We start from the raw sequence: 57,671 nt of genomic DNA on the forward strand, positions 1-57,671 counted from the left end.
TTGGCCGGATATAACGTGGTTGATGACATCGAAAAATTAGATGGCGTGGATGTTGCGTTACTTTGTTCCCCTACACGTGCTATCGGAACTTTAGCAGAGAAAATCTTAAGCCTAGGGATTAATACCGTAGATAGCTTCGATGTGCACTCTGATATCGTGGCATTAAAACACCAGCTTGATAGCGTCGCGAAGAAGCATAACAGTGTGTCAATTGTATCGGCAGGCTGGGATCCGGGTTCAGACTCCATCATGCGTACGCTGATGTTAGCAATGGCACCAAAAGGGGTGACTTACACTAACTTTGGCCCAGGTATGAGTATGGGGCATAGCGTTGCGGCGAAAGCAGTTGATGGCGTGAAAGATGCACTTTCAGTCACTATCCCTCTAGGTACTGGCGTCCATCGTCGTATGGTGTATGTTGAGCTGGAAGCGGGTGCAAAGTTTGATGATGTGGTGCGCGCAATCAAGCAAGATAGTTATTTCTCTTCCGATGAAACGCATATTCGCCAAGTGGATAGCATTGATGCATTAAAAGATGTGGGACACGGTGTTCAAATGACCCATAAAGGGGTTTCTGGTGCGACACACAATCAGTTATTCGAATACTCAATGCGTATCAATAACCCTGCATTAACGTCGCAGTTTATGGTATCTGCCGCACGTGCAACCATGAAACAGCCTGCGGGGGCGTATACCGTCATTGAAATTCCACCGGTGAATTTCCTGCAAGGTGATTTAGATAGCTTAATCGCTAAGCTGGTTTAATTTTCAAATAGCGTTAATCACTGATTAATGGTGTGCAGCATAATGAATAGCATTGTGACTGCGTGCCATTTTCTCTCCTCGCTTTTTATTTTATTCCCCTTCAGAATAACGCCATTATTTAGGATTGGTTCGACACCAGCATAGAAGAGTGTCAACGGAGAAATAGAATGGAAACACCCAAGGAAAAGAAACCGGTTACGAATAAAAATAGAGGGCGCCAATCCTCATCAGCAAGTTTTTTCCCTAAGAAGAAAGCGGCCAAAAGCGTTAAAGAGACCCACAATTCATTTAGCGTCGTTCGTGCTTTTTCGAAAATGATCAATTATGGATTTTCAATATTCTATGTGGGTTTTATTATTTCGGTTTGGTTTTTCCCTGAAAATTACAGTGTCGAGATTATTTATAACCTCACGTTGATCCTCATATTCGAGTTTATCCTAGTGCATTCCGGCGTATTTATGTCGGTATTTAAGAATTTTTTTGTGATATTAGGATTTGCCTTGGTTTATGGTCTTTTTGCGCTGGCCATTAATATGTCAGTGCTGGGAGATTCTCCCGTCATTTTATATCTCTACAGTGCGACAGTGGTCAACAGGATGCTGTTTGGATTAACCAGCCGAACCGACCAAGAACGCCAAGAGAATATGGGGTATTCCGCTTTAATGGCAATGAACTTTATGTTCAGTATCTTTACTGCGCTGTTGTTATCGTGGATGGTGCCGTATGGTGGGTTAACGCCAGCGTATCTGGAATCGATTCATTATTTAGACTCTATCGGTACGGGTGGGGAGTTTCCTGAAAAGCCGCATGTGGCGTTTGCGTTTGGCGTGCTCTATTTTTCGTTGCCTGTTGTCTTGCCTGCGTTATTTGGGCTACTGAGTTTACGCAAAAAGAAAAAAGCCCAAATGGCCGATGTGGACGGTCAATAGGTTGGATAGCCAATAAGTTGAATAATAAATAGAAAGAAAAACGCCTACCGAAGTAGGCGTCCTGGTGTTGGCAAAAATAAAGTAAAACAAAAAATACAGAATGAAAACTAGCGAGTTATTGATTTAAATTGCTGTGTGGTCTCTTTCAATGCCACTTCTGTCGGTAAACGTTCCATGGAACTTGCACCGTAGAAGCCGTGGCAATCTGGGCTGTGCGCTAAAATATATTCTGCATCTTCCGGTGTGGCGATAGGGCCACCGTGGCACAGAATAATCACATCATCACGTACAGATTTTGCGGCTTTCGCCCAATCATTGATAAGTTCAACGCAATCCGCCAGTGTGACAGCGGTTTCCGCGCCGATGTTGCCGCCAGTGGTCAGGCCCATGTGTGGCACAATAATATCCGCACCCGCCTGTGCCATTGCAATGGCATCTTCACGGCTAAAGACGTATGGCGTGGTTAATAACCCTTTTTCATGCGCCATGCGGATCATATCGACTTCTAAACCGTAACCCATGCCTGTTTCTTCTAAATTGGCGCGGAAGTTACCGTCAATCAGTCCGACGGTTGGGAAGTTTTGCACCCCAGCAAAGCCAGTTGCCTTGATATCATCAAGGAATTTATCGAACTGACAGAATGGATCGGTACCGTTAACCCCAGCAAGCACAGGGGTGTGCTTCACGACAGGGAGAACTTCTTTCGCCATATCCATCACGATTTCGTTGGCATTACCATAAGCCAGCAGACCGGCGAGAGAGCCACGACCTGCCATACGGTAACGACCTGAATTATAAATAACGATTAAGTCGATGCCACCGGCTTCTTCACATTTAGCGGACAGACCAGTACCTGCGCCACCGCCAATGATGGGTTCTCCACGAGCAATCATCTCTCTGAAATTTTTCAGTAAGTCTTCGCGGTTATGTTTCATTGATGAACCTCTACTTGTTTACTATTTCCTGGTGTAATTCAATAACCTGCTCACAGAATTCAGGGGAATTAATGTGATGCGGGCTTAATATTAATTGTCGTTTTTCTGTTGTGACTAAGTGCTGTGTTAATGCGTCGATAAAGGCTTGGTCTGCCTGCGGATCCCAAAATGGTGCGCCGTCGATGTCTAATGCGGAAAAACCGGCTGTTGGGATAATAAAGCGAATTTCGCCCTCACAAGCATTCAGCTTTTCTGCTATCCAATGTCCCATTTGACGGTTTTCTTCTACGGTTGTTCTCATCAGTGTGACTTGGGCATTATGGTGATAAAACTGTCTGTCTTTATACTGTTCTGGCACGGTGGAAGGGCGACCAAAGTTCACCATATCCAACGCACCGCAAGATAATATGCAAGGTGTTTGAGTTCGCGCGATGGCACCAAAGCGGTCTTCATCGCAAGCCAATACGCCACCAAATAGGTAGTCGCACACTTCCGTGGTGGTGATATCCAAAACGGAATCTAATAAGTGGCTATCAATCAATTTTTCCATGGCTTTGCCGCCACTTCCCGTTGCATGGAATACTAGGCAATCATGGTCATGTTCTAATTTTGCTGTCAATTGCTGGACGCAAGGGGTGGTGACACCAAACATGGTCAAGGCAATGGCGGGTTTATTTTCAGCGGTATCGGCTTCACCGTTATCAAACCAGACAGCGCCAGCAATTTGGTTGGCTGCATTTTTCAGGACTTTACGTGAAATGACATTGAGTCCAGAAACATCCGTGACGGAGTACATCATGGCGATATCACTCGCGCCGATATACCCGGAAATATCGCCCGAGGCCATGGTGGAGACCATAAGTTTTGGCACACCGACAGGTAAAATTTGCATTGCTGGTGTAATCAGTGCCGTACCCCCTGAGCCGCCTAGCCCAAGTATTGCGGCGACGTCAGTTTGTGCAGCAAGATAGAGGCTGAAGGCTTGCGCCATCGCTTCTATCGCTTTCCCGCGATCTCCGCAGAAAATGGCGCCAGCACCTTGAGGGTGGAAACTGGCAACCATTTCGGCGGTGACATCAGCATTTTTTTCTAATAATGATGGCTGAGTACTCAAATCAACGGTACGTACAGCAAGCCCTGCATTTTTAATTAAGTCACTGACATAAAAAAGTTCAGCGCTTTTGGTGTCTAGGGTGCTTGCGACATAAATAAAACCCTGATGCTTTGGCATAGAAAAATCCTTTGTTTTTTATGTAACTTTGTTTGGTTACTTAATATGTGTAGGGTATGTTGAATTTTCCATCTCAATGAGACTATAGTATCATTTATGATAAGTCAATAATGAGACTGTAGTCTCATTTTTTGGCGTTATCTGCTTGGATGTATAGAAGATGATTTGTATCTTATTGATTAAACATTATAAATAGAGTGGTTATCATAAAATAGTTAAACCAGATTAATGGTTTTTGTCCATGAATATTTAAATATAATGATTTACCGTGCTGTATTTATAGCGTAATTTCGAGAGCGAGCACACAACATACTCGTCAGACGATTAAGAATGCTTATCGGAAAATATGTACTGTGAAAGATATTGTCTACACTCATAGAAAGGCGATTTTAAGGATAAAGACATGCCACTGAGCCATCTCATGCCAGACTACAAAGGAACGCGCAAACGTACCTATAATTTACTCGTGTCAACGGCAGTTGATCTATTTGAAAAAGGGGCAATGCCGTCAGTGTCTGAGTTAGCGATGGAAGCGGGCGTTTCGCGTGCGACTGCGTATCGTTATTTTCCAACGCAAAGTGATCTGATTGCCGCGACAGTGAATGTTAGCCTCGGCCCTATTTTGACGTGGAAACCGCAAAGCGAAAAAACAGAAGAGCGGATCGATGAGCTGTTACGTTATGCATTTCCACGTATGTTTGCTCACGAAGGGGTTTTGCGTGCAGCGTTACAAACATCACTTCAACAGTGGGCGCTTGGGCGTTCATCACCTTCACCGGAACCCGAAGAGAAACGATTAGAGCGTGGTAATCGTAAAGATATTTTGGCGATGGTAACATCACCGATGAAATCTGAGTTTCCGGATGAAGTCATTGATAAAGTGATTAAAGCATTTTCCGTGATCTACGGATCGGAAATTTTCTTGGTATTAAAAGATATCTGGAAATTGGATAACGATCAGGTCACTGAAATCGCACAATGGATGGCAAAAGCGATTATTAATCAAGCGACTGCGGATAAGCAGCAGATTGAAAAACCATAGACATTAACCCCTCTCAAATTCACCTAATATCCTCCTGTCTATAGGGGGATTTTATGCACCTCGTAGGATTATCGGTCAAACCTTCACGAAAAACAGGCACGACACTCATTTCAGCATTCTTAGCCTCATGAGCTTGAATGATTGTGATATAACTTAATCTCATAATTAATTATATCAATGGTTACTGTCCGATGATAAAGCTGATAAAAATGAGTGTTGGGATCATTCTTTGTGCCATTGTTGGCGGTGCTCTCACTTATATCGGCATTCCCTTAGCGTTGATGTTTGGCCCTATTATCGCCATTATAATTTTCCATCGTTTTGGCTTCTCATTTCCTATCCCTAAACATACCATTACTTTTGTTCAAGTGACGCTCGGAACCTCTGTGGGGTTGATGTTTAATCAAGTGTCGCTGAAGGATGCAGATAACTTATTGTTACTGTTATTGATGCTGGTGGTCTGTTTGGCCGTGCAGTTTTCATTTAGCTTTTTCTGGTTTCACCGCAAGGTCGGGTGGACAAAACAGGAAGCGATGTTGGGCTCGGTACCGGGAGCAATGGCCGCTATCCTTGCCTTAACGGATCACACCCATACTCCGCCGCAAAAAATTGTCATCTCACATACTATCCGTTTGATTATCCTTATTTTATTGGCAGGTTTAGTAGTAGGAAGTGAGGGCGATCCTCAGCCACTAATTGAATGGCCAGCGTTAACCCTAGAATCCACGTTCTGGTTATTGGTGATTGTGACCGTAGGCGTGGTGGTCGGGATGTTTTTGCAACGTCTCCGAGTACCGGCGCCTTTTATGTTGACGTCCCTCGGGGCGGCAACGTTAATTCAAGGTTGGATTGATGTTCAGCTCGATTTCCCATTGATGCTGACTGAGCTGAGCATGGTGTTAATTGGGATGAATATCGGAAATCATTTCATTGTATTCCCGCTATCCGCGCTGATAAAAAATATCTACTCTTCAGCCCAAGTGGTGATCATCAATATTATTTTGACCTTTTTGATCACGGTGTTTGCTGCGTGGATCACGGGGGATGATATTGCGGTGTTATTGTTGGCTTGGGCACCGGGAAGTATGGAAGCGATGACTTTCGCAGCAATAACGATGAATTTAGATGCGGGCTTTGTCATGTCGAACCATATTATTCGGATGGTGATTATCCAAACGATTCCATCAGTAGTTCTGTTTTGGCAGGAGCGAAAAGGGAAGAAAGAGGGATAAGATGGAAACATGTATCGATGTGGATTATAAGGGGCATCGACATGTTTCCGCTGGGATTTTAGGCTTATTTTACGTAAGCAAATAGCCCTAAAGAGTCTCTCGCCAAAGATTGGCATTTAAACTCTTGAGTCAGTGGAATACCTTTTAAATCATCGTAGCTTTCTTTATTCAGCTTACTCATTTTATCGGAGTTGTAGTTTCCCAAATCCCACTTATTACTTTTCGCAAAATAAACAATGGCGCGTTCAATTTCTCTGTCAGGAATTTGGGAATAGCCGCAATCATATTTTAAATAAATAAATACAGCGGTCAGATCAGCGAGGTCTTCAGCTTCATTGGTAGAGAGTGCTTTGGCGGTATTGGTTAGCCCCAAAAGCATCATTAAGCATGACATCAATATAAATTTTTGCATTCGATATTCATCTGGTTTTTATGTCAAGTAACATTAGCATAAGAACATACTCGCATTACATCAATTTGCCTGATTTCTTTATGGCTACGATGTACTCTATAGATACTAAGTACTTTAGATTATTTTGTGTATAGATTCGTTAGTCAATTCTAACTTTCTTAAATCTATGTAATAAACCCATATTAGATGCATGGGTTTATTGACCTTCCTGTAAGGGGAAGCTTTATCATCCCAATCATTAAACCACGTTTTGCTTGGCAAGGGCAATTTCAGACTTGTCATACCGTGCTCACTGATTGTTGATTTTGATAAATAAAAGGAAGGTTATCTATGTTACGTCGTGATTTTCTGAAGCTGAGTGCCATCGCTTATGCTGCGAGCGCACTGCCAGTTTGGAGCCGCATGGCTGTTGCTGCCGGGAATTATCCCACATTGGCTATTCCACCACTTGTAGAACCGGATGCACAAGGGAATATTCAAATCGCTATCAAGCAAGGTATTTCACAGTTTGTACCAGGCAAGAAAACCACGACGTGGGGATATAATGGTGATTTATTGGGACCCGCACTTAGCCTGAAAAATGGGCAGTCAGTTAACATTAATATCACCAACCAATTACCTGAAGAGACAACCGTACACTGGCATGGGCTGGAAATTTCCGGCGAGCAAGATGGCGGGCCTCAAGCGATTATCGCTCCCGGAGCTAGCCGTAAAGTCAATTTCACCCTCAACCAACCTGAAGCCACTTGCTGGTTCCATCCTCATACTCACGGAAAAACGGGTTACCAAGTGGCGATGGGGTTAGCGGGATTAGTGCTTGTTAAAGATGAGGATAGCCAAAAACATGGCTTACCGAGCGAGTGGGGCGTCGATGATATTCCCGTTATTCTGCAAGATAAGCGCTTAAAAGATGACGGACAAATTGATTATCAATTAGACGTCATGAGTGCTGCCGTGGGCTGGTTTGGGGATATGATGCTGACCAATGGAGCAGTTTATCCTAAACATGTCGCACCGAAAGGCTGGATCCGCCTGCGGTTATTAAACGGTTGTAACGCACGTAGTTTGAACGTATCGACCAGTGATGGACGAAAAATGTATGTGGTGGGCAGTGATGGTGGATTGCTGGCTGAACCTATCGCATTAACTGAATTGCCGATTTTAATGGGCGAGCGCTTTGAAGTATTGATTGATGCCTCTGATGGTCGTTCCTTCGACCTTGTCACTTTACCTGTTGGGCAAATGGGAATGACCATCGCGCCATTTGATCAGCCACTGCCTGTTTTACGCATTGAAACGACTTTAAGTGCGGGAGCTGGAAAATTACCTGAGCAATTAGCAACGATTGCTGCCATTCCTTCACTGACGGGGCTAAATCGCCGTAAATTCCATTTGATGATGGATATGCGCTTGGATATGCAAGGCATGATGATGCTGCGCGAAAAATATGGTCCGCAGGCGATGGGGAACATGGGGGGTCATGGTGGTATGATGGGGAATATGGATCATTCCAATATGAATGGTGGCAATATGGGGAGTGGAAACATGAACCATGGCAATATGAATAACAGCAATATGGGTCATGGCAATATGGCAGCTGGTACGCAAAGTAATGGCGGTCATTGCGGTATGGGCACGGGTGATCTGGATATTCATAATGCGAACACCATCAATGGACAGGTTTTCTCAATGACCCATCCTGCGTTTAATGCGCCGCTAAATCAGCAAGAGATTTGGGTGATTTCAGGGCGTGGCGATATGATGTTGCACCCATTCCATGTTCACGGAACGCGTTTTAGGATCCTCAAAGAAAATGGTCGTCCAGTTGAACCGCATCGCCAAGGTTGGAAAGATATTGTGAAAGTGGAAGGCCAAGTGAGCGAAGTCTTAGTGGAATTTAAACATACTGCGACGCCACAGCACCCTTATATGGCACATTGCCACCTACTGGAGCATGAAGATACTGGCATGATGATGGGCTTTACCGTAGGCTAAGGTCATCGAAACTGGCAGTGGCGATGTGGTCACTGCCATTTGTTTTGTCGTCGCGTCTTTGTGTGGCTTATGTTAAAATTACGCGCTTTCCTTTCCCATACATGCGTAATAGATGATGAAACATACTCTGGATGTAATGATCTCTGAAGAAGAGATTGCTCAAAGAATCAGTGAATTAGCAGACAGCATTAGTGCTCATTACCAAGACAAACAAGGTGATTTAGTGCTGGTTGGTCTGTTAAAAGGCTCCTTCATTTTTATGGCGGATCTGTGCCGTAAAATCACCGTACCTCATGAAGTTGATTTCATGACCGTATCAAGCTACGGCAATGCAATGACATCAAGCCGTGATGTGAAAATCGTGAAAGACTTAGATGAAGATATTCGCGGTAAGCATGTGCTGATCGTGGAAGATATCATTGACTCAGGCAACACGTTAAATAAAGTCCGTGAGATTTTTGGCCTGCGTGAGCCTGCATCTGTAGCAATTTGTACTCTGTTGGATAAGCCTTCTCGCCGTGAAGTGGATGTACAGGTTGAGTGGATTGGTTATTCAATCGAAGATAAATTCGTTGTCGGTTATGGTATCGACTACGCGCAGCAGTATCGCCACCTGCCGTACATTGGGCATGTTACCCTGCTGGAAGAGTAAGTTTTTTAAACTGTATTCTTAGCAATAAAAAGAGCAGCCTAGGCTGCTCTTTTGCTATCTTATTTTCGAATACTATCTCGTTTTCGAAAAATTATTTTTTCTGTGTGAGCTTTGAAATAGCCTCACGATAACCTAACTCTAACTTCTCGCGGCTATCTGAGGTAATGTGTAAGTCGTGTAAGCGACCATTATTGATACCGTAAACCCAGCCGTGGATCATGATTTTCTGACCACGTTTCCATGCGGATTGCATGATAGTGGAGTGACCTAAGTTATACACTTGCTCAACCACGTTTAATTCGCAAAGACGATCTAAGCGCTCGCACGGTTTTAGTTCACCTAACATAGAGCTATGGCGATACCAGATATCTCGAATGTGTAATAACCAGTTATTGATCAGGCCCAATTCGGTGTTATCCACCGCTGCTTCAATACCACCACATCCATAGTGACCACAGATAATAATGTGTTCGACTTCCAGAACATCAACCGCATACTGAATAACTGATAAACAGTTTAAGTCCGTATGAATAACTAAGTTCGCCACATTACGGTGAACGAAGAGATCCCCAGGGGCTGCGTTGATCAGCTTTTCGGCAGGCACTCGACTGTCTGAACAGCCGATCCATAGAAATCTTGGTTTTTGAGCTTTTGATAATTCTTTAAAGAATTCAGGATCTTTTTCTTTTACAGACGCTGACCATGCTTCATTATTAGCAAACAGCTCTTCAATTTTTCTCATCATGACTTATAGCCTAGTTGTGTGACTTTGCGATAAAATCTTATACAGCATTTATTGATTAAATAATAATTAGTTATACTAATTTCACATCTATGATGAACCACTCATTTATACATGACAACCCTCATTAAGGGGGATGTTGAATAATATATTGTTAAATTATTATCACTTTTCTGCATAACATCCGACAGGAAAAAGTGGCATCATTAATCTATATTGCCTCCAAACAGCCCCAAGAATAAAGGTATTTTTAATATATGACTTACGCACTCGAACTATCGCAGCTGACCAAAACCTATGCAGGTGGCGTGAAAGCCTTGCGTGGCATTGATTTAAGCGTGGAAGATGGTGATTTCTATGCCTTACTTGGACCGAATGGTGCAGGAAAATCAACAACGATTGGCATTATTAGCTCATTGGTCAACAAAACCAGTGGCTCGGTAAAAGTGTTTGGCTATGACTTAGATAAGCAAGTTGTCCTGGCTAAACAGCAACTTGGGTTAGTGCCTCAAGAGTTCAACTTTAACCCGTTTGAAACGGTCTTACAGATTGTTTTAAACCAAGCGGGTTATTATGGTGTTCCTCGTCATGTGGCAAACCAACGTGCAGAGCAATATCTTACTCAATTAGATTTGTGGGAGAAACGTAATGAGCGTGCGCGTAATTTATCCGGTGGGATGAAACGCCGCCTGATGATAGCTCGTGCCTTGATGCATCAGCCAAAACTGTTGATCCTCGATGAGCCGACTGCCGGTGTTGATATTGAACTGCGTCGTTCTATGTGGACGTTCCTGAAAAAGCTGAATGCACAGGGCACCACCATTATTTTGACCACTCACTATCTGGAAGAAGCGGAAATGCTGTGCCGTAATATCGGGATCATTCAGCATGGTGAGCTGGTGGAAAATACCAGCATGAAGCAGCTTTTAAGCCAGCTAGAGTCAGAAACCTTTATTTTCGATTTAATGCCAAAAAGCCCAATTCCAAGTCTAACGGGGTATGAATCTCGCTTAGTGGATACGTCAACTCTCGAAGTGGATGTGAAGCGTGAGCAAGGGCTCAATGGCGTATTCAGTCAGTTAAGTGACCAAGGAATTCAAATTTTGAGTATGCGCAATAAGGCTAACCGCCTTGAAGAGCTGTTTGTCAGCTTAGTGAAAAAAGATAACCAAGTTTCAGAGCAGGAAGGTGCGCAATGATCTCGCTATATTGGGTTGCCCTAAAAACGATTTGGATCAAAGAGGTCACTCGCTTTGGTCGTATCTGGGTGCAAACATTGCTGCCACCTGTAATCACTATGTCGCTCTATTTTGTGATTTTCGGAAACTTAATTGGTTCACGGATTGGCGATATGGGCGGTGTAGACTACATGCAATTTATCGTCCCTGGCCTTATCATGATGGCGGTGATCACTAACTCATACTCTAACGTCTGCTCGTCATTCTTTGGGTCTAAATTCCAGAAAAATATTGAAGAACTATTAGTTGCTCCCGTACCGACTCACGTGATTATTGCCGGTTTTGTTGGCGGTGGGGTTGCACGTGGGATTTTAGTCGGATTCTTGGTGACTATTGTATCTCTGTTCTTTATCCCATTGCAGGTTCATTCATGGTCTATGGTGGTGATCACGCTGTTATTAACGGCGATTGTGTTCTCCCTTGCGGGTCTGTTAAATGCGATTTTTGCCAAAACCTTCGATGACATCAGCATTGTTCCAACCTTCGTTTTAACGCCACTGACCTATCTGGGTGGGGTGTTCTATTCGCTATCTTTACTGCCGCCATTCTGGCAAGCAGTTTCTAAGCTCAACCCGATTGTGTATATGATCAGTGGCTTTAGATATGGCTTTTTAGGCATTGCAGATGTGTCTATCGTCGTGACTTTGAGCGTATTAATGGTGTTTTTAATTATCTTCTATGCTTTGACATGGTATTTAATTGAACAAGGTCGCGGATTAAGAAGTTAACCTAGCAAATAGGTTGAGTTGAGGGTGAAATGGGACTTTTCGCCTAATATATAAAGAGGGAAAATCACGCATTTACCCCTCTTTATATGTCACTTTAAATGCCCCTAAGAGGGGCATTTCTATATTAAATTAAGCCACTTGAACAGGCACGGCTTTAGCAATGCGGCTCATTGTGTTGTTCGCATCAAAGTAAGCCACTTTTGGTTGATGCTGGCGGGCCTCTTCATCAGGTAACATACCGTAAGTGCAAATAATCAGCTTATCGCCAACCGCAGCGCGACGTGCCGCAGCACCATTCACAGAGATAATTTTAGAACCGCGTTCTCCTGCAATCGCATAGGTTGAAAAACGTTCGCCATTATCCACATTATAAATATCGATAGCTTCGTATTCTAAAATGCCGACAGCATCCAAGAAATCCTGATCGATGGCGCAAGAGCCTTCATAGTGAAGATCAGCTTGAGTGACCGTAGCGCGGTGGAGTTTGCCTAGTAGCATTTTTCTTTGCATTTATTCTTCCTCATTCAAGCCACAGCGTTGTTGGCTGCGTGCTCTTGCCCTAGTCACATACTTATGTATGCTCCTAGGGTCGCGTTTACTTGCCGCCTAGCTGTGACATGAATGGGTTTGAATAAATCTCAGGTTATTCTTCCGTATTCAAGCCACAGCGTTGTTGGCTGCGTGCTCTTACCTAGTCACATTTATTCTTCCTCATTGTATGCCACCGCGTTGTTGGCTGCGCGCTCTTGCCCTAGTCACATACTTATGTATGCTCCTAGGGTCGCGTTTACTTGCCGCCTAACTGTGACAGCAATGAGTTTGAATAAATATTAGGTGACTTGAATCTAAAGTATTTTGTTTTTAAGCGATATCGAGCGGTAACTCGACTTGCAGATTGTCGATTAAACGGGTTTGACCTAACCATGCGGCCATTAAAATCACAGCGCGGCGGCTGGAAACCGTCAGTTCGCCGAGGTTATCGGCATCGCGAATAAAGAGCTCGTCAGGGGTAAACCCTGCTTGGCGCAAAGACTCTTCCATTTCACCAATTAAACTGGTTGCTGCCGCGGGAGAGTTCGTGAGCTTCTCACCTGCTTTTTGCATAATCGCAAACAGCTGAGGGGCGATTTTTAGCTCATCGGCAGACAAATTATTATTGCGTGAACTCAGAGCCAGGCCATTCTTAGCGCGAACGATAGGGACACCGACAACCTGAATATCGAAAGAAAGGTCAGTTACCAATTTACGTACTAACTGAAGCTGCTGATAATCTTTTTCACCAAATAATGCAATATCAGGCTGCACGAGATTAAATAGCTTGGTCAGCACTGTTGCAACGCCACGGAAATGCCCTGGACGGCTAGCGCCTTCTAGCATGGTGGAAATTTCAGGTACTTCAACGTAACTTTGGTTGTCCATACCTTCAGGATAAAACTCGGCGGCAGACGGTGCGAAAACTAAATCAACACTTTTACGTTTCAGTTTTTCGCAATCTTCCTGCAAGGTACGAGGGTAATTGGCTAAATCGGATTGACGGTCAAACTGCATTGGATTGACAAAAATGCTGGCAATGACAATGTCGGCTTGCTGTTTAGCTTGGTCAATCAGTGTCAGGTGCCCATCATGTAAATTGCCCATCGTTGGGACAAACGCAATACGTTTGCCTTCTTGTTTCCAGCGACGAATTTCACGGCGCAAGATTGGCGATGTTTCAACGATCCGCATACTTCCCATCCTTATCGTTATATTTTATATAGAATTACGAAAATGAGTGAGCGTCACTCGGATAAATTTCTTGCTCAACTTCTTGAATATAGAGGCGAATTGCATCGTGAATATTGCCCGCTTCAGCCAGAAAGTTTTTGGCAAACTTCGGTGGTTTAGCGGTGATCCCTAACGCATCGTGCATCACCAGAATTTGCCCGTCAGTGCCATTACCCGCACCAATACCAATGACTGGCAACAGTAATTCTTCAGTCACTTGGTTCGCAAGGGATGTCGGTACACACTCAAGAACCAGCAGCTGAATACCTGCATTCTCGAGGGCAATCGCATCTTTGATAAGCTGATTGGCGGTAACTTCATCACGACCTTGGACTTTATAGCCCCCAAGGACATTCACCGCTTGTGGGGTTAAGCCTAAATGGCCGCAGACCGGTACGGAGCGTTCACACAGCATTTTGACGGTTTCACATAGCCAGCTGCCACCTTCGATTTTCACCATATTCGCGCCAGCTTGCATCAAAATAGCGGCATTGGCACAGGCTTGCTCCGGTGTTGCATAACTCATAAAAGGCATGTCGGCGATGATGAATGTGTTAGGGGCGCCTTTACGTACGCAGCGAGTGTGATAGGCGATTTGCTCGATGGTCACTGGTAGGGTGCTAGTTTCGCCTTGGATAGTCATACCTAAAGAGTCACCAACCAGCATCACTTGGATACCTTGCTCAGCAAACAGTTGAGCAAAACTGGCATCGTAGGCTGTAATGGTAGCGAATTTGTGTTTCTCTTTTTTATATTGACACAAATCAGCGAGAGAAATGGGTTTCATTAAAATAACCTCCGGAAATGATTTCTCTTATGACCATACCTGAACGAGGTTAAACACATTAGGAATTTATTCCCAAAGCATTAGGCCATTTTGAGGGACGTGTGTAAGTCTTTCTGACAGTTTTTCACCATCAGGAAAAATCAGGGAAGGGGTAATGTCACTGAGCGGATAAAGCATAAACTCACGCTCTTTTAGCCCATAATGTGGAACAGTTAAGCGCTCGGTGTGGATCACTCGATTGCCAAACAACATGATATCGAGATCTAATGTTCTCGGCCCCCAGCGCTCATCTTTACGAACACGGCCTAAATCTAATTCAATTTTCTGGGTGTAATTGAGTAATTCTTCAGGTTCGAGTTCAGTTTCCAGCAAAACTGCCAGATTGAGATAATCAGGTTGATCCTGTGGGCCGAGGGGTTTAGTTCGATAAATAGAGGAAGTGCTCACAACGCGAGTGCTTGGAATCGCATCTAATGCGGCAATCGCTTGTTGTGCTTGCTTCAGTGGCTCGCCTAAGTTGCTGCCAATGGCAATGTACACTTGCTCCATCTCTTTATCTCTCTATCTTAATCTCTCTATGGTGATCGCAACGACCGTTTAAGTCGCTGCGATTGAACCATTATGATTTATTCGGTTTTCTATTACCGGATTGTGATGAACGATGCGGACGCTGGCGGCGGCGAGTTGGGGCACTACCGAGTTCCGAGATCATTTCACGCTGTTTCTGTGCATTAGCTTGTTGGAAGTCATTCCACCATAAAGCGAGTTCTTGTAGCTCATTACGGTGTTCTACATTGGCTCGAAGCTCTAATAAATCAAAGGCAGCACGGAATTTAGGGTGCTCCATCAATTTATTCGCACGACGCCCTTGGCGACGTGGTAAACGTAATTGCAACATCCAGATATCACGCATGGTGGTCGTAATACGTTTTGGTATTGCAATAGAGCGGCACTGTTCATCCAGTACATCATTCATTGCCAGCGCAAAGGCATCATAGTAAGCAAGACCGCCTTCCTGTGATAGTTTCTCTGCGTGCTCAGTGACGGGATACCATAACATGGCTGCAAATAAAAATGCAGGGTTGACGCGCTTATCATTTTTTAGTCTGAAGTCGGTGTTTTTTAACACCTGTTCAATGACTTTTTCCATTGGTGAGTCACCATTCTCAGTGAAGCGGCTCGCAATCACTGGGAACAGTTGTTCAAACAGATGATACTGATTCAGCATTTTATAGGTGGCGTAACCATAACCTGCTTGAAGTAATTTTAATGACTCTTCAAACAGTCGTGCAGAAGGGATTTCACGCAGCAATGGAGCTAAGCGATGAATTGGCTCTGCGGTATTTGGCTCGATACGCATATTCAGCTTACAGGCGAAACGCACGGCGCGGATCATACGAACTGGATCTTCACGGTAGCGAGTTTCTGGGTCGCCAATCAGACGAATAACGCCATCTTTTAAGTCTTGTAATCCATTGACGTAATCGCGTACGGAGAAATCATCAATGTTGTAATACAGGCTATTGACAGTAAAGTCACGGCGGATAGCATCTTCTTCAATGGAACCGAAAATATTGTCGCGAAGCAGCATGCCATTTTGCGCTTGAGATGACAGGTTTTTATCATCGACTTCTTGGTCGTGGTGACCGCGGAAGGTGGCGACTTCAATAATTTCTGGGCCAAACATAATATGCGCAAGGCGGAATCGGCGACCAACCAGTCGGCAATTACGAAATAGCTTGCGAATTTGTTCTGGGGTTGCATTGGTGGTGATATCGAAATCTTTTGGCTTTTGGCCTAATAATAAATCACGTACACCACCGCCAACTAAATAGGCTTCATAGCCATTTTTATTAAGGCGGTACAATACTTTCAGTGCATTTTCACTAATGTCATCACGCGAGATTATGTGTTGAGCGCGTGGAATAACGGTAATCGATTCTTGTTTCGTCACGGATGTTCGCTTCTGTGTTTGAGCATCGGAACGTTTAGAGGGACGAACCGCTTTCTTTGTTTGTCTCGTATTCTGGTCATGTCTAGTATTCTGCTCATGCCGAGTTTTCCTCTCAGATTTTTTCTCTGATGCAGAAGGAGTGACTGGCCTTTCACCGGCTGCCTGTGTGTCTCGCGCACCACGCTTTGGCATCGAGTCCTGTTCTGCGGACGATGCTGGTTCATTGCGAGATAAAATATTGCGGCAGAAATTTGCTACTCGGTTAAAAATAGTACACCTCGATGTCATTACATAGATTCATTAAACAAAATAAGCGGCTAATCATAGCTCACTGAAGTTTCTTTGAGAATGGTTAAACGAATAAAAGTCATGGCTAATTATTTTTTATATCAATTAAACCAGTGAATATTATACAAATTGTAGCTTTTTGCGCGAGACGCAAACGATAACAAATGTAGAGAAAATGAGAGAAATAAAGATGAGGAAAAGGGGAGTTTAAACATTTTTGAGGGTGCGAATCCTTATAACGGCGCAGGGTTAATGCGCCGTTGAGGACTCCCAAAACAACAATTAGCCAGCCATCTGCTTTTCGCGGATCTCTGCTAATGTTTTACAGTCGATGCACAAATCTGCTGTTGGACGCGCTTCCAAACGACGGATGCCAATTTCCACACCACAAGATTCGCAGTAGCCAAAATCTTCATCTTCAACTTTCTTCAGCGTCTTTTCGATCTTCTTGATCAATTTACGTTCGCGATCGCGGTTACGTAATTCGAGGCTGAATTCCTCTTCCTGAGCGGCTCTATCAACGGGGTCTGGAAAGTTAGCTGCCTCATCTTGCATATGAGTAACAGTCCGGTCCACTTCATCTCTGAGTTGATTGCGCCATGCTTCGAGAATGAGCTTAAAATGCGCCAATTGGGCTTCGTTCATGTACTCTTCGCCAGCCTTCTCATGATAGGGCTCAACCCCGGCAATGGCGAGAATGCTTAAGGACGATGTCTTACGTTTTTGCCCTTCTTGCATAATGCTTCTCCTACACACGCAAATTTTACAAAAACCCCAAGGGGGAAAATTTAAGGTCGCTATAAATATCAGAAGACAGCCGTCTTGGCAATCGTTCATGTGATGAGTTTTGTAATGCTGTGAGGACAAGCGTGTTTCTTCCCTTCACTAGCACTCCTAACTCGATGACCTTGTTTAAATATCGACTAATCTAAAATGACTTAGTCGGGGTGAAGCGAATTGATGTCCCTATTTGCATTTTTTGTTTAGATATATCCACTTGATAACACAGAACTTCGACGCCATTGGCTATAGCCTGTTCTAACAATGCTGCATATTGAGAGTCAATATGTGCAGCCGCGGATACTACGTGGATACCGCTATGTAAAATTACAAACATAAGTATGGCGCGTTTTCCTTCTTTCGCAATCATAGTCAGCTCTCTAAGGTGTTTTTGTCCTCGGATTGTCTGAGTATCAGGGAAATAACCATGGTTGTTTTCCAGCAAAGTCACTGATTTTACTTCAATAAAACAATCAGCTAAGCCCTCTTGAGTGAGTAAAAAATCAATTCGACTGTTTTCACTGCCATACTTCACTTCAGGGGTCACTATACTGTAGTCAGATAATTCTGGAATATGCTTTTTTGCCAACGCTTCTGCCACTAATTGATTTGCTCGCAGCGTATTAATACAAATTAGATGGTTGCTTTTGGTTTGCGTTAATTCCCAGCTGTACGGATATTTTCGTTTTGGATTATCCGAGGTGGAGTACCACACGGTATCCCCAGGCGTTGCACAGCCTGTCATCGCCCCAGTGTTTGCGCAGTGTATCGTCATTTCCTCACCCTCGGGGGTGACGACATCCGCTAAAAAACGTTTATAGCGTTTAATTAAGATGGCTGATTTTAAAGGGGGGATAAATTCCATGTATTCTCCGTTTACCGCGTTGTTTGTGACATAACATAGCACCATGCTATAGATGGGCTTGGATAATAGACAGTATTAATGCGTCATATTCGTTAATGCGACAATTTGTTAATGCTACAATGCTTCTCATAGAAAGTTAAACCTCATGGAGTTACCCCTTAGTGTTCCCTATCTTAGAAGTAAGTGATGACTTACTCGCTGCTCTAGCGAAATCCTCTCAAGTTCTGTTGCATGCGCCGACGGGAGCAGGGAAATCAACGGTATTGCCGCTAGAAATCCTCAAAAGTGGGCAGATAGAAGGGCGAATTATTATGTTAGAGCCGCGGCGTATTGCAGCGCGTTCAGTCGCCGCTCGCTTGGCGCAGCAGTTAGGGGAGTCGGTAGGGGAAAGCATTGGTTTACGTATGCGCTCAGAAAGCAAAGTGAGTGCAAAAACGCGTTTGGAAGTCGTGACGGAAGGGGTTCTCACTCGCCAATTACAAAATGACCCGATGCTTGAAGGTGTCGGATTGGTCATTTTGGATGAATTTCATGAGCGTAATTTGCAGGCTGATTTAGGTTTAGCGCTGTTGTTGGATTCTCAGCAAGCACTGCGGGACGACTTAAAAATTCTACTAATGTCCGCTACGCTGGATGATCAAGGGCTTAGTCAGTTATTTCCCGATGCGCCGGTGATAAGTTCGCAAGGGCGGGCATTCCCTGTTCAACGAGAATATAAGCCCATCAATCCGAACAAACCGTTTCATCAAGAAGTCGCGAGCGCGGTTTGGCAGCTGATGCAGCAACAAACTGGCTCTTTGTTACTCTTTTTACCGGGTGTAGGCGAAATTGAGCGGACGAAAAGCGAGTTAGAAGGGTTAGTGACTGACGATGTGATGTTGTGCCCAATGTATGGCGCACTATCAATTCAAGCCCAGCAACACGCGATTCTGCCTGCCCCCGAAGGAAAACGTAAGGTTGTGCTGGCGACCAACATTGCGGAAACCAGTCTCACCATCGAGGGGATCCGTTTAGTGGTGGATAGCGGTTTTGAGCGCGTAGGGCAATTTAACCCGCGAAGTGGGCTTACAAAGCTCATTAAAAAACGCATTAGCCAAGCTTCAATGACTCAACGTGCGGGGCGAGCAGGGCGTTTAGAAGCGGGTGTATGCTGGCACCTAATGAGTGCCGAACAAGCCGAACGTGCAGCACAATTTAGTGAAGCGGAAATCAATAATAGCGATTTAAGCGGGTTATGGTTAGCGCTCCTTCAATGGGGTTGTCACGATATTTCTCAACTCCAATGGTTAGATGTTCCCCCTGAGGCGGCATTATCGGCAGCGAAAACTCTGTTATTCAAATTGGGTATCACCGATGCCCAAGGGAAACTCACGTCGATGGGCAATAAAATGGCGGGAACGGGAACGTCAGTGCGTACTGCGGCGATGCTGTATCACGCGCAACAAACTCAAAATAAATCCGTTATTCAACTTGCTGCATTATTAACAGCAATTATTGAAGAGCCTCCCCGCGGCGAAGTGATTGACTTACATACCCACTTAGAACGCCCGACGGAAAATTGGTGCAAACGCGCCTCTATCTTAAGTGGTGAGAAAGTTACCCATTCTTTAGGGAAAACTTCTGGGTTGATTAGTGAGTGGTTACCAACCTTACTTGCCACAGGGTTTCCTGACTATATTGCGAAATCCAGAGACAACCAAACCCGTTATCAATTAGCCAGCGGGTTAGGGGCAACACTGAGTGACAATAACCCACTAATGGGCAATACATGGCTGATGGTAGCGGCATTATGGCAGTCAGAAACCTCGGCAGATGCACGTATCTCCTTGGCATATCCTATTGAAATTGAAAAGCTTCAACAGGATTGCCCGCATCTTTTTAGCACTCAAGAGACAGTTGAATGGGATGAGCAGCGGGGGAGCTTGCTGGCATGGCGCCGCTTGCAATGTGGGCAGTTAGTCGTGAAATCTCAACGGCTAACTAATCCAGAACCGGATGAGATTAAAAAAGCGCTGGTTTACTGGCTTCAGCAAAATGGTTTGCAACAGTTAAACTGGCAAGAAAATACCTTACAGTTGCGCATTCGTTGTGAATTAGCGGCGCGTTATTTTCCTGACTCGCCATTGCCTGCAATGGATGATGAGACTTTACTCGAGACGCTTGATGAATGGCTAGCCCCCTATCTTAATGGCGTGACAAGCAAGAAAAAGCTGCAAGAAATTGATTTAATGAATTTATTATTGAATCGATTGGATTGGCAGCAACGCCAATGGCTCGACAGCACTTTCCCTATGACCTATGTTGCCCCTTCTGGGAGCGAGGTAAGTATTCACTACGCGTTAGACAAGCCTCCGGTGGTTGAAGTTCGCCTGCAAGAAGTGTTTGGTGAAAAAGCCAATCCAACGGTGGCAAATGGCAAAGTGACATTAACATTATCATTGCTTTCACCGGCAAGGCGCCCTATTCAGATAACTCAAGATCTCGGTGCATTTTGGCAAGGGAGCTATAAAGAGGTACAAAAAGAGATGAAAGGGCGTTATCCAAAACATCCTTGGCCAGATGACCCTGCAAATGCCGAACCAACACGACAAACAAAAAAAGCGATGATGAGTGCGAAATAACCTAATTTTGTGCTCTAATAACGGGCTGTAAATTAGGCAATGGCGCCCAATAGGCAGCGTAAGGAAGTGTAATTAGGAGCTTTCTTCCGTGAAATTCCTTGAATTATGAGCCAAAATTAGCCTTATGTTACATTTACGCATCTGTAATTGTGCTTACGCACATGTCGTTATGTTTGCGCATACATAGTTAGATTTTAATGCCTATTTAGGTATAGGAGATATGGAGCGACCATGTCCGGTAAAGATTTTGAACCCATTGGCAGACGCAAAAGACGCGCTGCTGAGAAACAATCCTCCTCTTCACGCCGCCGTAGACGCCGCGATGATTATGATGAAGATCTGTATGATGACGAAGATATTGATGATGAATATCTTGATGATGAAGACGATGAAGAAGAGCAAATGACCAAAAAAGGCTCAAAAAAGAACAAACCTCGCAAGAGTAAATGGCGCTGGTTCTGGCTGCTAGTTAAATTAATGCTGGTTCTCGCAGTGATACTGGCGGCTTACGGTTTTTATCTAAACCAACAAATTAAAGAGCGCCTTGATGGTAAGGTGTGGGACTTGCCTGCGGCAGTATACGGACGCATGGTAAACCTTGAGCCGGGTATGGATTACAGCCAAGCTGAAATGACCAACCTGCTTGAAGGGATGCAGTACCGTAAAGTCAGCAAAATCACCACATCCGGTGAGTTTGTGGTGAAAGGCAATACCATTGAAATTTTGCGTCGCCCATTTAATTTCCCAGACCAAAAAGAGGGGCAGGTCCTCGCGCGTCTGGTGTTTGAAAATGGCATGCTGAGCAAGATTGAAAATATTGAAAATGGGCGCTCGTTCGGTTTCTTCCGTTTAGATCCGAAACTGATCACCATGATGCAATCTGCGAATAATGAACAGCGTTTAGTGCTGCCAATGGCGGATTTTCCTGAATCCTTGGTGAAAATCCTCCTCGAAACGGAAGATAGAAACTTTTATGAGCATGATGGTGTTAGCTTATATTCTATCGGTCGTGCGGTGGTGGCGAACGTCACCGCGGGTCGCTCCGTGCAGGGGGGAAGTACCTTAACGCAGCAGTTGGTGAAAAACCTATTTTTAACCAACGAAAGAACCCTGAAACGTAAAGCTAACGAAGCCTTTATGGCATTGATTTTAGACTACAACTACAGCAAAGAACGCATTCTTGAGCTGTATTTGAATGAGGTCTATTTAGGGCAAAATGGTAATGACGAAATTCGCGGCTTCCCGCTGGCGAGTTTGTATTACTTTGGCCGACCAATTAATGAGTTAAGCTTTGACCAACAAGCATTGCTGGTGGGAATGGTGCAAGGTGCATCGACCTTTAACCCGTGGACTAAGCCACAAAATGCGATTAAACGCCGTAACATTGTGCTTAAAATCCTCGAAACCCGCGGTGTTATCGACAATGAGATGTACCAAGTTCTGAGCGCTCGACCACTCGGTGTGAAAAACAAAGAAGGGTTAGTCGCATCTCAACCCGCGTTTATGCAGATGGTGCGACAAGAGCTAAGTGAGAAGCTTGGGGATAAAGTTAAAGATCTCTCTGGTGCGAAAATCTTTACGACCTTAGATCCTGTGGCGCAAACGGCGGCGGAAAATGCAGTCGAGTTCGGCGTGGCTGATTTACGTAAAGCACGTAAATTGGATGATATCGAAGGTGCCATGGTGGTGGTTGACCGTATTAACGGCGAAGTGCGTGCAATGGTCGGCGGCTCTGATCCACAATTCTCAGGCTTTAACCGAGCGTTGAATGCCCGTCGTAGCATTGGTTCTTTAGCAAAACCACCAGTTTATTTAACGGCATTAAGTGAGCCAGACCGCTTCCGTTTAAATACGTGGCTATCCGATGAACCACTGACCATCAAAGTCGGTAATCAAAGCTGGAGTCCACGAAACTATAGCCGTAACTTCAATGGCCGTATGATGCTGGTGGATGCATTAGCGAAATCACAAAATATTCCAACCGTAAACTTAGGGATGGAAATTGGTCTCGACCAAGTGATGAATACGTTTATCCGCCTGGGTGCACCAGAAAGTGCGATGGAAAAAGTGCCTGCGATGTTGTTAGGTGCGGTGAACTTAACGCCAGCTGAAGTGGCGCAAGTGTACCAAACCATTGGTGGCGAAGGTAATCGTGCAAAATTATCTGCATTACGTTCAGTGATTGATGGTGATGGCAAAGAGCTGTATCAAAGTTACCCATCCGCAGAGCGTGCCGTACCATCTCAAGCCGCTTATTTAACGCTGTTTGGTATGCAGCAAGTGGTACAGCAAGGGACTGGGCGCGTATTACTGAATAAATATGGTAAATACAATCTGGCGGGTAAAACGGGTACCACCAACGATCTGCGTGATAGCTGGTATGCGGGTATCGACGGTAAGGAAGTGGCTATTGTCTGGGTCGGTCGCGATAACAACGGACCAACACAGTTAACAGGCTCAACAGGGGCATTACGTGTTTATCAGCGCTATTTAGATAACCAAACGCCACTGACACTTATCAACCGAGCGCCAGAAGGGATAACCGACATGCGCGTCATGATGGATGGCCAATTTAGCTGCTCTGATTTAGGTGGCGGCAGAATGTTGCCAGTCTGGACAGAAGATCCGCAAAGCCTATGCCAAGGATCAGCATCGCAAGATCCGGCGTGGAATTTGAATGGGAATGGTGAGGCTCCGCAAGAGGATACTGCCCCGGACTGGGTGAAGGATATGTTTGGCGATTCTCCATCATCCCCTTAATTCTCGTCATATTTCACGCTGTGGCTGTGTTGGTTTCACGCAGCCACTTGAGTCACATACTTATGTATGCTCCCCAAGATGTCTTTGTTCACCGCCTTGCCACAACATGAACTATTTAGAGAATTGCATTGTTCATGTTGTGCTTGAAATAGATAAAACAAACAGAAAATAGATAAAAAATAGGCGCCGTCTTATGTAGATGGCGCCTATTTTTTTGAGCGGTTTATTGCGGGGATTATTCGGCTTTGATTTTTGCCAGTGCAATTTCCGCGGCATCGATGGTGCGCTGGATATCTTCATCGCTGTGGGCGACAGACATAAAGCCCGCTTCGAATGCAGATGGTGCTAAGTAAACGCCTTCTTCTAACATGTAGTGGAAGAATTTCTTAAAGCGAGTCACGTCGCATTTCATCACGTCTTGGTAGCAAGTTACAGACTCAGCGTCAGTGAAGAACAGACCAAACATCCCGCCCACATGGTTGATTACCATTGGCACGCCTTGTTCTTTAGAAACACGGGCTAAGCCACGAGCCAGCTTATCGGTCAGTTCTGTTAAGCGTGCATGAACTCCCGGTTGAGAGACTTCATTTAAGCAGGCTAAGCCAGCTGCCATCGCGACAGGGTTACCAGAAAGTGTGCCTGCTTGGTAAACCGGGCCGATAGGCGCTAATTTTTCCATCACTTCATAGCGACCGCCAAAAGCACCCACTGGCATACCGCCACCGATGATTTTACCTAAACAGGTTAAATCCGGTTGTACGTTGTAGTGATCTTGAGCGCCACCGAGTGCAACACGGAAGCCAGTCATCACTTCATCGATGATCAGCAGTGCATTGAATTCATCACATAATGCACGCAGACCCGGCAGGAATTCTGCGGTTGGTGGAACGCAGTTCATGTTGCCCGCAACAGGTTCAACAATCACACATGCCACTTCTTCAGGGTAGTTTTCGAAAGCTTGGCGTACAGAGGCTAAATCGTTGTATGTGCAAGTTAATGTATGCTTAACGAAATCTTCAGGTACGCCCGGAGAGTTAGGCTCACCCATGGTCAGTGCACCGGAACCTGCTTTCACTAATAGGCAGTCAGCGTGGCCGTGGTAGCAACCTTCGAACTTAATAATTTTATCTCGACCTGTATAACCACGAGCAAGGCGGATCGCGCTCATGGTGGCTTCAGTGCCGGAGTTAACCATACGGATCATATCGATAGATGGCACTAACTCACACACCAGTTTTGCCATTTCCACTTCAGCAGCCGTTGGCGCACCAAAGCTTAAGCCTTTATTGACTGCTTTAATCACCGCATCGCGGATAGCCGGATGGTTGTGACCCAATACCATTGGACCCCAAGAACCCACATAGTCAATGTAAGCTTTGCCATCGACATCATAAATGTAAGCGCCATCAGCGCGTTCGATAAATAACGGAGTACCACCCACACCATTAAAGGCGCGAACAGGGGAGTTAACACCGCCAGGGATCAGCTGTTGGGCTTCATTATATAATTCTTCGGAATGGTGCATTGCAGGGCTCCTGAAAAGAGACTAAATAAAAAGTTGCCGCTATTCTAAAGCACAAGGGCGATTAAACCAATGCTATCAATCACAATGATGGATCAATCATAAAGATGAATAGTAACTCTGTGCTCAATTGTGTAACAACACTTGAACCAATGAGTCAGGTGACGGATAATTGAGAAATTGATCTAAGTAGGCTTTGCCTTACCTATGAATTTACCGGTCACCGGTCTGGAGTAATAAATGAGTGATGATGTAGCTCTGCCTCTGCAATTTACCGATGCAGCTGCAACCAAAGTCAAAGACTTAGTTGCCGATGAAAATAACCCAAATCTGCGTCTGCGCGTCTACATTACGGGCGGTGGTTGCAGTGGCTTCCAATATGGTTTTACCTTTGATGATCAAATCAACGAAGGGGATATGACCATTGAGAAACAAGGCGTTGCACTGGTTGTAGACCCAATGAGCCTGCAATATTTAGTGGGTGGAAGTGTGGATTATACGGAAGGGCTGGAAGGGTCGCGCTTTATTGTGACGAATCCTAATGCCAAATCTACATGTGGTTGTGGTTCATCCTTCAGCATCTAAAATTTTTCGTCTGATTTTTCGTCATATTTCAAGTTGTGACTGTGTTGGCTTCATTCGTCAACCCTAGTCACATACTTGTGTATGCTCCTAGGGATTTCCTCATTTGCCGCCTTGTCACACCTCGAACTATTTAGAAAAATCCTGCTGTATTCTCAAATTCTTAAATTCTTAAATTCTTTAATTCTTTAATTCTTAATGTCTACTTCTTTATTTTTCAGTTTGGTAGAGCGTTTAGCTGGTTGCATAGCTGCTCGGTGGCATTGATGATGCGGGGGCCGGCGCGGTGGAACCAATCCTCATTTAAGCGAATGATAGGGACATTGAGTTGAGTGCCCCAGAAAGCTTTGACGGCATTTTCTTGCTCTGGTGAGCCGGTCATGATGATGGCATCGGGCTTGCGGGTGAGAACTTGCTCACGGCTGACTTGAGGCCATTGGACTGCGCTGTTTTCAAAAACATTCTGAGCACCGCAAGTCTTAACCACATCATTTTGAAGGGTATGATTACCAGCGCTAAATAATGGCTGAGTGCCGAGTTGAATAAATAATTGCTTAGGTTTCTTATTAGTATCTAATTTATCTTTTTGTATCTTTAGCGCGCTGCGCATTTGGCTGATATTTTTCTCTGCCACTTCAGGACGAGGGCTGTATTGTGCAAGTTCCTCCAATGAGGCGATAACGCCATCAATACTTTGTGGATCAAAATAGACAATTGGAATCCCCAACGACGCCAGTTGATCTAATGGCCTCTGTGGGTTACCGCCTCGCCACGCTAAAATCAAATCCGGCTTTAAGGCAATAATTCGCTCCACATTTAACCCTTGCCAATCCGCAACTTGCTCAAGCTTTTTGGCAGAGTCGGGATAATTGGAATAGGCGCTCACTGCAACTAAGCTATCTCCCAATCCCACGGCATAAGCCAGTTCAGTATTAGCTGGCGATAAACTAATGACTCGGGATTTGGGGGCTGCGAATGCACTATTGATTAGGGTTAAGAAAAATAGAAAACCAATCAGTGAGCGCATGAGTTTGGTCGTTAGATTCATAGCATTACTTCACAAAGAGGTATTAGAAAAGGCATAAATGAAGGTCAGTTATGCCTTAGAAAGTGAGAAATAAATTACGCTAATGCTGTGACAATCGCAGCAACCATTAGGGATGATTGACGTGCAGCGACAGGTAAGAATTCATCAAAGCTGGTGTGAGACTCTTTATCCGCCACATCTGAAATTGCACGAACCACCACAAAAGGCACGTTAAACTGGTAGCAAACATGACCGATAGCAGCAGCTTCCATTTCAACGGCAGCAACGCTTGGGAAGGTGGCTTTGATGCGTGCTAAAGGCTCGGCACCATTGATGAATGCATCACCACTGCAAATCAAACCACGCACTGCGTTCATATCTAGCGCTTTGACACATTTTTCGGTTGTTTCGATTAATTTTGCATCTGCAATAAATGCAGGTGGGCACTGCGCCATTTGACCGGGTTCATAGCCAAATGCGGTGACATCCGCATCGTGATAACGTACTTCTGTAGAGACAACAATATCCCCAACATTTAAACGAGGATCTAAACCACCCGCTGACCCCGTATTGATCACCACATCTGGTTTACAGTGTTCTAACAGTAAAGTAGTACCGATTGCCGCTGCGACTTTACCGATCCCTGATTTTAATAAGGCAACATCAACGCCGTTCATTTTTCCAGTGTAAATTTCACAGCCAGCAAGGCTCAATGTTTGGCAACCTTCAATTTTTTCGCGCAGGGTCGCAACTTCTTGCTCCATCGCACCTATGATACCGATTTTCATTATGTCATACTCACTGTTGATTAATTAGACACTTATGTCGTAGATGGCTAAAGTGTAACATCGAAAGGTGGGTTTTCCTCTGCCTTTTCTTTGAGGATTTAGGAATAAAACGGTAAGGCGCAGAGGCTAGCATGGCGGAAAAAGAGATTAATTTTGTTAATAAGCTGAGTTTTCAACGTAACTATATGAGCAGCGGGAAAAATCAAAGAGTCTCACCCGATGATGAAGATGCCGTAAACCGTCTATTTGAAAGTGACCGTGGGCGAATTATTAATTCGGCAGCCATTCGTCGCTTACAACAGAAAACCCAAGTTTTTCCCCTTGAACAAAATTCCGCCGTACGCAGCCGTTTAACCCATTCTCTTGAAGTTCAACAAGTTGGGCGCTACATCAGCAAAACGGTGTTGGGTGAATTGAAAAAGAAAAAATTGCTTGATGAATATGGGTTAACCGACCGTTGTGATGCTTTTGAGAGCCTCGTAGAAATGGCGTGCTTGATGCATGACATTGGCAACCCGCCGTTTGGGCATTTCGGTGAAGCCGCGATTCAACGCTGGTTTAGTAAATTATTAGCACCAGACTATTTGTTCACGCCTGAGTCTGAAGACCCATGTAAAATTAAAGCGTTGCAATTGACGGGTAATGAAAAACAGGACTTATTTCGCCGCCAGTTGAAGCGGGATTTATGTTCATTTGAGGGGAATGCGCAAGGGCTGCGTATGGCTCATCGCCTATTGAAGCTGAATTTAACCTACGCCCAGATTGGCTCTATCTTAAAATATACTCGCGGCGCCTATGATCTTGAACCTATTCCTCCAGAGTTTGATTATTTAATGAAAAAGCCAGGCTATTACTGGTCTGAAGCGGATTTTGTCAGCGAGCTCAGTAAAAAACTGGAGATGGACAAACATTGCCGTTTTCCGCTCTCCTATATCATGGAAGCGGCGGATGATATTTCTTATTGTATTGCGGATTTAGACGATGCAGCAGAAAAGGGCATTTATACCGTTGAGCAGCTAATTGAGTACCTAAAAGCAGAGTGGGGCGAGGTAAAATCTGGGGATCTCTTCGATCAAACTATTTTGCGGGCATTCAATAATATCAGCGATAACCACACGAGGCGCATTCAGCAAGATCAGTTTTTCATGTATTTACGCGTCAATATTACGGGAAAGCTTGCACATTACAGTGCTCAACGCTTTATTCAAAACCTACCTGAAATTTATCACGGTAGCTTTAACAGCGCGTTACTTGAAGATAAAAGCCAAGAGCATCGCCTATTAAAAGCTTTAAAAACAGTGGCGTTTAAGCATGTGTTTAATCACCATGAAGTGGAAGAACTAGAGCTACAAGGCTACCGAATTATCAGCGGATTATTAGATGTTTACAGCCCACTGTTGATGATGGATAAAGAGGATTTTGCAGCATTAGTGGCGCAGAATTATCATAAACACTTTTTTATCGAAACTCGCCTATTTCATAAGTTATCGAATAAACATCGACTCTCGTATAACGAAGCCTTAGAAAAAATTTCAGTCACCAGCGATGCGGATAAATCGATGTTAGAGTTTTATTATCGAGCCAGACTGATTCAAGACTACATTAGCGGAATGACTGACCATTATGCTTATGAAGAGTATCGAAAATTTATGGTGACAAATTAATGCTGATAAAAAAGTCAGTATATAGCGTGACAAAAAAACTAAGTGGTCACTAATTTTGGTAAAAAAATGCTATGATAGCCCGCTAATTTGTCTACCCAATTATCAGGCAGTCGCAGTGATAAAGTAAGCCGTTATACAGTAAATATGGGCTTACCAACCTGTGGCTTGAAATAGAAATTATTTAACCCCGTTTAGTGACTACTTATGGCCCAATTTTACTCGCCAAATCGCCGCACCACCCAACGCCGTCAAATCACGGTTCATGTCGACAGTCTAGATGCCGCAGGGCAAGGCGTAGCTCGCCATGATGGCAAAGCCATATTTATCACTGGTTTATTACCAGGGGAAGAGGCGCAAGTCGAACTGACTGAAGATAAACGCCATTTCGCGAAAGCCAAAGTCATTAAACGCCTCAGTACTAGCCCGCAACGTGTGAAACCCCGCTGCCGTTATTTTAATCAATGTGGTGGCTGCCAACAGCAGCATGTAGAGATTGCGCTTCAACGCGAAAGCAAAGCGCAGGCTTTACAACATTTAATGGGGCGCGAGACTGGCTCTGTATTGCCACCTATTTCGGTGATTGGTGGTGAAGAATATGGCTATCGCCGCCGTGCGCGTTTGGGGCTGCAATATCAAAATAAATCCAATCACTTAATGATGGGGTTTCGCCAAACGCAAACCAATACGCTGGTGGACATTAAACGTTGTTCTGTATTACACGCAGAACTCGATGCGCTGCTAGCGCCACTGTCCAGTTGTTTAAATCAGCTATCGATTGCTAGTAAATTAGGGCATGTAGAGCTAATTCACGGGGATAACGGTAATCTTATCCTGTTACGCCATTTAGCCCCTGTTGACGCATCTGATAGAAAATGCTTGCTAGAATTTGCCAAATCTCATGAGCTTAGTATTTGGTTAGCGGGGAATGAAGGGCAATTATTGCCGCTTGAGATTGACTCCGCGTTACCTGAATATCAGGTGGCGGGTGAAACCTTGCAATTTAGCCCTGCCAATTTTATTCAAGTGAATGGCGAAATTAATCAGCACATGGTGGCGCAAGCCTTAGCATGGTTAGATCTAAGCCCAGAAGATAGGGTATTGGATCTTTTCTGTGGGATGGGTAACTTTACGCTGCCAATTGCCCGTTTAGCAAAAATGGCGGTTGGTGTTGAAGGTGTTGAAAATTTAGTCACTCAAGCGAGAAATAACGCCCAGAGCAACTCAATTGAGAATGCGGCGTTCTATAATGAGAACTTGGAAGAACAGATCCACACTCAGCCGTGGGCGCAAGAAGGTTTTAATAAAGTGCTGCTAGATCCTGCTCGAGCAGGTGCCGCTGGTGTAATGGAACATTTAATTAAACTGATGCCAGAAAAAATTGTCTATGTTTCTTGTAATCCAACAACGTTAGCAAGAGACAGTAAAGTTCTGCTTGAAGGCGGGTATCAGTTATCTCAATTGCGGATGTTGGATATGTTTCCGCAAACTAGTCATCTGGAATCTATGGCGCTATTTGTTCGTAGCCCAGAGGTGTAACAGGTAGGGAGAATATATGGTTGCAGTAAGAAGTGCGCATTTAACCCCAGCAGGTGAATTTGCCCCCGAAAAGTGGGTTAATGATTTGGGTTTGAATAACAAACAATCAGAAGAAAAACTCATCCATACCTGGCAGTATTGTCACGATAAATTATCGGGGCAGGATATTGCGCCTCTGCTACTGTGGCGCGGCATTGAAATGACCGAAATTCTATCCACGCTCAGCATGGATATCGGTAGCTTACAAGCTGCGTTACTGTTCCCTCTGGTTGAAGAGGGAAAACTCGACGAACAATCCGTTATTGATGATTTCGGTCAATCCATTCATGCGCTGGTAAAAGGCGTGATTGAGATGGACGCCATCCGCGAACTTAAAGCCACACAATCTAACGAAACCAGTTCCGTACAGGTGGATAACATCCGCCGTATGTTGCTGTCGATGGTGGAAGATTTCCGCTGCGTGGTCATTAAACTCGCCGAGCGTATCGCCCATTTACGGGAAGTCAAAGATGCCAGCGAAGATGAACGCGTCTTAGCAGCGAAAGAGTGTTCCAATATTTATGCGCCGTTAGCAAACCGCTTAGGGATTGGACAATTAAAATGGGAATTAGAAGATTTCTGTTTCCGTTATCTGCACCCGGATGAATACAAAAAAATTGCTAAATTGCTGCATGAGCGCCGTATTGACCGTGAAGAGTACATCGACAATTTCGTCAGCACATTGCGCAAATATATGCTCAAAGAGCAAATCCAAGCGGAAGTGTATGGCCGACCAAAACACATTTACAGTATTTGGCGCAAAATGCAGAAGAAATCCTTAGCATTCGGCGAATTATACGATGTGCGTGCGGTGCGTATCGTGGTTGAACGCCTGCAAGATTGTTATGCGGCGCTGGGGATTGTGCATACCCATTTCCGTCATTTACCCGATGAGTTCGACGACTATGTGGCGAACCCAAAACCCAATGGTTATCAATCGATTCATACCGTGGTTTTAGGGCCAAATGGCAAAACCTTAGAAATTCAAATTCGTACCCGCCAAATGCATGAAGATGCTGAGCTGGGCGTTGCTGCGCACTGGAAATACAAAGAAGGCGCAAGTGGTGTTGGTAAAGGCAGCAGCTACGAAAACCGTATTGCATGGCTGCGTAAACTGATTTCATGGCAAGAAGAGATGGCAGATTCTGGCGAAATGCTGGATGAAGTCCGTAGCCAAGTGTTTGATGACCGTGTGTATGTGTTTACACCAAAAGGCGATGTGGTGGATTTACCAACAGGTTCTACACCACTCGATTTTGCTTATCATATTCACAGTGATGTCGGACACCGCTGTATTGGTGCGAAAATTGGTGGGCGCATCGTGCCATTTAGCTACCAATTACAGATGGGTGACCAGATTGAAATCATCACCCAGAAACACCCAAACCCGAGTCGTGACTGGCTTAATCCTAACCTCGGTTACGTGACGACCAGCCGCGGACGGGCGAAAATTCAAAACTGGTTCCGTAAACAAGACCGCGATAAAAACATTCTGGCGGGGCGTCAAATTCTCGACAGCGAATTATCCCATCTGGATATCAGTTTACGAGACGCAGAAAAACAGTTGATTGCTCGCTATAACGTGCACTCACTAGATGAAGTGTTAGCGGGTATTGGCGGTGGTGATATTCGTATCAACCAATTGGTTAACTTCCTACAAGCTAAGTTTAATAAAGCGACCGCAGAGGAAGAAGATCGCGCGGCGATGAAATCACTGGAGAATAAATCTGGTGTCCCAAGAGCACCATCCCATGGCAGTGGGCGCGTGGTGGTCGAAGGGGTCGGTAACCTGATGCACCATATTGCGCGTTGCTGCCAGCCAATTCCGGGAGATGAAATCGTCGGCTTTATTACCAAAGGTCGCGGAATTTCGATTCACAGTGCGGATTGTGAACAGCTTGCCGAGCTGCAAAGCCACGCGCCAGAGCGTGTGATTGATGCCGTTTGGGGTGAAAACTACTCGAGCGGTTACTCGCTGGTGGTCAGAGTGATAGCTAATGATCGCAGTGGATTATTGCGTGATATCACGACGATCTTGGCGAACGAAAAAGTCAACGTGTTAGGGGTAAGCAGCCGCAGCGATGTGAAGCAGCAGCTCGCCACCATCGACATGACCATCGAGTTATATAATATTGAGGTGCTGGGACGAGTTCTCACGAAGTTAAATCAATTACCGGATGTGATCGAAGCCAAAAGGCATTCTTCCTAATTTTCTTCATATTTTGGCGCGCAGCGTTGTTGGCTGCGCGCGCTCGCCCTAGTCACATACTTGTGTATGCTCCTAGGGTCTTGCTTACTTGCCGCCTAGCTGCACATCCAAACTATTTTGAAAATACCCTCTCCGTCGTTTACTGAACGAAAACTTAAAAGATTTAGCGTATTTAATTTAATTTGGTTAAGGTATCAACCTCATTAAATCACTATGTAATTATTTTTTGATAAGGGTTAAATATGCAGCAGGGCAATAAACAAATTGAACGGTTACTCACTATTATGGCGCGTTTGCGTGACCCGCAAAATGGCTGCCCGTGGGATACGCAACAAACGTTTAAAACCATTGCCCCTTATACCCTTGAAGAAACCTACGAAGTCCTAGACGCCATTGAACGAGAAGATTTTACTGACTTAAAAGGCGAGTTGGGGGATCTCCTCTTTCAAGTGGTGTTCTACGCGCAAATGGCACAAGAGCAAAATCTCTTTGATTTTGATGATATTTGCCAAGCTGTCAGTGACAAACTTGAACGTCGCCATCCTCATATTTTCGACGAAAACAACCAGCTCAGCAGCCAAGAAGCTATTGCGGGCTGGGAACAACGCAAAGCCAAAGAGCGTGCAGAGAAAGACCAATACTCAGTGTTGGATGATATCCCGAATGCACTTCCTGCCTTAATGAAAGCCTATAAAATTCAAAAACGTTGTGCCTCAGTCGGTTTTGATTGGGATACGCTGGGCCCTGTAGCTGGCAAAGTCACCGAAGAGTTAGCGGAAGTGATGGAAGAAGCCACTCAAGCAGTCGTGGATGAACAGCATCTTGAAGAAGAAATTGGCGATTTATTATTTGCGACCGTCAATCTATCTCGCCATTTAGGACACAAACCTGAGCTTGCCTTACAAAAAGCGTGCAGTAAGTTTGAGCGCCGTTTTCGTGAAATCGAAAGACGATTAGCAAAAACTGGCAAATCGACAGAAACTGCTACACTTGATGAGATGGAAGCATTGTGGGCGTCTATCAAATTAGATGAATGATTCAATCTAGACAGCTAAATTTTTGCAAAGAATGCTCGTCGATAATGATAGTCACGGATTGAAATAGTTATTCAAAATCAAACAATCGGTAAAATGATGTTTTTTCAGTGATAGATTAAGCTGAAAGGATTTAGCATTTACACAAAAATGTGTTAATCTTGCAAAACAGTTGAATAGCACCCTAGAAAGTGACTATTTATCAAACGATAAATATTTTTATTTTTAACTTGCTGATTTATTTAAGGTATTAATGAAAACTAGCCTTATTGCGCTTAGAACATTTGTAGGAGATTTAAGGTTCGGGTATACTGTTTTCCCGTCCTGTTATATCCATCATCTTTTAAACCTAAACGTTCAGGTTCAGCATGAAAACTAATTATATTTTTGTGACCGGCGGGGTCGTATCCTCTCTGGGTAAAGGCATTGCCGCAGCCTCCTTGGCGGCTATACTCGAAGCCCGTGGACTCAATGTGACCATTATGAAACTGGATCCCTACATTAACGTAGATCCAGGCACAATGAGCCCAACCCAACACGGGGAAGTTTTCGTTACAGAAGACGGCGCTGAAACTGACTTGGATTTAGGTCATTATGAGCGTTTTATTCGTACCAAAATGACACGTCGCAACAACTTTACGACTGGACGTGTTTATTCTGAAGTCCTGCGCAAAGAGCGTCGTGGCGACTACTTAGGCGCGACCATCCAAGTTATTCCTCATATCACTAATGAAATCAAAGATCGCATCATCCGTGGTGGTGAAGGTCATGATGTTGTATTAGTCGAAATCGGCGGTACAGTCGGTGATATCGAGTCTCTGCCATTCCTAGAAGCTATTCGTCAAATGGCTGCGGAAGTGGGCCGTGAGCGCACACTGTATATGCACTTAACGTTAGTGCCATACTTAGCGGCTGCGGGCGAAGTGAAAACAAAACCAACACAGCACTCTGTGAAAGAGTTACTGTCAATTGGTATTCAGCCTGATGTGCTGATCTGCCGTTCAGATCGCGTTATTCCTGCGAATGAGCGTGCGAAGATTGCCCTGTTCTGTAATGTTCCAGAAAAAGCGGTTATCTCTCTGAAAGACGCAGATTCAATCTATAAAATCCCTGGCATGCTGAAAGCGCAAGGTTTAGATGAATACATCTGTAACCGTTTCCGCCTTGAATGCAAAGAAGCTGATTTATCTGAGTGGGAACAAGTTATTTACGAAGAAGCCAATCCAGCAGGTGAAGTTACCATTGGTATGGTGGGTAAATATGTTGAATTACCAGATGCATACAAATCAGTTATCGAAGCACTGAAACATGCAGGTCTGAAAAATCGCTTAACCGTGAATATTAAGCTGATTGATTCTCAAGATATCGAAACCCGTGGCGTTGAGCTACTTAAAGGTCTGGACGCGATTTTAGTCCCAGGCGGTTTCGGTTCTCGTGGTATTGAAGGCAAAATTCTGACGGCACAATATGCTCGTGAGAACAAAATTCCTTATTTAGGTATTTGTCTGGGAATGCAAGTGGCGCTGATTGAGTTTGCACGTAATGTTGCGAACATGAAAGATGCGAACTCCACTGAATTTGATGCAGATTGCAAATTCCCAGTTGTTGCGCTGATTACTGAATGGCGCGATGAAGATGGCAACGTTGAAGTGCGTTCTGAAGAGAGCGACCTTGGCGGTACGATGCGTGTTGGTGGTCAGCAATGTCATTTAACTGATGGCAGCTTAGTGCGCGGTATGTACGGCGCAGAAACGATTGTTGAGCGTCACCGTCACCGTTACGAAGTGAACAATCTGCTGTTGAAACGTATCGAAGATGCGGGTCTGAACATTGCAGGTCGTTCTGTGGATAATAAACTGGTTGAAATCATTGAAAATCCAAACCACCCATGGTTTGTGGCTTGCCAGTTCCACCCAGAATTCACTTCGACCCCAAGAGATGGTCATCCGTTGTTTGCAGGTTTTGTTAAAGCCGCTGGTAAGTACCAGAAAGGTGAGTTGAAATAAGATACGGGGAAGTCGGCAATTTTCGCCAACTTCCCGAAATTTAACTTGTACTGAGGAAAACCTAATGTCCAAAATTGTTAAAGTGATCGGTCGTGAAATCATTGATTCTCGTGGTAACCCAACTGTTGAAGCTGAAGTACATTTAGAAGGTGGTTTTGTTGGTTTAGCTGCGGCTCCATCAGGCGCATCTACAGGTTCTCGTGAAGCACTGGAACTGCGTGATGGTGATAAATCACGTTTCCTGGGTAAAGGTGTTCTGAAAGCTGTTGCCGCTGTTAACGGTCCAATCGCTCAAGCAGTTATCGGTAAAGATGCTAAAGATCAAGCAAATATCGATAAAATCATGATTGACTTAGATGGTACTGAAAACAAATCTAAATTCGGTGCAAACGCAATTCTGGCAGTTTCTTTAGCAAATGCAAAAGCAGCTGCTGCGGCAAAAGGTATGCCTCTGTATGAGCATATTTCTGATCTGAATGGTACTCACGGTCAATACTCTATGCCTCTGCCAATGATGAACATCATCAATGGTGGTGAGCACGCAGATAACAACGTTGATATCCAAGAATTCATGATCCAACCAGTTGGCGCACCGACACTGAAAGAAGCGGTACGTATGGGTTCTGAAATTTTCCATCACTTAGCAAAAGTACTGAAATCTAAAGGTATGAACACGGCTGTTGGTGATGAAGGTGGTTATGCACCTAACTTAGAATCTAACGCTGCTGCACTGGCTGCTATCAAAGAAGCGGTTGAGCAAGCGGGCTACGTTCTGGGTAAAGATGTGACTCTGGCGATGGACTGTGCAGCTTCTGAGTTCTACAACAAAGAAACTGGTAACTACGAGCTGAAAGGCGAAGGTAAAACCTTCACTTCACAAGAGTTCACTCACTACTTAGAAGAACTGACTAAACAATACCCAATCGTTTCTATCGAAGATGGTTTAAACGAATCTGACTGGGATGGTTTCGCATACCAAACTAAAGTTCTTGGTGACAAAATCCAATTAGTTGGTGACGATTTATTCGTAACTAACACTAAGATCTTAAAAGAAGGTATCGAGAAAGGTATCGCTAACTCAATCCTGATCAAATTCAACCAAATCGGTTCTCTGACTGAAACATTAGCTGCGATTAAAATGGCGAAAGATGCTGGCTACACTGCCGTTATCTCTCACCGTTCAGGTGAAACTGAAGATGCAACTATCGCTGATTTAGCGGTTGGTACTGCAGCAGGTCAAATTAAGACTGGTTCTATGAGCCGTTCTGACCGTGTTGCTAAATACAACCAACTGATCCGTATTGAAGAAGCTCTGGGTAACAGCGCACCATTCAACGGTCTGAAAGAAGTTAAAGGCCAAGCGTAATTTATATTCGCTGAAATTAACTCCTAGAATGGGTCGAGAAATCGACCCATTTTTTTTGCCTGAAATAAATGTGCTAGATAAATAGTTTTGAAAGTATTTAAGCCTTATAGATAATACGGAATAACTCCATCTCGTCCTTTTTAATTTTTATGCTACTAATAGAGCCGCAATCAAATAGTGATTGTTTGGATAATTAACATGAATATTAAATAAGGAAATTATTATGGGAAAGGATAGCCATGACTCGCTATTTACCGCAGCAAAACAAGTATATGCATATGTAAAAAAAAATGCAGATTTAATGAAGTGCGTTGCTACAATAAAGTTAGGTTATCAGCAAAATGGTGCATGGAATGAACCCCTTTCAAACCTAAAAGCGGCATTAGAAGAGAAAATTACTGATGTTACCTATATTAATTATAGCCGCACTATTCCTTTGGGTATCGAAGGCTTAAATATCATTGAGCAGAAACAATTCTTAGCCGATTTTAAAAAACATTTCTCAGAAAATACTCATATTGAAGTTAAAGTCCAGGGGCAAAATGATAATAATTTTTCATTGTTAAATGATGATGAATTGTTAGATGGTTCTGCATATCGAATATTACCGACGAATTATCGTGAGCGATATAATAGCCGCTCAATGTTAATGTCTCGATTAACAGTTAATGTGAAGAAAGAATATTTCTCAGACTTAGCCAAGGCATTAATGCAGCTTTATGAGCATGATCCCCATAAAAAAGTGATGCAGACAAAAATTATGGGCCCTAAAAAATTAGGACGAATAACAGATCAAGCGGTGATTTATTTTTCTGAAGCGAACCTACAAAGTGCCACCGAGATTAGCCAGCAACTAAAAGCATTATTACCCGAAGATGCGATGATTGAGCACGTCCCGATGGGAATGTATCGTGTTGATAAAGGTTTTTCTTATTCAGAAACCCTTGAAGGGCAATCTAGTAGCCATGGTGAATCAAGATCTGAAATGATATCTAAAGGGATTGTTTCATCACTGATTTCAGATGAACCATTAGAACAAAGCCTTTCCAAAGAATTAAGGATACAAGGCTACGATGTGGAACAGCCCGCTTTGTTGTCTCAGTCTGTTAAGGAAACGTATTTTGACATTTCGATTACTGGCGGCGGCACGAATTCAGATAATCAGCCTAGTATAGATATTGAAAAATTTAAGCAAAACCCAGTTGAATTTGCCCGTGACTACAATATTAATACCAAAATACTTAACTCTATTTTGCAAATACCCACGGAAGGTAGAATATTATTCAGTAAAAATTTTGGTAAAGGTTACCAAGTTGAATATGTGGACGCCAGTTATGGTCAAGACCAGCGTTACGCCATAGATTGCTATCTTTTAGATTCAAAGGCGCGAAATAAAGAAAGCAAACGTGTCGAATATGTGGATATCCCTAAAAATCATCCGGAGAAAGCGTTTTTATTCACAGGGTTATTGCGTGGCGAGTCGGTTGTGGTGATTGAATTAGACCACGAAAACTACCGTGTTTATCGTGATAACCGTGCTGATGCTTCATTACTTTATGATAATGTAGTGATGGCTGTTGATGCGCGGGATTACACGATCGTCGAGCAAAATATTAGTAAAGCTAGCGCATTTATGCATTTTAACGGTGATGAGTGGAAATTGATTGTTCAACCCCAACGCAATCGAATCTCCCTCAGTGTAGAAAAAAATATGGTTAGAGTCCAAAAGGCGGGGGACTATAATTTTTCCGATAGAAAGCTACGCTTTGAAAATGTTAGGGAGAGACTTCATAGTGAATTAAAAATGCTGGCCAAAAAAGCCAATGTGAAAATTGGCGATATTCCAAATGAAGAAATACTTCCTTCAGAACCACTGACTGAACCCTTTGAAAATAATTCATCATTAAAAACGTGGCTGGATATTGGCAGCCAAGTAAAACAAAAATTAGATACTCAAATTCAAGAGTTAAAAAAAAATCGGAAGTTACTAGAGGAAAATTTAATTGGCGTAACAGATATAACATACAAAAATAAAATAGAACATGCCATTGAAATGAATAAAACTATTGTTTCAATGCAGAATAAACAATATGGTGAGCTTTTTTATCATTTACGTGAAGTGGAATATAGTTGGTTATGGCAACGTATTAAAACAAAACAGGGTATGAATGCAGTAGTTAAAATTAAAGAGTTTGACCCGAATATGGAAATAAACTCACCATATGCTTACTATTTAACAGTTAATGAACGGTATGAAAACTTAATTTATCTGCACAAGTTAACGCGAAATATGCGGTTTAAAAATGAATTTAATGAAGGAATAAATAAATACAAAGACATCAGTATGCAAGGTGTCAATGACTTAGTTCCTTCACAGCAATTGAAAAAAATGTACATCACAAATGAGTATACAGCAAGAGAGCGCGGTGCGTTATATCGTGTTATTCAAGAAACAGCACATGCTGAATATATCACTAACGTATTGAGGCAAACGGGGAAAATTAGTGAGTTATTTTCTGAATCTGGTAGTAAGAAAAATCGATTAATTCCACAAGATTTTTATTTATCGTTAGTAAAAAGTGATTCCGGTGGGCGCTGTTACCCATTAGTCAGAGGAATGTCAGTGAGCTTAGCGCGAGAGGGGCATCTAGGTGCGGATAAACTCATTGATAAGCTATACACCGCAGCGGCTAATCCTGAAAGTCGAGATTCTTTATTATTACAAGATTCTCTGAAAAAATTACACTCTAATGTTGAAGCAGTCGAAGCTTCTTTTTCCCACGGCATTATGGGACTGAAAAAAATCCAAACCCTACTGGATATTAAACCTGAAACCATAATGTTTGCTGTAAACAGCAAAAGTCACTCAATGCTGGTAGGTAAAACAGTGATTGATGGGAAAAGTACTTATTATTTTTATGATCCTAATTTTGGTTTATTTTCATTTAAAAATAGCAGGATGCTATTCTCATGTTTAAAGAAGTTTTTCAATGAAAAGAAAATGGCTGATTACTATTCTGCCTATGAAGTTGATAATAAACCAGCATTTGAATTGGTCTTTATTAATACAGATGATATGGCAAAGGTTCCTATTGGTCATCATTTAACTGTCAATGATTTAAGTAATGATGAAGAATTATCTAATTTAAGCGATAGAGGAATAAAAGTTGAAGAATTAATTTTTAAGCAAAAAGAAATTACTGAAGACACAAAATTAAAAAGCACACTGACAATACTGGACGCTCAACAGTGGGGAGAGCGAATAAATGAAGCAACAATGAAACTTACAGAGGAAAAACAATTTAATGGAAAATGGATTCCACTATTTTCTAGTGTAGAGCAAGCCGAGAATAATACATATCGAATTAAATTTATCCATATTGATAATACAGACCTAACTCGTTGGGTTGAAACAAGCGATAAAACTTTTATCGAGTTTCACCAATATTCAGTCGAGCAAATGGGGATTTTCAGCAAATATTATCGATTTGAAGAAAATGAAATGAAAGCACGGCTCAATGACGCGAGTTCTGTTTCCGTTGATGGTTTGAATGCAGGAATTGCGATTCAATCCATTATTCAGTGGGTGGAAAATAAAAATCGTAATGACGTCTCAGAGCGAAAAAACTCACCAAATTTATTTTTGGCGCTAAAAATTCATACCTACGTAAATTATTCGATGATGGCGTATAGCACCGTCAATGATATGACAAAAATAAATAAAATCATCAGGCTCGGATTAAAAGCGGAAAGCACAGCCAGTGCAACGGAAATAAACTGTTTCTTTTCATCAATGGCAAGAACAGCAAATGAAGGGGTGGCAGCCCTTTTTAGTGGTGTGCTTGTGGGATTTGATATTTATGAACTCACCAATGCAGATAGTGATCCCGAGCGCATTGTATTTGGCACTCAACTTACTTTTGATTCAGCGAGTTTTGTGACCGGAGCTGGTGGTATTGGGCTAAGTGCAATGGGGTGTGCCACAGCAGCAGCTGCATTAGGGAGCGCCAGTGTGATGGTCGCAGGGTTAGGTATTGGCTTTGTGGGGCTAGCACGCAATTTTGCGATTATTGGTGAAGATGCAAAAGCCGTCGGACTCTATTTTTCTACGCTGGATAGCGCCTATAACGGTAATGGCTACGATTTTATGGTAGATAAAAAGTTGCTGCACCCCAAATTTGGGGCTGTATTTAATTTGCTTAACTTAAGAAATAACCAGATACAATTTGATAGCCAATATATTTATCGAACAAGTTCACGCTCTTCGGGAGGTGGGCGGCATAACTATATATTTTGGGTAGGGAACTTCCCTACGATGGTGAAAGATCGAGAGCAAGCTATAAATATCCGTCAGGGGATTGGCTATCAGTCAGCGACTCATGAATTAGATTTTAGTCATGCAGATGCCATTATGTTGCCTGTTATTCCTAAATCCTATATTAAATACAATTACAACTTATGGCCGGGATGTACATCGCGTCATGATAATGGTTTCGATGTTATTCGCCGATTAGAGCAGGGAGATAATTTTGATTATGATTTCTATATATTCCCTAGCGAAAATACTATTACACAGATTTTCCATGAATATGTGGATACCCCAATTGATGTAGTTTTAGATGAAAATAATCGTGAATTAGTTATTCCTCAGCTAGCGAAGGAATGGCATGGAAAAATTGAATATAAAATAAAAGGTTATGGCGGAACGTATAAGCTCAATCTAAATAATGGGATTCGTATCAGCCTAACGGATGATGTACAAAATAATCAAAACTCGAAATGGGTTATAGATGCCAGCCAACTTGAAGATTGCACGGTTAAAATTCTAAATAATCAATTGATGGTTGGTAATATTAAAATCGATGTCGATATTGACAGCGTGCAAGGTCAAATCATTGTCGTGGATAAAAATAAAGAAGTGCGGGAAGTCGATTTTTCAGCGGCTCAGGTAGCTATTTTGAGTGAAGATGAAAAATTATGGCAAGGAACTCCCAAAAGTTTAGACCAACATTTACAACACTATGCTAAGAAGCATAAAGCGCACGGGCAGTATATTACGATCGATAATCACCAACATAATGGCAAGGATGTAGGGCGAGCATTCTATGATGTGAGCAAACAACGTTATATTTTTATCGATACCCTTGATGCCAATAAACAGCACGCTATTTTAAGTACCGTGGTGGATGATACGGCTTATTTCTACTTACCAGTACAAAAGCAAATATGGGAAGTGGATATTGCAACCGGTGTGGTGAGTGCTGAATATCAATTAGAGAATCAAAATAATCGTCCATTTGAAATATTACAGTTATGGAAAGGTGATGGGCATATTTATTTTTCATGCAAATATACAGATAGCAATGAAGTTGTTAATTTTCAACTTGAGCAAAATATAATTAAATTAATCGGCTTAAACGCGAATCCAGCTTTATTAGAACAATTAGCTCAAACACCAACCCAGTTTTCAACGATAACGCCTCAGAGACTCCTACAGAACTATATGTTAAGGGGGACTCACAAACCTGATGCTAAGCAGTCTGTGCAGATTGAAGCTGATTTAGGTCAGAGTGTGACCATATCAGGGATTGATCGCAACCAAGCTCTACATCGTTATTGGTTAAGAGTAGCGGACAGACTTCTCATTAAACCTAATTTATCCCCCTCTCTTGGTTATGGTGAAGAGCCGACCAATATCCGATTACATCAAAGCCATTGGGCTATTCCACCAGATTTGGCATTAATGGGAAGCCTATTTGATGATAAAGGAACGGAAATTTTCTATTTTTACAGCCATAAAAATAAAGAACTGTATCGCCAAGAAGGCGCAGGGCAGAACATATTAAATGTGATTAAACCGACAGCGCAGTTTTTAAATACCCCTCATAACTTACAAAATGTTGTATTTTGGCAAGGTAGTTTATTTATGTCTGATTCGGATGGTGTCGTTTGTCAAATCGATGCCAGCGGGAAATATCATCCAGTTGCATTAAATGAAATTTGGCTTAAGGGGCGGGTAAATTGGTGGGAAAAATTGGGGGATTACTATTGCTGTAAACCAATCACATTGATTGGGCTAAATAAAGAAAATTCTCAGCGAGCTATTCCCGCGTGGTATCTAAATGGAAAGGTGATTATTGCTCATGAATTATCACTAGAAAATAACATCCAACTTCTAGGATTAAGCACGGATAATTCAGCTGGATTGATTTTTGATCCAATCGCCAAGAAATTATATAGCCAACCATTTGCGATGGAGAGTCAGTTATCTTCTGCATTTGGACAAGGCCAGCACTTGATTAGCGGTGCTCAGTTACCAAAAGTTGTCGATGTTTATCCTAATTTACGGCTTGATAATGTGAAAATTGTCGGTAATGGCTTGTTGATGTTTACTGAAAGCGGTGAAATTCTGTATGTCGATATTTTAGCGAATGAAAACCAATCACAAAGCGCTCATATCGGTTCTTCATTGATTATTCGTGGTGGCAAGCAAAATGATAGGTTATCGCCCGCAATCATTCAGGATGTGGAAAACATCGTGCTGAGTGCTGGAGATGGGCAGGATACTTACAGGATTTCGAAAGAAGCATGGGCGTATTATCACTCTATTATTATCGATAATCATGCGCTTGATTCTCAGTTAGATACGCTAATTTTACCTGTCTCAGAGAGTGATGAATTGGTGATGAGCCGGCACGATGACGATTTATTTATCACCGATATGAGCCAAAATACCACTTTAGTGTTGAGGCAAGTTTTTGGTGATCAAAAACAGGCTCATCAACATTTGCAGTTGCGTTTCATCAACCAAACAAAAGATGTGTCATTAGAACAATTTATTCAGCGCCACTCACTGGATTTAACGATTGATCTGGCAGAAACGCATATTGAGCTTAAGGATTATCAGCGTATTGAAAGTGATGTTCATTTTTCGTTGTTGTCGGAACAGGCTGCAGGGTTTGCACAGAAAGATTCATTAGGAATGCCTAGAATGGATACTCAGTGGTTACCGAGCATGACATTGCATAATGGTTTGTTAGGCCATTCATCCCAAGGATAACTCATAAAAATGTAAGCCAGCCTGAATTACATAGTCAGCTGGCTTACAGCTCACAAAATAGAAATGGAATTATTTATCTGAACTATCAAATTGTTATATATTTCTGGTGAGGGGAATTTATAGAGGAACGTCGCAGTTAGTTATTCTTACCTATACATTGTCTTAAGTAATTAATTGCCATTTTTGTGAATTAGCAGTGAGATTTTTACGATTTTCACCATAAAGTGAGTAAATTGCGGGGTGCAGATCGCAATTTTGGGCTATCTACATTTTCATCTCATTCAATTAACTCTATATTTTACTCCTCTTAAAAAACGATTAACAAAAATTACTCGAAAACTTAAATTGCTTCCGAACTATGGAGTTAACATGGATGCTTCCGAATCTTTGACACCATCGGCTTCTCCAACCCCTTCAAATAAGCGTGGTTGGATTATCCTAGCGGTTGATATTGTAGTTTTACTTTTACTGTTGAAATTTTTGCCTTTTGATCCAAAAGCAAATGCAGGACTGGCTTTAATGGTCTTTGTGGGCGTGCTTTGGTTAACAGAGGCTATTCACGTCACTATCACGGCATTATGTATTCCTTTACTGGCTGTTGGGCTGGGATTAATGGGAACCGGGGATGCGTTAAAAGCTTTTGCTAACCCAATTATCTTTTTGTTCTTTGGTGGATTTGCGTTAGCAACTGCACTGCATATTCAAGGTCTTGACCGCCTAATAGCTAACCGCTTGTTGATGGCTGCTCGTGGGCGTCTATCGGTTGCTGTGATTTTACTGTTCGGGGTGACCGCTGGGTTATCCATGTGGATCAGCAACACGGCAACAGCCGCAATGATGTTACCGCTGGTTTTAGGTATTCTTTCTAACCTTGATGTTCGCCATGAGCGCAATACATTTGTATTCGTGTTATTGGGTGTGGCTTATAGTGCCAGTATTGGTGGTTTAGGTACGATTGTAGGTAGCCCGCCGAATGCGATCGCCGCTTCTGCGCTTGGCTTGGATTTCTTATCATGGATGAAATACGGCATTCCAATCATGGTGGTTTTACTGCCAATGATGTTTGTGCTGATGTACATGATGCTGCGTCCGAATTTAAAACACCGTTTTGACATTGAATTAGAAAAAGTTGAATGGAATGGTAAACGTATTACCGCAATGGGCATTTTCTTTTTAGCGGTTGTTTGCTGGATCACCAGTACATTTATTAGCGAAGCTTTAGGTGGTGTGAAAGATTTAGATACCATCATCGCATTGAGCGCGGCAGTATTAATCGGTATTACGGGCGTGGCGAGCTGGTCACAAATCCAAAAAAATACCGAGTGGGGCGTATTAATGCTGTTTGGTGGTGGTTTGACACTGAGCGCGATTTTAAGCTCATCTGGTGCAAGTAAAATCATGGCAGATTGGATGCAAATGACATTTGGTGAAAGCCATTGGTTTGTGATCATTCTTGCGGTGACAACCTTTATTATCATCCTGACGGAATTTACCAGTAATACAGCCAGTGCGGCACTGTTGGTTCCAATCTTTGCAACAGTTGCGGAAGCATTAGGTATGCCAGTCATGGCGTTAACCATGATTATCGGTATTGGTGCATCTTGTGCCTTTATGTTACCTGTCGCGACACCACCGAATGCGATTGTGTTTGGCTCGGGTTATATTCGACAAATTGAAATGGTACGTGTGGGTGCTGTATTGAACGTGGCATGTATCATTGTCATCTCTCTATTTGCTTGGTTCTTCTGGCTGTAATAGCAACCGGAAAGTTCGATAAAAGAGAAGTGGCGACTAAAGCTCAATACAAAAAATAGCAACATAATAAATAGTACGGCCTCAGAGAATGAGGCCGTTTTTTATTTCTGATGCTGTTGATATGACAAGCACCTATTGGTTCTTCCCTAGCTGAAAGGCTCCTGTATTGAAGACTGAAATCTCATTATTTCCACGTAATGAGGGATTTCTGGTGTGAGTGAATCCTTTAATATCAATTATATCTTGCGGGCAAAGAGTGCATACTTTGCATAATGTTTGATGGCTTTCAAGAGGGCGGGTATTACCGAAAGTCGTGACATCCTTGTCTGTCACAAGATGGTGTGCTTGTTGATGAAAAGTCTCGATTTTCGTATAACGACCTGCACTCAAAATACCGTCATGAAAGGGAGTGAAAATGGTGTTTGATGGATTGAGGTTGTGTTGTTTCGAAGAAGTGATAAAAGGGGTGTCTTGATGATTGAAGCGATTAGCAAACAAGACAGGCTTTGCTAATTGAAAAGGTGAGGATGATGAGGGTTGGCTAGATGAATTTGAATTAACTAGCTTGATGACTCGTTGTTTTGGAGAGCGTCCCTCCATTTGAATGACTTTCGCCCATATCATCTTGGCGATTTGGATAGTCAAACTCCGCTGACCATGGTTTTCATTGCTCAAGAAAAAATGATGCTCAATAGCCGTTGTTGAACGAATATTCCGACTGAGTAGAAAGGGTCTAGTTAGCATTATTGTATGAGTCATCTGTTATAAGTTCCTTGCTATTAAATGTCCTTAACGAGGATGACTATAACGCTAATTTCTCATTCTGCAGTTATCAAAAAATAGAATAGACCTACTAAAAATACCTGAGCGATAGCAAAAAAAAGACCACATTGCTGTGGTCTTTTTGTACTTATGAATTTAATCAGTGGTTTGCTGGTGGCTGATGGTTATCAACGTGCTCTGGTACCTTTGCAAAGCGGCGACGGATCACCACAAAGAATACCGGAACGAAGAAGATAGCCAATGATGTTGCTGCGAACATACCACCCAGTACACCTGTACCGACGGAGTTCTGTGCCGCAGAACCTGCACCATTACTGAATACCAGAGGGATAACACCCAGCATAAATGCCAGTGATGTCATCAGGATTGGTCTTAGACGCATTTTAACTGCATCTAATGTTGCTTCAATCAATCCTTTACCTTCTTTCTCCATCAAGTCTTTGGCGAATTCAACAATCAAGATTGCGTTCTTCGCCGATAACCCAATGGTGGTTAACAGCCCTACCTTGAAGTAAACGTCGTTATCTAAGCCTCGGACGGAGGTGAAAAGTAACGCACCGATAACCCCAAGTGGCACCACTAACATAACTGAGAACGGTACAGACCAGCTTTCATACAGTGCAGCCAGACACAGGAATACAACAATCAGGGAAATCGCATACAGGGCAGGTGCCTGGTTACCAGACAAACGCTCTTGGTACGACATACCTGTCCACTCATAACCGATACCCGCAGGTAGGTTTTCTGTGGTCAGTTTTTCCATCATCAGCATTGCAGCACCGGTACTTTGACCTTCTGTTGCTTGGCCTTGAATGTTCATCGCTGGAACACCGTTATAACGTTCTAAACGTGGTGAACCGTATTTCCAAGGATCTTGAGATGTATCTAAGAATGCCGAGAATGGCACCATTTTCCCTTGGTTATTACGAACATACAGGTTGCTGATATCTGACGGCAACATACGGCTTTCCGCGTCACCTTGTACGTAAACTTTCTTCACACGACCGCGGTCGATAAAGTCGTTGACGTAAGTACCACCAAATACGGAGCTGAGAGTTGCGTTGATATCGCTGATCGCAACGCCTTGCGCCTGTGCTTTTTGTTGGTCGATATAGATACGGTATTGCGATGTATCATCTTGGCCATTAGGGCGTACACCTTGCAGAATTTCAGGGTGCTGCGCTGCCAGTCCAAGTAACTGATTACGTGCTTCCATCAGTTTGTCATGGCCTAAACCACCTTTATCAACCAGTTCGAAATCGAAACCGTTTGATGTTCCTAATTCGACGATTGCAGGCAAGTTAAAGGCATAAATAAAGGCACCTTGTTTTTTGGATAGTGCTGCGTTTGCACGCGCAACAATCGCATCCACATGGTTTTCTTTACCTTTACGCTCATCCCAGTTTTTCAGAACGACGAACGCGAGACCCATGTTTTGCCCTGCACCTGCAAAGCTAAAGCCACCAACGGTAAATACAGACTCAACGTTTTTACCTTCATCTACTCTGAAGTAATTACTGACTTCATCCAAGATGACTTCGGTTTGTTCTTGAGTTGATCCTGGTGGTAACTGCACCATGGATAAGAACACCCCTTGGTCTTCTGCTGGCAAGAATGACGATGGCAGACGAACGAACATGAATGCCATGCCTACGACCAGTAAAACGTAGATCACAAGGTAACGACCTGTTCCATTCAACATACGGCTTACGCTGTCTGTGTAATGGTGAGCTTGCTTTTCAAATACGCGGTTAAACCATCCAAAGAACCCTTTCGTGGAACCATGGCTGCCTTTTTCAATTGGCTTCAACATAGTTGCACACAGTGCAGGGGTCAGGATCATCGCAACTAATACCGATAGCAGCATCGATGAAACGATGGTGATAGAGAACTGACGGTAAATTGCCCCTGTAGACCCACCGAAGAAGGCCATTGGGATAAATACCGCAGACAGCACCATTGCAATACCGACCAGAGCACCTTGAATTTGGCCCATGGATTTTTTGGTCGCCTCTTTTGGTGGCAGACCTTCTTCTTGCATTACACGCTCAACGTTTTCAACAACAACGATGGCGTCATCCACGAGAAGACCGATGGCAAGTACCATCGCAAACATGGTTAAGGTGTTTATCGAGTAGCCAAAGGCCGACAAGATAGCAAAGGTACCTAACAGAACCACCGGTACGGCGATAGTTGGGATCAATGTTGCACGGATGTTCTGTAAGAACAGATACATAACCACAACAACCAGCATGATCGCTTCAACTAGCGTTTTAACTACCTCGTTAATCGAAATCTTAACGAATGGCGTTGTATCGTATGGGTAAACTACTTCTAACCCTTCAGGGAAGAACGGTTCCATCTCAGCTAAGGCTGCACGTACGTTATTCGCCGTATCCAGTGCGTTAGCGCCAGTTGCCAATTTAATACCGATACCTGCTGCTGGCATACCGTTAAAGCGAGCAACGGTACTGTAGTTCTCCGCACCCAGTTGAACAGTGGCTAAATCTTTCAAACGTACTTGAGAACCATCTTGGTTCACACGCAGTAAGATGTTAGAGAACTCTTCAACGTTGCTTAAACGGGTTTGAGCAATAATTGAGACGTTCAAACGCTGGCCGCCAACAGGAGGAGTTCCCCCTAACTGACCGGCAGCAACTTGGTTGTTTTGTACGCGAATAGCATTAATGACATCCGAAGTTGTCATATTGTACTTAACAAGTTGCTCTGGTTTTAACCAAATACGCATTGCATATTGGGTACCAAACAGCTGGGTTTCACCAACACCATTTACACGGCTAAGTGGGTCTTTAATATTTGACCCTACGTAGTCGGCAATGTCGTATTGACCCATTGAACCGTCTTTAGAAATAAAGCCTGCAACCATTAAGAATGAGCTAGTGGACTTATCCACACTAATACCTTGTTGCTGTACTTCTTGAGGTAATAGTGGCATGGCCAACTGGAGCTTATTCTGTACCTGTACTTGGGCGATATCGCCATCAGTACCCGCTTCAAAAGTCAGCGTAATACTTGCTGAACCTGATGAATCACTGGTTGATGACATATACACCAAGTTATCGATACCGTTCATGTTCTGTTCGATAACTTGGGTCACCGTATTTTGTACCGTTGACGCATCCGCCCCTGGGTAGTTAGCTGAAATGGAAACAGCCGGCGGTGCAATCGTCGGGTACTGAGCGACAGGTAACTTGATAATTGCCAGCAGACCCGCAAGCATGGTGATAATCGCAATTACCCATGCAAAAATTGGTCTATCTATAAAAAACTTAGGCATTAATCAATAGCTCCCTTATTTAGACGCGGTTTCAGGTTTTGCCTGAGTGTCTACAATGGATTGAGTTTCTAAGTTTGCTTGCTTCGGCACAACAACCATACCTGGTTTGATTTTCTGTAAGCCAATCACAATGACACGGTCGCCATCTTTCATGCCTTCAGTCACTAACCAGTTGTTGCCAATCGCTTGTGCGACTTGTACTTTGCGTACTTCAACTTTGTTTTCAGCGCCAACAACCATCACTTGCGCATCACCTTGTGGAGTACGTGCAACACCTTGTTGTGGGACTAAAATCGCGTTTTCTTTCACACCATCTTCTAAAATAGCGCGAACAAACATACCTGGCATCAGCTCTTTATTCGGGTTAGGGAATACAGCACGCATTGTGATGGAACCTGTGGTTTCATCGACAGTCACGTCAGAAAACTCTAATTGTCCTTTCTGCGCGTATTCTTGTCCGCCACTAATGACTAAGCTAACAGGTGCTTTACCCGGCTCTTTTTGCAGAGCACCATTTTCGATTTCAGCTTTTAAACGTAAGAAATCTTCACTCGACTGAGTGACATCCACATAGATTGGATCTAACTGTTGAACGCGCATTAGTTCAGTTGCTTGACCAGCAGAAACTAAAGCACCTTCAGTTACGTTGGATTTGCCTGTACGTCCACTGATAGGGGAAGTGACTTTGGTGTAATCCAAGTTAATACGCGCTGTTTCAACTGCCGCTTCAGCGGCTTTTACCGCTGCTAATGATTGCGCATATGTTGAGCTAGCTTGATCGTACTCTTGTTGGCTAATGTAATTCGTGCCAAGCAGTGGCTTATAACGTTTAACAGTTAATGCGGCGAGATTAGCATTTGCTTGCGCTTTAGCTAATTCTGCTTTAGCACTATTGTAGGTTGCTTGGAAAGGTGCCGGATCGATTTGATACAACGATACGCCAGCCTCAACATCGCTACCTTCTTTGTAGTTACGTTTTAGGATGATGCCACTTACTTGTGGGCGAACCTCTGCAATACGAAATGCAGATGTACGGCCAGGAAGTTCGGTCTTAATGGTCAGAGGTTCAGCTTTCAGCGTAACAATTCCTACATCAGGCGCCGGGCGTTCACCGCCACCTTTCTGTTCTTCGTTACAACCAGATAACGCTAAGCCGCCTGAAAGGACCAACAGAGCCAGAGGTAACACCCCTCTGTTTTTTCGCATAAATTAACCTCAATTAATCGATATGAGTTCAAAACAAAATTAAGAAAAAAAGCAAATTATATGATTTATCACTATGCTATAGTACAAACATACACTAATGTATGTAAATCAGCTTTCGATAAAAACGGGCGTCAATGGCACGAAAAACTAAACAACAGGCTGAAGAAACCCGTCAGGAAATATTAGATGCAGCCATCAAAACATTTTCTGAACGAGGAGTAACAGCCACATCATTAGCCGATATAGCCAAAGCTGCGGGTGTTACCCGGGGAGCTATATATTGGCATTTTAAGAATAAGGTGGATCTGTTCCATCAAGCCTGTGAATTTAGCGATAATCAAATTACTCAAGCTGAGGATTATTATCGTTCGAAATATACCAATGATCCACTTTTAATACTAAGAGAATTGCTAATATATATTCTTACCGATTTTATTAGTACTCCTAAAAATCGCGCGTTAATGGAAATCTTTTTCTTAAAATGCGAATTAGTCGGAGAAATGGCATCTGTCGTTGATTTTAAGCGTGAAAACTATCTCGCAAGTGAACAGCGGATTATTAAAAATTTACGTGATTGCGTGGATGCGGGACAACTTCCAGCCGATTTAGATTTAGCGTGTAGCGCGGTGATGATCCGAGCACTGATGTCGGGCTTACTTGAAAACTGGTTATTACAGCCAGAGCGTTTTATGATAGACGCACATACCACGACGTTAGTTGATACTCTATTAGACACGCTTAAAAATAGCGTCTCACTGCGAGTCAAACCAACGCCAAACGAATAATCGGAGAAAACCATGTCATCCATTTTGATCATTGCGAATGGCGCGCCATACGGAAGTGAAATGTTGTTTAACTCTCTGCGCTTAGCTATCACGCTAAAAGAGCAACACCCACAAACCGACCTGAAAATTTTCTTAATGTCTGACGCAGTTACTGCTGGGATCACAGCGCAAAAACCGAAAGAAGGGTATAACCTTCAGCAAATGTTAGAGATTTTAACCGCGCAAAATGTCCCTGTTAAGTTATGCAAAACCTGCACTGATGCTCGAGGTATCAGTGAGCTGCCATTAATTGATGGTGTCGAAATCGGTACATTAGTTGATTTGGCTGCGTGGACATTAGATGCTGAAAAAGTTCTCACCTTTTAATTTTATCGCCATAGATTAAAAAAGCTTTTTGAGAATTGAGCTGCGGTTTGTCAAAATTGCAGCTCAAATAGCAAGTTAGAACTCAGTATATTAGATCTAAGTATATTAGAACTAAACAATTTAAGTGTTAGATAATAGTAGGATCACAACGAGATATCATGGGCCCACTAATGCAATACAGAAAAGCGTGGTTATATTTAATTAGAATATTTTTGGCATTTGCCATCACCTTTTTCTCTTTTCAAATTTCCGCAGCAACAATTAGTAACCTTCCCAGCAAAAATGAGATAAAAACAGAGCTCAATTCGTTAAATAAAAAAAGCAATGCAGGGCAAGAAGATAAACTCGCTATCGCCGATTTGGAAAAGTCATTAAATTATTATGATGAACTGGAAAAACTCGATCAGCGTTCAGACGAACTGCAAAAAAAATTAAGTCACTCCGGTGAAGAGTCAAAAAAAGCGGTTCAAGGTTTATTACAAATAAAAAATCAGAGTGAAAATCCTGATATTAACTTTCAGCACCAAATTGAAAATAGCAGCCTGCAACAATTAGAGTCCATGTTGGCAACCCATTTGGATAACCTGCAAGCTGAGCAAAATGATCTCGCCACATACAACAGTCAACTGATCGGTTTGCAAACTCAACCTGAGCGCGCCCAAGCTATCATGTTGGACAATGCTCGAAGACTGCAAGAGATCCGCAACGAACTTAACAGCACATTGACCGACTCTAGCAAGCTGCGCACCACACAAGTGAATATGCTGCAACTTGAGCAATACCTTCTACAGCAGCAAAACGAATTTCAAAAGCGCGTTCTCCAAGCTAATACGCAACTCCAAGATGTTTTGCAGAAACAGCGTGATTACACGGCGGCGTACATTGAGCAACTCGATGCCCGAATTCAGGTGATCCAAGACGCTATCAGCAAAGTGCGTCTCAGTGATTCTCAATCGACAGTACGTGAAGCACAAAATACCTCTACGGATGATGCGGTACAGCAAAATCCGATTATTCAAAAAGAAGTGGAGATCAATAACAAGCTGAGCAACCGCTTGATTGAAGTGACTCAAGACGGCAACAAAATGGTGCAAAATGGTATCCGAGTAAAAACTTGGTTAGAACGCGCCACTCAATCAGAACGAAACTTAAAAGAGCAAATCAACGTATTACGCGGAAGCTTGCTGCTATCGCGAATTCTTTTTCAGCAACAAATTGATTTACCCGCGGATATTCTCACCAAAAATTTGCCTGTCACCATCGCCGACCTACGTTTGGAGCAGTTTGATATAAACCAGCAGCGTGATGCGTTATACCAACCTACGGATTACATTAATAATCTGGAGCATGAGCAAGCGGTTAAGGTCGGAGAGCAAGAAAATGCCCGCTTGTTTACCCCAGAAGATAAAGCTGCGCTGGTAAAAATCCTGGATGTTCGCCGTGAATTATTGGATGAATTGAATTTACAATTAGGCGGTCAAATTTCCCAAGCCATTAATTTGCAACTGGATCAAAACCAATTATTGAGTGTAGTTAGCTCGCTTGAGCATACTTTGGCTCAGCAGATTTTCTGGGTAAACAGTAATAAACCGATGGATATTGAGTGGTTAAAAGCGTTCCCAGAAGCGGCCAAAAATCAACTAACTCATCTCGATTTTGATTTTTCATTATCGAGCCTGAAAAAAGGCTTGCTGAGCTCGCTGTGGGTGACGATTCCGTTGTTATTGGCGGCACTGATCTTTATCTGGTTGAATCGAAAAATCACTCAGCGTCTACATGATATTGACCTGCGTTTATCCAGCTTGCGTAACGACAGCGTACTGAATACACCGTTGGCTCTGTTACTCACGTTGCTGCAAACCATCCCAATTTCATTAGTGGTTATCGCCATTGGTTACTGGTTCTTAAAAACCGGTAATCTGCAAGGGGAGTTTATTTGGTCTTATTTCTTGCAACTCGCGATTTTCTGGGCGCTATTTGAATTAACGTTCAGGGTGTTAAAACCTCAAGGTATTGCAGAGAAACACTTTAATATTGAGCATGAAAATGCCCAGCGTATGCGCCGTCGCATGGTGCGTTTATCGGTACCGCTGATCCCGCTTATCTTCTTTTCTACCTATGGAATGATTAACCCGCTGAAGGTGTCTGAGGATGTGATTGGGCAGCTCGTAGTTTCTATCTGTTTATTATTATTGTGTATTTTTACTATTCCGTTCTGTAAACAGGTTTGGAAGGAAACGGGTAGCCACTTAACGCGCTCCATTTTGATCACGTTACTGACATTCTCACCGTTAATTTTAATCGGTTTGATGATCGCGGGTTACTATTACACCACACTCCGTTTAGCCAACCGTTGGTTAGATAGCTTGTATCTTCTGGTGCTTTGGTACATCACGTATAATGTTTGCTTGCGAGGCTTAAGTTTAGGCGCTAGAAAACTGGCGTATAAGCGTGCGCTTGAGCGTCGAGCGCAGTCAAAACAGCAAGAAGAAACTGAAAACGAGCCTATCAAAGAGCCGCCTATGACCATTGAGTTGATTAGCCAGCAGTCATTGCGCTTAACGACCATGGTGCTGTTTATTATCTTTGCGTTCGCGTTTTACGCCATTTGGTCTGATTTTATTACGATTTTCTCCTTCCTCGATAGTATCCAACTCTGGAGCTATACCGCTACATCAGCGGAAGGGGCGAATATCATGCAGCATGTGACTTTGGCCAACCTAATTTTAGCAGTGGTGATTGTAGTGGTGGCGTGGATTATGACGCGCAACTTACCAGGGTTATTGGAAGTGTTGGTGTTGTCACGCCTCAAACTTCGCCAAGGTTCCACCTATGCCATCACCACCATGTTGACCTATGTGATTGTCAGTATCGGGGCGATTGCTTCCCTCGGGATGATAGGGGTGACATGGAATCAGTTGCAATGGTTAGCCGCTGCCTTAACCGTTGGTCTCGGTTTTGGTTTACAGGAAATTTTTGCGAACTTCGTTTCGGGGATTATTTTATTGTTCGAAAGACCGATTCGTATTGGGGATACCGTCACCATCGGCACCTACTCGGGAACCATCAGTAAGATCCGTATTCGTGCCACGACGATTGTGGATTTCGATCGCAAAGAGGTGATTATCCCGAACAAAGCATTCGTTACTGAGCGCTTAATCAACTGGTCGCTCTCAGACACGGTTACGCGAATTACGGTCTCTTTAGGTGTTGCGTATGGCTCCGATCTGGAAAAAGTGAAACGCGTATTACTGCAAGCGGCAACCTCTAACAGCAAAGTGATGACGGACCCTGCACCTGCGGCCTACTTCTTAAGTTTTGGCGCTAGCACGTTAGACCACGAACTGCGTTTTTATGTACGCCAGATCGGTGAGCGTACCATCACCAGTGATGAAGTGAACCGTGAAATTGACCGGTTATGCCGTGAAAACGATATCAATATCGCCTTCAATCAATTGGAAGTGCATTTGCATAACAATCAGGGTGATGAAGTGCAGGAAGTGACGAAAATTATCAAAGACAAAGATAATGATAAAAATGGCGATGAAAAATAACCTGTGTTAATTACCATTCTGACAGGCTGCTTCGGCGGCCTGTTTGTTGAGATAATCCTGCTTAACTATCTCTAATGCTTTCAAGACGGTATGGGTATCGACTTCAGCCGATTCTAATAAGTAAATTAAATCTACCGCGAGCTGGGTTTCGAGTGGTGCAGTGTCCAGTGTTTCCATTCACGATCCTCTAATCAAAAAATTGGTTTTCTTGGTGCTCGATGGCTTTTTCAATACGCATTAATGCTTGTCTACAGCGGTATAAGCGCCCGGCTAATGCGGCGAGCTCTTTTTGGCACTGGTGCTGTAAATGTGAGTCAGTTAAGCCACTTAAATAGAGCTCTTTTTCGCTCACCATAGCCTGCAAACGGCGTTCATAATCTTGATGTTGTGATAAACGTTCATATAAATCAACCTGTTCCTTTTTCGTCCGAAAAGAATCTTCTTTTTCCCGTAATCCTTGAGTGGAGAGTTCGCGGGAAATAGCTTGCATTTGATGCACGATTTTTTCGGTTAAAAAGTTCACTTGCTGGGTATGGTTTAGCGAAACGCTATTACACAATTGCTGATACAAGGTATTGAGCTCTTTCTGGCAATCACCCAGTTTGGTGGATTTATGGCTAAATAGCTGCATATCAAATCGGGAGTGTGAAAACTCATGGTCTTTGATGGGGGCGACGCGCTCAGCTAACTCATCAATCTGCTTTTTCAATGCCTCTAACAGAGCCTGTGTTTTCATTTTTTATTCTCAATAAATGTGAAAAGTGGCGGAATATTGATATCCAACAATAAAACTTACAGCAAATAGACGGCTTCTTATTGCATTTTTATGGTAGTTTGCATAGATTCTACCCTTTCGTATTTACTATATTGGTTTTTATTATGACCGCTAAAGAGCAACAACTGCAATTGATTAAAGAAAGTATCGCAACTATCCCTAACTATCCAAAAGAGGGTGTGCTATTTCGCGATATTACCACACTGTTAAATGACCCGGCGGCTTATCAAGCGACAATCGATATGCTGGTTGAGCATTATCAAAACAAAGGTGTGACCAAAATTGTTGGTACTGAAGCCCGTGGTTTCCTGTTCGGCGCTCCTGTTGCATTACGCTTAGGCGTAGGTTTTGTGCCTGTGCGTAAAAAAGGCAAATTACCGCGTGAAGTTTTAAGTATGACGTATGATCTGGAATACGGCACCGACACTCTGGAAATCCACAAAGACAGCATTACCGCGCAAGACAACGTGCTGGTGGTGGATGATCTGTTAGCAACTGGCGGTACTGTCGAAGCGACCGTGAAAATGATCAAACAGCTAGGCGCAAAAGTGGTGGATGCTGCTTTCGTTATCGGACTGCCAGATTTAGGCGGTGTT

42 protein-coding genes (2 of these 42 only partly in view) are annotated in these 57,671 nt (G+C 43.3%); 23 read left to right on the forward strand and 19 right to left on the reverse strand.

Annotated features, from left to right (window positions below):
• Positions 1-765 carry the 3' portion of a diaminopimelate dehydrogenase gene (locus H0913_RS14060; protein ID WP_154627581.1) on the forward strand. The gene continues 132 nt to the left of window position 1, outside the view, so only the last 765 of its 897 coding nucleotides appear in the window; its start codon lies off the left edge, out of view; the stop codon is at positions 763-765.
• Between the two features lie 167 nt (positions 766-932).
• Positions 933-1,694, forward strand: a complete 762-nt coding sequence (locus H0913_RS14065; RefSeq protein ID WP_181477461.1) for a hypothetical protein — start codon at positions 933-935, stop codon at positions 1,692-1,694.
• 107 nt (positions 1,695-1,801) lie between these two features.
• Here H0913_RS14065 and H0913_RS14070 read toward each other — a convergent pair whose 3' ends face one another.
• The gene (locus H0913_RS14070) at positions 1,802-2,629 is read right to left on the reverse strand and encodes a phosphoenolpyruvate hydrolase family protein (RefSeq protein WP_181477462.1); all 828 of its coding nucleotides are present in this window, start codon (positions 2,627-2,629) and stop codon (positions 1,802-1,804) included.
• Positions 2,630-2,639: 10 nt separating this feature from the next.
• Positions 2,640-3,860, reverse strand: a complete 1,221-nt coding sequence (locus H0913_RS14075; RefSeq protein ID WP_181477463.1) for a Tm-1-like ATP-binding domain-containing protein — start codon at positions 3,858-3,860, stop codon at positions 2,640-2,642.
• A gap of 403 nt (positions 3,861-4,263) precedes the next feature.
• Between H0913_RS14075 and H0913_RS14080 the strand changes: the two genes are divergently transcribed.
• Both H0913_RS14080 and H0913_RS14085 read left to right on the forward strand, forming a co-directional pair.
• On the forward strand, positions 4,264-4,902 hold the full coding sequence (locus tag H0913_RS14080) for a TetR/AcrR family transcriptional regulator (RefSeq protein ID WP_154602406.1): 639 nt from the start codon (positions 4,264-4,266) through the stop codon (positions 4,900-4,902).
• 191 nt (positions 4,903-5,093) lie between these two features.
• A complete protein-coding gene (locus tag H0913_RS14085) occupies positions 5,094-6,134 on the forward strand; it encodes an AbrB family transcriptional regulator (protein ID WP_181477464.1) in 1,041 nt (346 codons plus the stop codon).
• Between the two features lie 64 nt (positions 6,135-6,198).
• Here H0913_RS14085 and H0913_RS14090 read toward each other — a convergent pair whose 3' ends face one another.
• Positions 6,199-6,546 (reverse strand): YacC family pilotin-like protein, encoded by a 348-nt coding sequence (locus tag H0913_RS14090; protein WP_036955602.1) that lies wholly within the window; start codon positions 6,544-6,546, stop codon positions 6,199-6,201.
• Positions 6,547-6,876: 330 nt separating this feature from the next.
• Here H0913_RS14090 and cueO point away from each other — a divergent pair, with 330 nt between their 5' ends.
• Together cueO and hpt are read left to right on the forward strand one after the other, a co-directional pair.
• Positions 6,877-8,541: a multicopper oxidase CueO gene (cueO, locus tag H0913_RS14095; RefSeq protein ID WP_181477465.1), complete on the forward strand. Its 1,665-nt coding sequence runs from the start codon at positions 6,877-6,879 to the stop codon at positions 8,539-8,541.
• A gap of 115 nt (positions 8,542-8,656) precedes the next feature.
• Positions 8,657-9,193 (forward strand): hypoxanthine phosphoribosyltransferase, encoded by a 537-nt coding sequence (gene hpt / locus H0913_RS14100; RefSeq protein ID WP_181478799.1) that lies wholly within the window; start codon positions 8,657-8,659, stop codon positions 9,191-9,193.
• A gap of 91 nt (positions 9,194-9,284) precedes the next feature.
• On the opposite strand, the gene can is transcribed toward hpt, so the two are convergent.
• Positions 9,285-9,938 (reverse strand): carbonate dehydratase, encoded by a 654-nt coding sequence (gene can / locus H0913_RS14105; RefSeq protein WP_036955599.1) that lies wholly within the window; start codon positions 9,936-9,938, stop codon positions 9,285-9,287.
• A gap of 254 nt (positions 9,939-10,192) precedes the next feature.
• Between can and H0913_RS14110 the strand changes: the two genes are divergently transcribed.
• Together H0913_RS14110 and H0913_RS14115 are read left to right on the forward strand one after the other, a co-directional pair.
• The gene (locus tag H0913_RS14110) at positions 10,193-11,134 is read left to right on the forward strand and encodes an ABC transporter ATP-binding protein (protein ID WP_154602409.1); all 942 of its coding nucleotides are present in this window, start codon (positions 10,193-10,195) and stop codon (positions 11,132-11,134) included.
• Positions 11,131-11,901 (forward strand): ABC transporter permease, encoded by a 771-nt coding sequence (locus H0913_RS14115; RefSeq protein WP_108478347.1) that lies wholly within the window; start codon positions 11,131-11,133, stop codon positions 11,899-11,901. Before H0913_RS14110 ends, H0913_RS14115 begins: the two co-directional genes overlap by 4 nt.
• 129 nt (positions 11,902-12,030) lie before the next feature.
• Here the strand turns inward: H0913_RS14115 and panD are convergent, their stop codons facing one another.
• From panD to sfsA, 7 genes are all read right to left on the reverse strand, one after another.
• Positions 12,031-12,411: an aspartate 1-decarboxylase gene (gene panD / locus H0913_RS14120; protein ID WP_006659325.1), complete on the reverse strand. Its 381-nt coding sequence runs from the start codon at positions 12,409-12,411 to the stop codon at positions 12,031-12,033.
• A gap of 351 nt (positions 12,412-12,762) precedes the next feature.
• Positions 12,763-13,626 carry a pantoate--beta-alanine ligase gene (panC, locus tag H0913_RS14125; RefSeq protein WP_154602410.1) on the reverse strand — a complete coding sequence of 288 codons (864 nt, stop codon included), beginning with the start codon at positions 13,624-13,626 and terminating at the stop codon, positions 12,763-12,765.
• 34 nt (positions 13,627-13,660) lie between these two features.
• On the reverse strand, positions 13,661-14,452 hold the full coding sequence (gene panB, locus H0913_RS14130) for a 3-methyl-2-oxobutanoate hydroxymethyltransferase (protein ID WP_154602411.1): 792 nt from the start codon (positions 14,450-14,452) through the stop codon (positions 13,661-13,663).
• Positions 14,453-14,518: 66 nt separating this feature from the next.
• Positions 14,519-15,001 carry a 2-amino-4-hydroxy-6-hydroxymethyldihydropteridine diphosphokinase gene (gene folK / locus H0913_RS14135; protein WP_154602412.1) on the reverse strand — a complete coding sequence of 161 codons (483 nt, stop codon included), beginning with the start codon at positions 14,999-15,001 and terminating at the stop codon, positions 14,519-14,521.
• Between the two features lie 70 nt (positions 15,002-15,071).
• Positions 15,072-16,598, reverse strand: coding sequence for a polynucleotide adenylyltransferase PcnB (gene pcnB, locus H0913_RS14140; protein WP_220127909.1), 1,527 nt, complete (start codon positions 16,596-16,598; stop codon positions 15,072-15,074).
• Between the two features lie 378 nt (positions 16,599-16,976).
• The gene (dksA, locus tag H0913_RS14145; RefSeq protein WP_006659320.1) at positions 16,977-17,432 is read right to left on the reverse strand and encodes an RNA polymerase-binding protein DksA; all 456 of its coding nucleotides are present in this window, start codon (positions 17,430-17,432) and stop codon (positions 16,977-16,979) included.
• A 190-nt stretch (positions 17,433-17,622) separates the two neighbouring features.
• Positions 17,623-18,339 (reverse strand): DNA/RNA nuclease SfsA, encoded by a 717-nt coding sequence (sfsA, locus tag H0913_RS14150; protein WP_154602414.1) that lies wholly within the window; start codon positions 18,337-18,339, stop codon positions 17,623-17,625.
• Positions 18,340-18,500: 161 nt separating this feature from the next.
• Between sfsA and hrpB the strand changes: the two genes are divergently transcribed.
• Together hrpB and mrcB are read left to right on the forward strand one after the other, a co-directional pair.
• Positions 18,501-20,960 (forward strand): ATP-dependent helicase HrpB, encoded by a 2,460-nt coding sequence (gene hrpB, locus H0913_RS14155; protein ID WP_181477466.1) that lies wholly within the window; start codon positions 18,501-18,503, stop codon positions 20,958-20,960.
• Positions 20,961-21,191: 231 nt separating this feature from the next.
• The gene (mrcB, locus tag H0913_RS14160) at positions 21,192-23,720 is read left to right on the forward strand and encodes a bifunctional glycosyl transferase/transpeptidase (RefSeq protein WP_181477467.1); all 2,529 of its coding nucleotides are present in this window, start codon (positions 21,192-21,194) and stop codon (positions 23,718-23,720) included.
• A gap of 235 nt (positions 23,721-23,955) precedes the next feature.
• On the opposite strand, the gene hemL is transcribed toward mrcB, so the two are convergent.
• Positions 23,956-25,245 carry a glutamate-1-semialdehyde 2,1-aminomutase gene (hemL, locus tag H0913_RS14165; RefSeq protein WP_154602416.1) on the reverse strand — a complete coding sequence of 430 codons (1,290 nt, stop codon included), beginning with the start codon at positions 25,243-25,245 and terminating at the stop codon, positions 23,956-23,958.
• Positions 25,246-25,482: 237 nt separating this feature from the next.
• Here hemL and erpA point away from each other — a divergent pair, with 237 nt between their 5' ends.
• Positions 25,483-25,827 carry an iron-sulfur cluster insertion protein ErpA gene (gene erpA / locus H0913_RS14170; RefSeq protein ID WP_132496746.1) on the forward strand — a complete coding sequence of 115 codons (345 nt, stop codon included), beginning with the start codon at positions 25,483-25,485 and terminating at the stop codon, positions 25,825-25,827.
• Positions 25,828-26,041: 214 nt separating this feature from the next.
• Here the strand turns inward: erpA and btuF are convergent, their stop codons facing one another.
• A complete protein-coding gene (btuF, locus tag H0913_RS14175) occupies positions 26,042-26,851 on the reverse strand; it encodes a vitamin B12 ABC transporter substrate-binding protein BtuF (protein ID WP_181478801.1) in 810 nt (269 codons plus the stop codon).
• Between the two features lie 95 nt (positions 26,852-26,946).
• Positions 26,947-27,639: a 5'-methylthioadenosine/S-adenosylhomocysteine nucleosidase gene (mtnN, locus tag H0913_RS14180; RefSeq protein WP_154602418.1), complete on the reverse strand. Its 693-nt coding sequence runs from the start codon at positions 27,637-27,639 to the stop codon at positions 26,947-26,949.
• A 131-nt stretch (positions 27,640-27,770) separates the two neighbouring features.
• Here mtnN and dgt point away from each other — a divergent pair, with 131 nt between their 5' ends.
• From dgt to H0913_RS14220, 8 genes are all read left to right on the forward strand, one after another.
• Positions 27,771-29,303 carry a dGTPase gene (dgt, locus tag H0913_RS14185; protein ID WP_181477468.1) on the forward strand — a complete coding sequence of 511 codons (1,533 nt, stop codon included), beginning with the start codon at positions 27,771-27,773 and terminating at the stop codon, positions 29,301-29,303.
• 204 nt (positions 29,304-29,507) lie between these two features.
• The gene (gene rlmD, locus H0913_RS14190) at positions 29,508-30,839 is read left to right on the forward strand and encodes a 23S rRNA (uracil(1939)-C(5))-methyltransferase RlmD (RefSeq protein WP_181477469.1); all 1,332 of its coding nucleotides are present in this window, start codon (positions 29,508-29,510) and stop codon (positions 30,837-30,839) included.
• A gap of 16 nt (positions 30,840-30,855) precedes the next feature.
• Complete coding sequence (relA, locus tag H0913_RS14195) at positions 30,856-33,087, forward strand: GTP diphosphokinase (RefSeq protein ID WP_154602421.1); 2,232 nt, start codon at positions 30,856-30,858, stop codon at positions 33,085-33,087.
• A 242-nt stretch (positions 33,088-33,329) separates the two neighbouring features.
• Positions 33,330-34,124 (forward strand): nucleoside triphosphate pyrophosphohydrolase, encoded by a 795-nt coding sequence (gene mazG, locus H0913_RS14200; protein WP_154602422.1) that lies wholly within the window; start codon positions 33,330-33,332, stop codon positions 34,122-34,124.
• Between the two features lie 365 nt (positions 34,125-34,489).
• Positions 34,490-36,127 carry a glutamine hydrolyzing CTP synthase gene (gene pyrG, locus H0913_RS14205; protein ID WP_154602423.1) on the forward strand — a complete coding sequence of 546 codons (1,638 nt, stop codon included), beginning with the start codon at positions 34,490-34,492 and terminating at the stop codon, positions 36,125-36,127.
• A gap of 64 nt (positions 36,128-36,191) precedes the next feature.
• Complete coding sequence (gene eno, locus H0913_RS14210; RefSeq protein ID WP_006659306.1) at positions 36,192-37,493, forward strand: phosphopyruvate hydratase; 1,302 nt, start codon at positions 36,192-36,194, stop codon at positions 37,491-37,493.
• Between the two features lie 223 nt (positions 37,494-37,716).
• Positions 37,717-44,553: a TcdA/TcdB pore-forming domain-containing protein gene (locus H0913_RS14215; protein WP_181477470.1), complete on the forward strand. Its 6,837-nt coding sequence runs from the start codon at positions 37,717-37,719 to the stop codon at positions 44,551-44,553.
• Positions 44,554-44,922: 369 nt separating this feature from the next.
• Complete coding sequence (locus H0913_RS14220) at positions 44,923-46,308, forward strand: SLC13 family permease (protein ID WP_154602425.1); 1,386 nt, start codon at positions 44,923-44,925, stop codon at positions 46,306-46,308.
• 132 nt (positions 46,309-46,440) lie between these two features.
• On the opposite strand, the gene H0913_RS14225 is transcribed toward H0913_RS14220, so the two are convergent.
• From H0913_RS14225 to H0913_RS14235, 3 genes are all read right to left on the reverse strand, one after another.
• Positions 46,441-47,067 carry a hypothetical protein gene (locus tag H0913_RS14225; RefSeq protein ID WP_154602426.1) on the reverse strand — a complete coding sequence of 209 codons (627 nt, stop codon included), beginning with the start codon at positions 47,065-47,067 and terminating at the stop codon, positions 46,441-46,443.
• 163 nt (positions 47,068-47,230) lie between these two features.
• Complete coding sequence (locus H0913_RS14230) at positions 47,231-50,389, reverse strand: efflux RND transporter permease subunit (protein ID WP_154602427.1); 3,159 nt, start codon at positions 50,387-50,389, stop codon at positions 47,231-47,233.
• Positions 50,390-50,404: 15 nt separating this feature from the next.
• Positions 50,405-51,595: an efflux RND transporter periplasmic adaptor subunit gene (locus tag H0913_RS14235; RefSeq protein ID WP_154602428.1), complete on the reverse strand. Its 1,191-nt coding sequence runs from the start codon at positions 51,593-51,595 to the stop codon at positions 50,405-50,407.
• Between the two features lie 134 nt (positions 51,596-51,729).
• Between H0913_RS14235 and acrR the strand changes: the two genes are divergently transcribed.
• From acrR to mscK, 3 genes are all read left to right on the forward strand, one after another.
• Positions 51,730-52,380, forward strand: a complete 651-nt coding sequence (gene acrR / locus H0913_RS14240; protein WP_181477471.1) for a multidrug efflux transporter transcriptional repressor AcrR — start codon at positions 51,730-51,732, stop codon at positions 52,378-52,380.
• A 12-nt stretch (positions 52,381-52,392) separates the two neighbouring features.
• Positions 52,393-52,746 carry a DsrE/DsrF/TusD sulfur relay family protein gene (locus H0913_RS14245; RefSeq protein WP_154602429.1) on the forward strand — a complete coding sequence of 118 codons (354 nt, stop codon included), beginning with the start codon at positions 52,393-52,395 and terminating at the stop codon, positions 52,744-52,746.
• Positions 52,747-52,904: 158 nt separating this feature from the next.
• On the forward strand, positions 52,905-56,300 hold the full coding sequence (mscK, locus tag H0913_RS14250) for a mechanosensitive channel MscK (protein ID WP_181477472.1): 3,396 nt from the start codon (positions 52,905-52,907) through the stop codon (positions 56,298-56,300).
• A 6-nt stretch (positions 56,301-56,306) separates the two neighbouring features.
• Here mscK and H0913_RS14255 read toward each other — a convergent pair whose 3' ends face one another.
• Together H0913_RS14255 and priC are read right to left on the reverse strand one after the other, a co-directional pair.
• Positions 56,307-56,477 (reverse strand): DUF2496 domain-containing protein, encoded by a 171-nt coding sequence (locus tag H0913_RS14255; protein WP_154602431.1) that lies wholly within the window; start codon positions 56,475-56,477, stop codon positions 56,307-56,309.
• Between the two features lie 10 nt (positions 56,478-56,487).
• Positions 56,488-57,036, reverse strand: coding sequence for a primosomal replication protein PriC (priC, locus tag H0913_RS14260; RefSeq protein WP_154637788.1), 549 nt, complete (start codon positions 57,034-57,036; stop codon positions 56,488-56,490).
• A gap of 143 nt (positions 57,037-57,179) precedes the next feature.
• Between priC and apt the strand changes: the two genes are divergently transcribed.
• Positions 57,180-57,671: the 5' portion of an adenine phosphoribosyltransferase gene (gene apt / locus H0913_RS14265; protein ID WP_181477473.1), read on the forward strand. Its footprint extends 60 nt past the window's final position; the window shows 492 of its 552 coding nt (coding positions 1-492); it begins with the start codon at positions 57,180-57,182; its stop codon lies beyond the right edge, outside the window.

The organism is Providencia rettgeri (genome assembly GCF_013702265.1).
GTDB classification, from domain to species: domain Bacteria; phylum Pseudomonadota; class Gammaproteobacteria; order Enterobacterales; family Enterobacteriaceae; genus Providencia; species Providencia zhijiangensis.

Coding starts and splice junctions, on each gene's coding strand:
- pcnB (WP_220127909.1), bottom strand. CDS start 16,598: ATGCCAAAGCGTGGTGCGCGAGACACACAGGCAGCCGGTGAAAGGCCA.
- H0913_RS14070 (WP_181477462.1), bottom strand. CDS start 2,629: ATGAAACATAACCGCGAAGACTTACTGAAAAATTTCAGAGAGATGATT.
- panB (WP_154602411.1), bottom strand. CDS start 14,452: ATGAAACCCATTTCTCTCGCTGATTTGTGTCAATATAAAAAAGAGAAA.
- H0913_RS14220 (WP_154602425.1), top strand. CDS start 44,923: ATGGATGCTTCCGAATCTTTGACACCATCGGCTTCTCCAACCCCTTCA.
- relA (WP_154602421.1), top strand. CDS start 30,856: ATGGTTGCAGTAAGAAGTGCGCATTTAACCCCAGCAGGTGAATTTGCC.
- H0913_RS14075 (WP_181477463.1), bottom strand. CDS start 3,860: ATGCCAAAGCATCAGGGTTTTATTTATGTCGCAAGCACCCTAGACACC.
- mazG (WP_154602422.1), top strand. CDS start 33,330: ATGCAGCAGGGCAATAAACAAATTGAACGGTTACTCACTATTATGGCG.
- mrcB (WP_181477467.1), top strand. CDS start 21,192: ATGTCCGGTAAAGATTTTGAACCCATTGGCAGACGCAAAAGACGCGCT.
- panC (WP_154602410.1), bottom strand. CDS start 13,626: ATGCGGATCGTTGAAACATCGCCAATCTTGCGCCGTGAAATTCGTCGC.
- rlmD (WP_181477469.1), top strand. CDS start 29,508: ATGGCCCAATTTTACTCGCCAAATCGCCGCACCACCCAACGCCGTCAA.
- can (WP_036955599.1), bottom strand. CDS start 9,938: ATGATGAGAAAAATTGAAGAGCTGTTTGCTAATAATGAAGCATGGTCA.
- sfsA (WP_154602414.1), bottom strand. CDS start 18,339: ATGGAATTTATCCCCCCTTTAAAATCAGCCATCTTAATTAAACGCTAT.
- folK (WP_154602412.1), bottom strand. CDS start 15,001: ATGGAGCAAGTGTACATTGCCATTGGCAGCAACTTAGGCGAGCCACTG.
- dksA (WP_006659320.1), bottom strand. CDS start 17,432: ATGCAAGAAGGGCAAAAACGTAAGACATCGTCCTTAAGCATTCTCGCC.
- panD (WP_006659325.1), bottom strand. CDS start 12,411: ATGCAAAGAAAAATGCTACTAGGCAAACTCCACCGCGCTACGGTCACT.
- H0913_RS14235 (WP_154602428.1), bottom strand. CDS start 51,595: ATGCGAAAAAACAGAGGGGTGTTACCTCTGGCTCTGTTGGTCCTTTCA.
- H0913_RS14110 (WP_154602409.1), top strand. CDS start 10,193: ATGACTTACGCACTCGAACTATCGCAGCTGACCAAAACCTATGCAGGT.
- H0913_RS14215 (WP_181477470.1), top strand. CDS start 37,717: ATGGGAAAGGATAGCCATGACTCGCTATTTACCGCAGCAAAACAAGTA.
- priC (WP_154637788.1), bottom strand. CDS start 57,036: ATGAAAACACAGGCTCTGTTAGAGGCATTGAAAAAGCAGATTGATGAG.
- H0913_RS14065 (WP_181477461.1), top strand. CDS start 933: ATGGAAACACCCAAGGAAAAGAAACCGGTTACGAATAAAAATAGAGGG.
- hemL (WP_154602416.1), bottom strand. CDS start 25,245: ATGCACCATTCCGAAGAATTATATAATGAAGCCCAACAGCTGATCCCT.
- H0913_RS14080 (WP_154602406.1), top strand. CDS start 4,264: ATGCCACTGAGCCATCTCATGCCAGACTACAAAGGAACGCGCAAACGT.
- H0913_RS14225 (WP_154602426.1), bottom strand. CDS start 47,067: ATGACTCATACAATAATGCTAACTAGACCCTTTCTACTCAGTCGGAAT.
- H0913_RS14230 (WP_154602427.1), bottom strand. CDS start 50,389: ATGCCTAAGTTTTTTATAGATAGACCAATTTTTGCATGGGTAATTGCG.
- H0913_RS14085 (WP_181477464.1), top strand. CDS start 5,094: ATGATAAAGCTGATAAAAATGAGTGTTGGGATCATTCTTTGTGCCATT.
- btuF (WP_181478801.1), bottom strand. CDS start 26,851: ATGCGCTCACTGATTGGTTTTCTATTTTTCTTAACCCTAATCAATAGT.
- erpA (WP_132496746.1), top strand. CDS start 25,483: ATGAGTGATGATGTAGCTCTGCCTCTGCAATTTACCGATGCAGCTGCA.
- H0913_RS14255 (WP_154602431.1), bottom strand. CDS start 56,477: ATGGAAACACTGGACACTGCACCACTCGAAACCCAGCTCGCGGTAGAT.
- dgt (WP_181477468.1), top strand. CDS start 27,771: ATGGCGGAAAAAGAGATTAATTTTGTTAATAAGCTGAGTTTTCAACGT.
- mscK (WP_181477472.1), top strand. CDS start 52,905: ATGGGCCCACTAATGCAATACAGAAAAGCGTGGTTATATTTAATTAGA.
- cueO (WP_181477465.1), top strand. CDS start 6,877: ATGTTACGTCGTGATTTTCTGAAGCTGAGTGCCATCGCTTATGCTGCG.
- H0913_RS14090 (WP_036955602.1), bottom strand. CDS start 6,546: ATGCAAAAATTTATATTGATGTCATGCTTAATGATGCTTTTGGGGCTA.
- H0913_RS14245 (WP_154602429.1), top strand. CDS start 52,393: ATGTCATCCATTTTGATCATTGCGAATGGCGCGCCATACGGAAGTGAA.
- hpt (WP_181478799.1), top strand. CDS start 8,657: ATGAAACATACTCTGGATGTAATGATCTCTGAAGAAGAGATTGCTCAA.
- pyrG (WP_154602423.1), top strand. CDS start 34,490: ATGAAAACTAATTATATTTTTGTGACCGGCGGGGTCGTATCCTCTCTG.
- H0913_RS14115 (WP_108478347.1), top strand. CDS start 11,131: ATGATCTCGCTATATTGGGTTGCCCTAAAAACGATTTGGATCAAAGAG.
- eno (WP_006659306.1), top strand. CDS start 36,192: ATGTCCAAAATTGTTAAAGTGATCGGTCGTGAAATCATTGATTCTCGT.
- mtnN (WP_154602418.1), bottom strand. CDS start 27,639: ATGAAAATCGGTATCATAGGTGCGATGGAGCAAGAAGTTGCGACCCTG.
- acrR (WP_181477471.1), top strand. CDS start 51,730: ATGGCACGAAAAACTAAACAACAGGCTGAAGAAACCCGTCAGGAAATA.